The organism is Olsenella sp. Marseille-P4559 (assembly GCF_900605015.1).
Taxonomy (GTDB): domain Bacteria; phylum Actinomycetota; class Coriobacteriia; order Coriobacteriales; family Atopobiaceae; genus Tractidigestivibacter.
In genome coordinates this window covers 1,099,501-1,156,092 of sequence record NZ_LR027573.1, presented here as the reverse complement: position 1 = coordinate 1,156,092, position 56,592 = coordinate 1,099,501, and the positions used below count along the sequence as shown (strand labels likewise).

The window sequence follows — 56,592 nt, the reverse complement described above, 5'->3', positions numbered from 1 at the left end:
TCCGTTGCCGTTGTGCTGTGTGTCTTCAGACCGGCACGTGCCGCACGCACGCTCTCCCTCACGTCGGCGGCCGAGGGCGCTTGCTCGGAAACCTCGCTATAGACGCCTGTGACTCTTGCGGTGTCCTGGCGCACCTGGTGCGCTGTGGCGCTCATGCGCTCTATCGCGGCGTCCACCGAGGCGAGCTGCTCGGCTCCCTCTTGACGTGCGCGGGCGGAGGCGATGGCCACGAGTACCTCCGCCACTTCGTCATGCGCCCGTGAGGCCTCTTCCACGCGCGGCATCTGGGCGCCCGGCGCGAGTCTCAACAGCCCTTGCCCCGGTCGTGCGCCCGCCCGCCTATGGGAGTGCGCGTTGCGCCGTGCGGTCTTCGCGGCGTCGATGATGGTCTCGAGCCTCACGCGCTCCGCCTCGCTCGCCCTCTCCGCGCCGTCGACCTGATGGCGCGCGAGCCTCACGAGGCCCTCGAGCTTCTCCTCGCGTGTCTTCCCGTCCAGGTGCAGCGATGACACGGCTTCGGGCACAGTGGGCATGGCGAGGACGGCGTCCACATCATGCTCCAGGAGTGCCGCATTCTGCTCGAGCTCGTTGCGCTTGCGCCTCGTCGCGGGCAGCCATGCGCCGACAGGGAGGTCTCGTACCTCTACGTGCAAGCGCGCAGCCCCCTGTGCCTTTTCATAGGTCTCGCTCAGGCGCTTGAGGGTGGTCTGGCGCCCTCCATGTTCTCGGCGAGCTCCTCGGCCCTCATGCGCGCTTTCGCGGCGGCAGAGGCGAGCTCACGGCCATCGGAGATGCCCTCGAACCTCGCGGTGACGCCCTCTCTCGTGTAGGCGTCGCCCAGGCGGATCCCACGCACGCGCAGATCGTGTCCCGAGCTTCTGGGGTGGTAGTAGGTGACCTCGCCGCCGCGCCCGACGCGCACGCGGTAGCCCATGCACGCCATGCGGTACGTGAAGTTCCCCCAGCTCGCGGACGTCTTGCAGCAGGCGTCGATGGCGTTGCGGATGTCCTGCTTCCAGGACTTGCCGCGCGCGGCGAGCCTCTGCTCGGCTGTGCTCTCGCGCGCCCACCTCTACCTGCGTTACGCCTGGTCCTGCTCCATCTTGTCGGGCATCGCCGTCATGCCGTGCTCCAAGCAGAGCTCCTGGAGGACGTGTGCCTGCCTCTGCGCCTCGCGGTCGGTGATGTGGACGCGCCTGCCCGTCGCGGGATAGACCGCGTTCGCGACGACGTGCGCGTGCATGATGTGCCCCGCGTTGTCATCGTGCACGGAGACCACCGCCTGCGTGCCGGGCAGGCACTTGGCGATCCACTCGAGCCCGAGGTCGCGCAGCTCCTCCGCGCCCACATGGTCCGCCGGGTCGGGGGAGATTACGTAGTGGTAGTAGGTGCGGGCGTTCGCGCGCTTGGTGAGTTCCATCTGCTCGCGGGTGCGGTCCATCTCCTCTGCCCAGCCGTGCTCTCCCGAGTAGAGGAGAGCATCGGTCTTGCTGAAGGCGAGGCAGCGGGCCGGATGGTCGTGTCCGCTCTCAAGGTAGCGTTCGATGCGCTTGCTGCGACGCTCGCGCTTCGGCTCCCAAGCGAGATAGTCGTCTAGGTCCTTCGCGGAGCCCCTGTGCCCGGAGGCGCCTCCGGTCTCCGCAAGCTCGACGGGCCTGGTGTGCCCTTGCCCTATGGCCTTGAGCATCGCCATGGCTACACCCGCGTCCTGTCGCTAAGCCCGTCTAGCGTCTCGAACGCCTCTGCGAGGGCGGCGCGGATCTGCTCGCGCCGCTCGCCTTCGATGCCGTCGCTTGCGGAGACGATGCAGTGCAGGGCCCCGTAGACGGGCCGCAGATTTGCTGCCGCGCCATGGCCGAGCGCACTTCTGCGGACATAATCGGAGACGATGGGCTCCCCGTCTCTGGTCAGAAGGCCGGCTCTTTTTGTCCGCTCGCAAATGGCATCCAGCTCATCTTGGGACACCCGTATCTCAAGACGCTTCGTTCTCGATGCCATGAGCTCTTCTCCTCTCGCCTGTTCGGGCTTCAACTCTCGTGACGTTTATGTTTTCCACGTGCACACGCGGCCAGGGTGCGGGGCAGAGCCTCGCGGATGGTCTCAGGAAGCTTTGCGACCTGAACCAGCCTTTGGGAGTACATGAAATGTACGTACAAAGGCGTCTCTTGCGATTTCTTTCCCACGTCCTCTCGAGGATGACACAACATCCGGGCCGTGGTGTTACAAAATGAAGCGTTCTGGCTGTTGTCACGTGCTGTCACAGGGTGTATTCCGCGTGACCTCGGATGTCCACTCGTGTCACCCATGCCCACTCGAGAGACCGATTTATCGCGGGGGGTGTCCCTATAGTTTTGTCAAGCCGTAGCAGGCGGCTTTCCTACAACGTCCGCCGGCGGCTCCACATATGGCACCCGGTCGCGCATCACCGCATGGATGACGCGCAGCCTCTTGCGTGCCACTGCCTTGAGCGCCTTGTTGTGCCCCATGCCCCGCGCCACGCAGGCATCGCAGTGCCTTCCGAAGCGCCTCTTCGTCCCCACGGGGGGGTCGCAGCTGAATACGAGGGGGTTCTTGAGCGCCTTGTTGCCTCCGCGGGCGTCCCTCTGCGACCTGACGGACGATCCTGAGTCGTGGCCCGCGGGCACGAGGCCGCGGCATGCGGCGAGCCTGCCGTCCCCGGGGGAGGGCGACATGCCGATCGACGTGGCGGGCGCCGATGCTGTCTTGGGGCCCATGCCCGGGATGGCGGGCGGGCACCGGTGGGCCTCGTCGTCCCGGGGCGGGCGCCCAGGCCCTGCGGAGGGCCCCGCCCCCCCGGGATCGGCCTCGGGGGCCTCCCCGGCAAGGCCCCTTGCAGGCATGTCCTCCGCATCGGGACGGAAGGCCGGGGAGGCCGAGCGCATGGCTGCCCCCCACAGAATGCGTCCCCTGCCCGCGCGGGCGCGCCCTGCCTCGCGCACGGCGCGCAGTGGCGCCCCCTGCCGGCAGCGGCGGGCCCCTTCGCCCCCCCATGCTCGGCCGTCGCCGCGAGCCGCCATGGGCTCGGGAGCGGAGCTGCGGCCCCGGAGGCCGGGTCGGGCTCGAGGGGCGCCGCATGGGGCCCGTTGCGTGCCATGGCGGCGCGCCTCGTGGCGTAGGCGAGCCGCGAGGACGCCAGCGAGACGGAGGCGCCCAGGCCGTCCGTCTCGGCGACCGGCCCGACGGCCGCCCCGACCCCGATCCCCGCCTGCGCGGCCGCCTCGGCGTCCATGCGGCCGTCCTCCGCCGTCCCGGGGAACGTCCCCCGTGCGTGCCTCATCGCCTTTCCTGGAGGGCACCCGGCGCCGGCCCCCCTCGCGCGGCACCTGCGCACGACGAGCGAGCCGACGTCGTCCTTCCGGCCGGCGACGGCCGGGGACCCCCCCGCCCCGCCGGGCAGCGCGTCGACGCCCCCCTGGCGCCTGTCCGGCCTGCGGCTGGCCCCGATGGGGCCGCCCGGATCCAGCCCCGCTGCCCAGCGGGATGGCCTCCCGGCATCCGTCCCGAGATGGAGGCGGTGCGGGCCGAACCAGCCTCTCCGCCTGCGTCCCATGGTGGCAGCCTCCCCTTAGGCCGGCTGGCCACCATGCCTGAGGGGCGACATCCACATTGCCCTGCCGTCGCGGCATGCCGTGCGGCACATCGCCGTCAGCCGTTCCCGGACAGGCCGCCATCCCCCGGCAGCGACACCCCCCGGGCCTTCGCGAGAGGCGGGGGCATACGGCTGTCCGGGGGAGGTCGGCCAGCAGCCCCTTCCAGGGGCCATATGCGAGGCTGGGGAATCCGCAGGCAGTGCATTGTCGAAAGCCCCAAAGCCTGTAGAGGCTCCTAGGGACCGTCTCTCACTGTAATGGGCAGAGGACGGCGTGGTTTTCAACGGCTCGGAGCCGGAGGGTTCCTGCGCCAAACCCGGAGACTCTGAGGTGTTGGAAACCACGCCCTGTGTTCCATTGAGCCCACATTCGCGCATGGCGAAACGGAGCGCGTCTTTTTACGGCCTTGGCGATTGGTGTCGTGTTTTTCACGTCCAGCGGATACGGGATGGCCGTTTTCACCGGCTTCGTTTTCGGCCAGGCGGTGCACAAGCCCTCGCATGGCACCCGGGCATTTTCTGCGCCCTGGTTCCCGAGTCCCAGATTTCGGCCCGCCATATTCTAAGCGGCAGAATGTGGCGGGCCCAGTACGGGCTAGGAGAGTTTTCAACGGCTGCGAGTCGGAGGGTTCACACATCTAACCCGTAGACTGCCGGAGATGTTGGAAACCCTCATGGCCTTCTACGCTCGCCGTTGAGGCCCATCTGGGATACTGGTGGCCCGCCTCCTAGGGTAAAGTGGTTGATGATGTCGGGTATCATGCCGCGTGCTGTCGATTGGGGTCATAGATGGATACGACGCTCCTGGAGGTTCTCGTCTATCAGCGGGACCATCACATCGACGGCAACGTGTACAAAGCTTGCCAGTGCGACTTCGCCTACAACTCCAACCACATCGAGGGCTCGACTTTGACCCACGACCAGACGGTCCAGATCTTCGACAGGGCAGTCTTCTCGGGCACGGCCAAGGTCGATGATATCGTCGAGACGAGGAACCACTTCTCGGCCTTCGACCAGATGCTGGACTCATGGGACGCGCCGCTCGACACCGACTATCTCTGCGGTCTCCACCGCACGCTCAAGGAGGGGACCTCGGATGCCGGGAACCCGATGATGGCGGTCGGGTCCTTCAAGCGCCTCTCGAACGTGATAGGGGGCGCCGCCTCCGACGTCGAGACGGCCGCCCCGACAGACGTCCCCGGACTGGTGGACGCCCTCGTCTGCGCCTACGAGGACCAGGCGTCGCACACCTTCGACGACATCGTGAGGTTTCACTGGGGCTTCGAGCGCATCCATCCGTTCTCCGACGGGAACGGGCGCGTGGGGAGGCTCGTCATGTTCAAGGAGTGTCTGCGCGCTGGTCTTACCCCGTTCATCATCACGGAGGACCTGCGGGGCTACTATCTTCGCGGCCTCCGCGAGTACGAGAGGACCCCGGGCTACCTCACCGACACGTGCGGGTTCGCCCAAGACCGCTTCGAGGAGGGCTACATGCCCCTGGCGAGGGAGTTTGCCTCGGAGATGAGGGCCATTGGGATGGACGGGTCGCATGACGATGGGGAACGCAAGGGCCGCAGGCGCGGGGGCATCCATAGGTGACGGCCTAGTTTTCAGGCGGTGGATTGTCAGGCTGAGTGCAACAGCACAGCGTCCGCCCATGGGTGTGGCGCACCCCCGTGGGCTACGATGCTAGTTGTCGAAGCCAATACCGGGAGCCGAGGGGAAATGCGCCACTGCGCACATCCTAGCGCCGGGGAGCGCGACAGGATGGCCGAGCTGCACGCCGAGGGCAAGGGGGTCAGCGACATCGCCGTGGACATCGGCAGGGACAGGTCGACCGTGAGCCGCGAGCCCAGGAGGAACGGCAGGTGCGGCCGCTACGGGGCGATCGCCGCCCAGGGGAGGGCCGGGGCAAGACACCGGGCCCGCAGGCGGCAGGGCCGCCGCGCACGCGAGCGCCGATGTGGGCGGGGTCGAGGCCCTGGCGGGCAGGCCGCTGGAGAGCGTGACGCCAGGCCGCGGCAAGGGGTTCGCCAACCACGCAGGGGCGAGCGAGAGGCTCGGGGGCGTGGCGTTCCACTTCTGCGAGCCCCACCACCCCTGGCAGAGGCTCACGGTCGAGAACGCCAACGGCCTCATCCGCGAGCTCTTCCCCAAGGGCACGGACTTCTCCGAGGCCACCGATGATGAGGTGCGGCGCGTCTTCGACATGATCGACGACAGGCCGAGGAAGGTGCTGGGATACAGGACGGCCAACGAGGTCTACAGGGAGCTGATGCACTCAGCTTGACAATCCGCCTACCGAACACAGCAACGTAAACGACGTCATCGTGAGGATGACACCCTGCTCGACGAGCTGCAGACGAAGTGGGAGGGCGAGGCCTCCCATGCCTACGCCAATCGCTTCTACGAGCTGCGCCCGAGCGTCGGGCACGATCCGTGATCTCATCCACGAGATTGCCGAAGCTCTGAGGACCACGGCCAGCTCCCTGGAGGAGATCGACCAAGGCAGCGCATCGCAGTTCCGCGGGTAGACTCGATATCCGGGTTGGGGCTATGAGCCGGTTGTTCATGGCTTCTAGAGTTGCGTGAGAGGTTGCAGAGCAGTATATGAATGGCTTTCGAAAGGAGCGATAAATGGATTATGGCGGGGAGACCATACAGACAAATGATGCCCAAAACCAAGATGCAGCTACAGGACTGTCCGCTACATCATCGACTATTTCTGATGCGGTGGGAAGCCTGTCATCGGCTGGTTCTGCAGTGAAGAATAGCTGCGAGGGCGCCGCAGCGCAGATGATAATTGACTTTGCAGATAAAGCGTATGCTGCCATGAGCAGTCTTGCGAATGACTCAGATGCTCTTGCGGTCGGAGTCACCGACGCAAATGGGGCTCTTCACCAGCAAGATAATCTCCAGGCAGATCTCTATTCAGCAGCTGGACTGATGTAGATGCCATATTATTATGAAGAGCTCGGTAGATGTATAGCTGACCTGCAGATTCTTGAGCAGATTCAGGCGAGTTGTAATTCGGCGGAGGGCGAGGCGCAAGTGGTTCAAGAAGGGCTTAACGGGCTTGCCAACAGTACGACCAGTGACCTGCAGCTCTCTGATTTGGGAAGCCTCTCCTCGGCGGCACAGTTCCTAGGGAAACGATGATTAATGCCTATGCCGGCCACGAAAGGCCACGTGGTTGGTCCTTTCTGACACATCATTGGGAATTAATCATCGTTTCCCTAGGCAATAACTCGTGCCAGGCAGTGGCGGACATCCGCTCTGCTTACGATACCCTCAGCTCGCAGATTTCTGAACAGGCAGACTATTATCGCCGACAGAATGCCATTGAGGACCAGCGCCAGAGGGAAGCTCAGGCAGCTTCACAGCAAGGAGGGAGTAGCAATGTTACGTCTCAGCATAGACGATCTTGACTCACTCTCCACTACGCTACAGAGCTCCTCCGATTCTTGTGCTCAGGCATCGGCATCTTCTGTACAGAGTAGGCAGTCTTTGGAGGCGGGTGGCCTCATAGGCAATGGTGGAGCCGCTGCTATAAGCAGTGTTGGCGATTGGGGCTCTTTAGCTGCATCTATCTCAGAAGGGCTTGCGGCTGGATCTGCCGCCGCTGCCTCATTGGCGGATACGGCAAGGTCCATTAAGGCAGCGTGTGAGGCTGTACCTCCGACTCTAGGTGGCGCTTCAGGCCCCTCTGATTCGGGTACTGTGGCTGTGCAGGATGGCTCTGCGGGTCTTCCCGGCCAAGCGAATGAGCTGGCATGTACGGTAGAGGGACTGGTGCAAGCGTTCTCATCGATTTTGTCCCTAGCATCGGGTTTGTCACACGGTGGGGGTCAGATTGTCTCGTTGGCTGAAGACGGTGTCGTGCAATGCAATGAACTTACAGGCAAGCTGGACTCCTATTGCTCCGCTGTTTCGAATGTGAACAATCTGGTTTCCGAAACAGAGAATTTTGCGACTGGTGACGTGCAGGCAGATAGTGCGGACACATCGCCGTTGTGGTATCAAATCTGCTCCGACTTCACATCTCCTGTGGTTCAGATCGGGTCTGCGACACAGAGTGCGAGCGACATCGCTTCGAATGAGCTGTCTCTTGCAGAAGCATTTATCCTGACAATGCAGAATATTGCAAGAGCAGGAAAGATTACGAGAACTGCAGACGGTTACCTCATCTTTTCCGCCTATAAGATGACGGCAGACAACACTGTGAGAATGACCACACGCTGCCTGGCTTCAAATGCGGAAAACTTAGAGAGGCCGAGCGCTGCTCTTGCTTCCGAACGTCTTAGTAAAACTGCGGATGTCTTAGGGAAAGTGGCTGTCGTTATGGACACGGCAGTTGGCGCCTACGATGAATATCAGGCTGATGCGGATCTCTCTGAACCAGCAAGATGGGGCGAAACTATTGCACAGGGAGCATATACTTTTGGACGAGACCTGCTGGCAAATGCTGCAGGAGAGGCAGTGGGCGTTGCTGTTACAGATGCTCTCATAGATGCGGAAATGGGTGCGACAATTGGCGCTGCGGCTGGGCCGTTAGGAGTAGTTGCTGGTATTGCGGTTGGAGTTGGGGTGTCAGTTGTCACAGATACCATCTGGAATGCTCCCGTCGATGGTGACAAGACTGTTGGAGATGAAGTCAAAGGTTGGGTTGGTAATGCTGCCGATGAGGCTGGCAGTGCAGTTAGCAATGCTGCCGATGAGGCCGTCGGCTTCTTCTCTGGGATAGGAGACTCTGCGAGCGATTTCATTGGTGGGTTGGCATGGTCATGAGAGTCTCAGACGGTCCGTCCGGCATCCCAGGCAATGGTTCCGCTCCGGAGCATAGTGGGGTAGTTCGCCTGTCCAGAACTCGTCCGTACAAGCTCGAGGAGTACCTTAGGGCGACGCTCGGTAGGGATGCGTGGCGCAGGACACTGGGGCTCTGTCTGTGTGCAGCAGCTGCGATTGCGGCATGTGTGCTCATGGTCTATGTCTGTCTCCATCCGGGATATGTTAGGCAGGATGGCATCTCCTCGACACACAGGGTCACTTCTCCCACAGGGTATCTCTTTGCGGCTGTGGTCATGCTCTTGCTTGCGGTCGTCCTCATGGGGCTTGCGGTACCGTACGTTTATGCTGCACTTGGCCTCCCTATGGGGAAAGGCTATGGCAAGCGTTGCAAGCGCCGCCTTGTGAATATGACGAGCTCCAGGGGCGCGATGCCCACGACGGAATTCTATTTTAAGAGGCCGTGCAGCAACTTTGACGAAGTGACATTGGACGTGCGTGGTCGGACCTTGGGCTTTGGCGACAGCTCCGTTCCGCTCTCCTCTGTCTATAAGCTCTTCGTGTCACAGGAGTGGGGCATGCTCGTGCTGAGGACCACCTGGCATGGCGGCCACGCGACGTCGTGGCCGACGTGTCAGCGCTCGGCCTCGCCGAAGTACGTTCGCTTGTGGATGAAGTGCTTGGGGTGCTGCCCGCGTAGACGCGCGTCTACGGTATTTCGCATGCTCCGAGGCCTGCTTCCTGGCTTCGCAAGTCGGACCCGTGGGACTCGTGGCACTGTCGCAAGATCCAGATAGGAAAGTGGCTCGTTCCCCATGACTACACCCGCAGGTGGAGGGGCTGGCATTTGCCGCAGCCCAGTGGGGCGAGCAATGTCGTGCATAACGGAAGGGTAGGTAAGATGGGATCCTACGAAGATGTCACGAGCGGCTGGCTGCCCGTGGGGAGCATCGCGGTGGTAAATGGAGAGGCGATCATGGTGGTCGGCAGGAACGTGCGCGATAAGCGTCGCAACCTCTATGAGTATGTCATCGTGAGGTATCCCGAGGGGCTGACGGGCGAGGACGACTACTATGTTTGCCGACGCGATCAGGTGCAGAGGGTTCTGCATCTCGGCATGACTGACGCACATGAGGAGGCGCTCGAGAAGCTGCTGGATGCCGGCCTCTCAGCGCTCGATACAAGCTGGGAGCCCTTTAGCGGCTACCCGAGGAGCGATGCTCGGTGAGCAAGACGCAAGAACTTGAGGAATATCTGCCTATTGGCTCGGTCGTAATGCTTAAGGGCGCCACGCATTGCGTGATGGTGGTTGGGAGGCGAGCGCACCTCAAGGGCAAGGGTGCGGAGTCCGCTGGCCCCCGCTCAGAACGCATCTGGGATTATGTGGGCTGTGCTTGGCCAGAGGGATATGCAGCGCCTGAGGCCATGATTTTGTTTGATGATGCACAGGTGAGAAAGGTCTTCTTCTTGGGTATGCAGACAAGGCAGGAAAGAAGCTTCTCTGCCAGAAACTTTGCGAGGCTCAGCAAGAGATCGGAGGACGACAATGAAAGAGACTAATCATCTGCTGCCCATAGGGACTGTTGTGACAATTAGTAGCTTGGGGACCAAGCCCCTCGTCGTAGTCTCCCACAAGGCGAGGGCGGGATTAGGGTCCGAATACGATTATGTCGGGTATCTATGGCCCGAGGGCTGGATGGGGAACGATTCTTCGCACGTCAAGTATTTTGATGGTCCTGACGTGCGGGAAGTTCTCCATATGGGCTATGTTGACGAGAACTGGCTGAGGCTGCGTGAGCTGCTGGAAGATTCTGGCAGTGGCCCCGTCTCAAGAGACCAGTGGTGGAAGGACAGTGGGCCAGCAGACGTCTAGGGCGGGCAGGCTGTCGATGAGCTCAGGAGAAACGTGACACTCAGCGCTGAAAGTTAAACCTGAAAGGCGTTTGCGCAGGTGGGAAAATCCGAAAGTACATCTCAGCACTGAAAGTTGCGCTTGCGCATGCCGCCGGTCGGTGACAGCCGCGCTGGCGACCTTACATCCGCTCCGAAAAGTACTCGGGGAGCAGCGAGAGCACATACAGGGGCACGTTGGCGACCCAGTCCTGCATGTCAAAGCCTGCAAGCGAGAGCCTCAGGCCGCGCCCGAGCCCGTTTCTCTCAACAAAGTGAGCCTTGTCAATATCTCACCGGGCGGCACGCCGCCGTCCTGGAGATAGCAGTGAGGTCCAGCCCGGGATTGTCAGGGGCTGCCCGCTGAAGGGGGCTCAGACCCGCGCTGAAGCTGTCCTCCGGCCAAATGCGTGCCGGCGTAATGGCGGGGCACGGCATGGAGGGACAGGATCCCAGAGCTCTCCGAGCTGCAGCGCAAGGCCGAGCGCAGCCTTGATGCCATCACGGCGGCCTTTAGGGAAACGCTGAATAAATAGCGCCGCTGAGAGAGGCTAGCCGGCCCCACGGAATACCCGTCTGTGGCATAATAGATATGCCTGCCAGCGCATATGTCCTATTGGAGGTGTTAGCGCCGGGCGATTCTAGCCACGAATAGTCGCAACGATTTGGCCATTCCCGGCCAACGAAAAACGGCCATCGCGTCCGTCACCGCCACCTAAGCTGGTTTTGCCAATGCGCCGGCGTCAGGAGGACTATCGAGGTGAACGAGAGACGCGGTGACCTACGGGAGATCATAGACAAGGCACTGGAGGAGATGGCGGCCGAGGCGGGCGAGGGGTTCGACCCGCAGGCGTGCGACCTGGCCGACTTCTGTCGCAGGACCGGGTTGGCGAGGTCGAGGGCCAGGACCATCAGGGGCTACGGCTTCAGGGTGCTCCCGCATGGCAACGCCGGCCGGAAGGCCGGGACCGCCGTGCTCACCGGACACACCGGCCTTGTGGACGACCTGCTCGGGAAGGGCGTCACCAACTCGCAGGTGATCTACGAGAGGCTGGTCGGCCAGGGATACCGTGGCGGCCTCACGAGCGTCAGGGTCTACGCAGCCGCCCACATGGGCCTGGTCCCCGCAAGGGGAAGGGCGGTCGCGCCACAGGGGGGCCGCGGGCAGCGCTTCGTGGCCGGGCCCGGTCAGGCGTACCAGATGGACTGGGGCTTCGTCACGGTCGTCGGGCTGGACGGCGCTGAGCACAGGATGGCGTGCTTCGCCATGGCGTGCCACCACTGCGGCAGCTCCTACGTCGAGTTCTTCCCCAACGCGCGCCAGGAGAACCTGCTCGTAGGGATGGTCCACGCCTTCATGGCCATGGGGATCCCCGGCGGGGTGCTCACGGACAACATGAAGTCCGTCGTGGTCAGGCGCGACCTCGACGGCAGGCCAGTCTGGCAGCGCGACTACGCGGAGTTCATGGGGTGCGTCGGCTTCCGCACCATGTTAGCGTCAATTAGGAAATCACCAATCCGCACAACTTTCAGGCGCCAATCGCGCCAATGTTCTTTCGCCGGTCAGGCAAGCGGACCATCGCCGCTTCCGGCGTCCCCGCGGGCTCGCGGCTGGGCCTCCTGCCCCATCACCTCCCTCGCCCTGTAGGACTTGCCCGTGATCTTGATCACGTGGCAGTGGTGGCAGGCCCGGTCCGCGATGGCCGAGGCGACGACCGGGTCGCCGGACACCCCCGCCCACGAGCCGATGCCCACGTTGGTCGTGATGATCGTCGAGCGCCTCTCGCAGCGCCTCGATACCAGCTGGAAGGACAGGTCCGCCCCCTCCTTGTCGATCCCCAGGTAGCCCAGCTCGTCGACGACGGGCGGCGACAGGTGCGAGCAGAAGCGCAGCCTGCGCCCCGGCGCCCCCTTCTCCGCGGCGTGCCCGAGGTCGCGCACGAGCCTCTGGCAGTCCACGAAGTAGGTGAGCTTCCTGGCGCCTATGGCCTCCACGCCCGGCGCGACGGCGATGTGCGCCTTGCCGGTCCCGGGGCTGCCGACGGGCACCACGTTCTCGTGCCTGTCGACGAGGCCGAGGGTCGCGAGGTTCTCCACGACCGGCCTGCCGGCCGAGGGCCGGAAGGAGAAGCCGAAGTCCCTGGGCGCCCTCGCGTAGGGGAAGCCCGCCTTCCGGATCCTGCCGTCGAGGTCGCGCCTGCGCACCAGCGCGAGCTGGGCGTCGGTCATCTCGGGCATCGCGTCGCCGAAGGACCTGGAGCCCGCCGCCACGAGGGAGGCGTAGTCGTCGAACGAGGAGGGCATCGCGTCGAGCCCCAGCCCCTCGAGGTTGTCCCTGACCCTCTCGGCGACGCCGGCCCCCGCGCCCGCGACTCGCCCCCGAGCCCGCCGAGCAGCTCGAGGTTGCCCCTGGCGGCCTCTGCGATGTCGCCGTCCATGGTGGCCCACCTCTTCCCGGCGAGGGCCTCGACGTAGTGGGCCTCGTCGCAGGCGATGGGCTGGCTGCCCGCCGCCGTGTCGTGCTCGGCGACGAGCCTGCCGCCGTCGCAGGCCAGCAGCTCGCCCCCGGGCAGCACGACCAGCCCCACCCTGTGGCCGATGCAGGACCTCGGGACCGAGGACTCGCGCCCCCTCGCCCCCACCGGCATCGTGGGGGGCACCACCTGCCAGGAGGGCTCGTCCGCCAGCGAACCGGGCGCGCACCTCGGGGGCGCCGGCCCGAGCAGGTCCTTCTCCCTTCGGAAGGGCGGCTCGGGCGGGAGCCCCGTCGTCCGGTTGGGCCCCTCGTTCGAGCGGGCCCGTATGCGCGCGATCGCGCGGTCGAGCCCGTCCCAGCCCGAGAAGTCCCCCCCGTAGGCCGCCAGGCGCCCCAGGAAGCGGTTCGAGGACTCGTCCCTGCCCTTCGCCTCCGGCGAGCGCGGCCTGCAGGGCACGAGGTCGAAGCCGGCGTCCCTCGCGAAGGCGAGCACGCGCCTGTCCCTGGCCCTCGTCCCGTCCGCGCCGAAGGTCGCGATGGCCGACATGTCGTCGGCGGGCCACTGCGCCGGGACCCCTCCCAGGAACGCGATGCTGTCGGCCATGCACCTGAGGAGCGTGTCGCGCGTCCTGCCCATCGCCCCCTCGAAGAAGTGGCAGCGCGAGTAGCCGGGCGTGGACGTGCACGCGTTGAAGCTGCACTCGGCCCCGTCCGCGTCGTGCATGGTGACGTCCCCCTTCCAGTCGAGCTGGAGCTGCGCCCCGGGAGGCGTCTCGAACCTGGGGTGGGGCTCGGCGGGGGCCCTCCCGGGGACTATCCCGCGCGTCCTGGGGTGGTGGGCGGAGCCGCTGTGGCCGGGCAGCCTGGGCTCGCCCTCGCCCCTGCGGTCGAGCGGCAGCCCGTAGATGCCCCTGGCCGTCACCCCGGGCAGCGCCGCCTTCTCCTCGATCAGCCCCCTCACGCCGTCGAACCCGCTCCGCCTGCCGGCGCGCCCGTCCTCCGGCGCGCTCCCGTCGGCAGCCCAGTACTTCGCGACCGTGTGCCTGTCGACGCCGTGCCTCCTCGCTATGTCCGAGAAGTTCGGCTTGATGCCGGCTTCCTTGTCCATGTCGGGCCCTCCGATCATGTTCCCGTCCATGCCAGCCTCCCGATGCGTGCCTACGGCCCGAATCTAGGCGGTCGGCGGAACTGGTGAAACTGCGTTTGCGCGATTGGCTGAGATACATGGTCCGAACCGGTGGTTCCCATTGGCCTAACTGGCAGCTTTCAAGTTAGCGCTAACACACCAGGCTCTGCAAGCCGCGACACCCCCTCACCAAGGGCAAGGCCGAGCGGCTGGTCGGGTTCGTGAGGGGCAACTTCCTCGCGGGCAGGGACTTCGCCGGCATCACCGCCCTCGACGAGGACGCGGCCCTGTGGTGCGCGGGGCAGGCCGGAAGGTGGCGGCGCGCCGTCGCCTGCGTGCCGGCGGAGGGGCACGAGGCCGCCCGCCGCGCCTCCGCCCGCGAGCCCGAGGTGACCGAGGGGGTCGCGCTCTGGCTCTGCCCCCGCAGGAGGATGACCTTCGACGGCTTCGCCGGCTACGGGGGCCGCAGGTTCGGCGTGCCGTGGCGGTACGAGCGCCGCGACTGCCGCGCGAGCCGCGAGGGCAGGTACCCGCACGTATACAGCGACGACCCCTCCGGCGGGCTCGTCGCCCGCGCCGTCACCCGGGACCGGCGGGACTCCTGGTGCGAGGGCCAGTGGACCGGCGCCCAGCCGGAGGAGCTGCCAAGCCAGCCGGCCGCCACGTCGATCGCCCAGGTGGGACCCTCGCCCGGCAAGCCCGCCTTCGCCAGGTTCGACTTCGGGAGGTGGGCCTGATGGAAGGGAGGGAGAGGAGTCCCCACGCGCTCGCCAGCGGGGCGGCCGCGAGGCTTGGGCCCCAGCTCACCGCAGCCGAGGTCGCCGCGCTGGCGTCCGACCACGACATGGGGGACGCGGAGCTCGGCGCGCCGGCAGCCACGTTCGACTACCTCGCGGAGAGGAGGGGGCGGGCGTCGACAGGGACGCTGCCGGGGCTCCCCAGGCTGCCGAGGAGGGAGCCCAAGACCTTCGACGGGTTCGACCTCTCGAGGATGCAGGGCCGCGACGCGGGGGCCCTGGCGAAGCTGCCCGCGCTCGCCGGCCCCTACGCGCACCGCAACGTAGCGCTCACAGGCCCGGGCGGCATAGGCAAGACCCACCTCGCGCAGGCATACGGGCGCGAGTGCTGCATGCGGGGCCTCAAGACCCACTATGCGAAGGCCAACGAGCCCGGGGACAGGTTCCAGAGGGCGGCGGAGCGCGGGAGCGCCCAGCGCGCGGTGGCGACGCTGGCGAAGCCGTCCTGCCTGATCGTGGACGAGGTCGGGAGGTGCGTGTTCGACAGGGCGTGCACCGACCTCCTCTTCGACGTGATCGACCGTCGCTGCGAGAAGGGGGGCCCAACACCATGATCCTCGCGAGCAACATGGCGCCGAGCCCCTGGGACGAGTTCTTCACGGGGGACGAGGCCCTGCTCTGTGCGCTCGACAGGGCATTCGACAAGGCATCGGTCTTCATGATGCGCGGCCCGAGCTACCGCGGCCGCGGGCTCGACGCCTACTCGGTCGAGGCGGTGCCGCAGGCGACGAAGGTCAGGGGGATGCAGCCCAAGGGAGTGTAGCCACTACATAAGTTAGGCAACCGGCTGCCGGCGCATTGGCCAGAATCGGCTGACCGGGATTGGCGATTGTCGCCTGACTGGATGTGGCTAAACTCTTCCGACGCTAACAGAGGCTTTCTATGGCACGCCAGGCACAGGTCGTGGACCCCTCGTTCGTATCGGGCGGCGGGGCGACGGGGAGGAAGGCGTTCCTGGACCAGATGGACTCCGTCGTGCCCTGGGCGGACCTTGTGGTGATCGTCGAGGCCAAGAGGCCGAAAGCAGGCAGGGGGGCGCCAGCCCTGGCCGACGGAGGTCCTGCTGCGCATGTTCCTGGTCCAGGCCTGGTTAAACCTCTCCGACGGGGCCACGGAGGACGCGCTGTGCGATTCGCTGGCCGTGAGGGATTCCGTGGGCTCAGGGAACGATGTGCCCGATGCCACAACGCTCCTCAGGTTCCGCCACGTGGCGGGGAAGGATGAGCCCTGTCAATATGATGGGCAGGGGGATCCCGGATTCTATGCTGCCTGCATCGCCTCCGGGTCGCATGCGAGGGCCCTCTCGAAGCGCCCGGAGAGCCCCTCCGTCGCATCTGCCGGCACGCGGTCGCCGATGGGCCCGTGGGGCCGGAGGCGGTCGTGGTGGGACCCCATGGACTCGGTCGCCCCGTGCCTCGTCGTGGATGCGTCCGGGAGGCGCTCGCGGTGGCACCGCCCGCTCCTGGGCGTGCCGAGGAGCGACCCTGCGGCCGCGTTGCCGTGGCAGCCGCCGGCCCTCCCCACGGGGAGCCCCGTGTCGTGCGCTGCGGCCCATGCGGCGGGCCCCGCGCCCGCGCGCTGGCTGCCACGGTCGCCGTGGGACATGGCCCCCCGGCCACGCATCCGCGCGAGCATGCCGTCTCGGGGGCGGAGGCGACGAGGCCCGCCCCCATGCCGTCCCGAATGCCCCAGCACACCACCATGCGCGCGCGCGGGCCGCCCGCGACGGCGAGGCAGATGGGGCCTGCCGTGGTCCCGGGACGGGCCGTGCCGCCCACGGGCCTGGCTGTCGGGGCGGGACGCGAGAGGCCGCGCCCGATGGGGCCGGGGCGCCCGGGGGCGCCCGGTGCGGGCAGTGCCGCCCCCCTCGACGCATCGGGGCAGGTGCCGCGGATGCCCGGCCCGGCCACGCACCTCCGCACGCGGTGGCGGGTCGTCACTGCGAATCCGGCGTACTTCGGGTCGCCCGTGGGCCTGGCCCAGACCCTGCGGAGGCCGGAGCGCCTGCCGCCCTCCCCCCGTATCGCGCAGATGGCCCCCTCGAGGGGACCCCACGGACCCTCTCCGCCTCCGGCCTCGGGCCATCCGTGGGAGCCGGGCCCGCTCGCCCCCGGCGCGCGCCATCATCGATACGCCGTGGCTCGCCCCCTCCGCCGGCATGAGCCGGAACCCGTCCCCTGCCAGGGGCCCCTGGCGAGGGGGGGCTGCGGCCTCTCTTGGGGACTCGCTCTCGGCCCCGGGCTCGCGCATGCGCCCCCTCGCTGCGCCGAGCCCCCTCCGCTCGCCTGCCCCCTCCTGGGTGACCCTTCCGGCCCTGCTGTGCCTGAGGGTCCGGTCGCTCGGGGCCCTGCCGCCGGTCCCGGGCCCTGCGGCGCGCTTTCTGATGCCCTTCTTCGGACCGGCCTCGCGCGCCCTCCTGTGGTACCCGGCGGCCTCGAGGCGGCACTCCCCAGTGTGGTGCCTGGGCGTCCCCGGCTTCGTGCGGGACTTTGCCTTCTCCATCTCGCTTGCGCTCACCGGCATCCCGCTGCCCCGATCTGCTGGCGCTGGTGGGTGGGCAACTGCCCAGAGGATAACCGCTGCCAGTCCCTGCTGTCCCACTGTCCACCTCAGGGCAACGCGCGACTTTAGACACGCGGAGCCCCCCGGCCGAAGGCATCGGAATGTGCTACCCAACGCGCGGATGTCAGACTCGCGGTCGTGCGTGGAACCAGACACGCCGCATCGTGGGCCAGGCGTCCGGAGGACCATATAGGAGACGGCCCCAGCCCCGGGAGAATTCGGGGTCGGGGCCGCCTTGCCTCTTGACAGGATTAGCTACATATCAGGGCGGCCAACATCTTCCGGAGCACGGCGTTCTCCAGCTCGAGCCGCCTGACGCGCTCCCACAGGTCCTCCCTGCCGCCGGGCGTCGCCCCCGCCGTGTCACCCATCCGCACCACCCCACCCGTCCCCGACAGCGCCGCGGCGCCGCTATGCCGGTGCGCGTCGGCCCGAGCGTACACGCTGCTGAGACCGGAGACCCCGAGCCGGTCGGCCGCGTCCCGTGCCGGCACGCCCGAGCGCATGAGCCCGACGGCTCTCATCCGGACGTCGAACGGGTACGGCTCGGCGTGCGAGGCGGGAGGGACGTACCTGGCGTCCGCCCTCACCCAGTCGTGGAGGCGCTGCCGGGTCGGGTAGTCCAGCTCGTCGACGACCCCTGCAGGCTCTTCCTGCTGGCGAAGAACCTCTCGACCGCCAGCTCCCTCTGCTCCTTCGAGTACATGCGGACCTCCAGTTCCGACACGTCGGTGTCCAGCTCAGCGTCCGCACCCCCTTGCCTGGCGGGTAGCAGCTTTGTCCGTCAATCGGGCCCCTTGACACCTTCTCCGACGTCGAACGTCACCGTGAACACGGATCCATGGGGCCGGTTCTCACCTATCGTGATGCGTGCGCCGTGCCGGGAGAGGATGGTCTTCACAAGCGAGAGGCCTATGCCCGCGCCACCAAACTCGCGCGAGCGCGACTTGTTGACTCGGTAGAAGGGTTCGAACACAAGCTCCCGTACGTCGGGCGCAATGCCCACGCCCGTGTCGGAAACGGTGGCCACGGCCCCCTCCCTTGACGCGGAGAGTTGCAGCTCGACTTTTCCGCCATTAAAATTGTAGCGGATGGCATTCTCGGCCAAGTTGTAGAAGGCACGGTAGAGAAGGCTCGCGTTGCCCATGACCGAGACGGGCTGGACATGGCAAGAGAGCGAGACGTTGCTCTCGTGGGCAAGGGGACCAAGGTCTGCTGCGACATGGGCGAGAACCGAATCGAGGGACACGCGCTGGACGTCGGGCAGCTCCCCCGTGTCCGTGAGCTCGAGGAGGTTGCCGACGAGGGAGGAGAGTCGGTTGACATACGTCTCCATCGTGTTGACCAGCTCGTCATACTCAATCTGCTGCCTCTCCTTCTTCCTGAACACGTCGATACGCGTGCGCAGCACGGCGAGCGGCGTCCTCAGCTCGTGCGCAGCGCTGGCGGAGAAGCGCCTCTGCATCGCGAACGCCTCATCCAGCTGGCAGGTCATCTGGTTGAACGATCTCACGAGCTCCTTGATCTCCTCGCTGCCGTCGACTTCGATTGGTTCGGAAAGGGTGCTCGGCTCGATGGCGCGCACGCGTGAGGAAAGCTGCTTGATGGGCCTCGTGTAGCGTCCTGCCAGAAGATACGCCGCCCAACTGCCGACGACAACCACGAGGGCCAAGATGGAAAGGGTGTCGGAGAGAATCGCCCGCTCGATGCCGTCCACATCGAGGATGATGGAAAGGTTGCCCCGTTGCAGAGACTGAGTGGCCGCAAGCTCGAGCAGCGCGGAGGTCGATTGGTACACGAGCAGGGTTAGCACGGCGCAGCAGCAGACGAGCAAGGCGACCATGAGGAGGGTAAGCTGCGTGCGTACCGAGCGCATTGCCTTCGCCAGGCCGCTAACGCTCGCCATGATCGTCCTTCTCTGTCAGATAGTAGCCCTCTCCAATCTTGTTGGATATGGGGTCGCACCCGAGCACGGATCGCAGCTTCTTTCTGAGTGAGCAGATGTGTACCCTCACCGAGTTGCTGAATGGGTCGACGCTGCTGTCCCACGCATGTGACAACAGCTCCTCGCTGCTTACCACCTGGCCCTTGTGACGCATGAGGTATTCCAGTATCGCGGTTTCCTTCTTCGTGAGGCTGATCTCGACGCCCTTGGCGCTGAGCCTGCGGGTGGTCGTGTCAAAGCGAAGGTCCCCGCAGTCGAGGAACGTCTCCCCCTGCGTGTACTCGCGTCTCAGGAGGTTGCGCACCCGGGCCTCGAGCTCTCCAAAGGCGAAGGGCTTCACAAGGTAGTCGTCTGCCCCTGCGTCCAGGCCAACGATACGGTCGGAGACCGCCGAGCGAGCGGAGAGTATGAGCACTTTGGTCTCCGAATGCTGGGCCCTCAGCGTCCGCAGCAGTTCGAGCCCATCGATGCCAGGGAGGTTGAGGTCCAGCAGGATCAGGTCATAGGGCTCTATCTGGGCCATCTCAAGCGCTTCGGTCCCATTGTCAAGGAGGTCGACGTAATAGCCGTCTATCCTGAGGCCTTCACCGATGGATTCAAGAAGCTCACGCTCGTCTTCGACCACGAGGATTTTCAAAATCGTCGCTCCCCCTCAAACGCTCATGCGAATCGCGCCCCGAGCCGGATGGCACGAGGCGTGATCCCCTTGTTGTAAGAGATGCTAGCGGATCGGAGGAATCCGATATCGAGCGATCTCCGGCGCGCATCGTTCCCGCACGGGAGGCCTGGTTGCCCCTTGGCCTAGTTATCCTTCGCCTTGGCAAGCGCCTCATCGACGCGCTTGAGGAGTTCGCTTCCCTCGAGCCTGTCGAGACCACCGGTGATGGGGTCGCCGACGAGCTTGCCGTCCTGGTCGATGACCATCGTGGTCGGGAAGGCCGTGAGGCCCTCGATCACCTGGTTTGCGTCGCTCTTGGAGTTGAAGGCAATGTTGTCGTACGTGACCCCCTGCTTCGAGAGAATGTCCCGCCCCTCATCCTTAGCGTCATCGGTAAACCCAGCCTCGGCGTTGACTCCAAGGACGTTGACGCCCTTGTCCTTGTACTTGTCGCTCAGCTCCTGAAGGAGTGGCATCTCCTTCACGCAGCTCGTGCAGCCGTTGAACCAGAACGACAGGACCGTGACTTTGTTCTTCTTGAACACCTCGTTGCTGACGGTCTCGTCGTTGGAGATGTTCGTGGCCTCGAAGTTGGGGAACGCGTCGCCGCCCTTGAGGTGCAGCTTTGACGCCGCCTCGGGCGGGACGTCCGTCGATCCGGACTCGACGGTCGCCGCCGCGTCTGGAGCCGTTTCCGTCGACTGGCTCTTCGGGTTTGCCCCACAGCCGACCAGGGAGATGGTCATGAGGATTCCTGCGGCAGAGACCAGGGCCTTCTTCGTGACTTCCTTCATGGTGCTTCCTTTCTGAAACATTTCCCACCGTACGTATGGCTGCCGGCCTCACAGCCGGTGCATAACCGCTTTCATCGCCCCCGATACCGGATGCCGCGGCCTACGCATGCTTGCCTGCGGAGGCGTCTGGCTGGGCGAGCTTGGCCTTGACAAGGGTCAGGTCAACCTCGATTGCTTTGACGGGGCAGGCCTTGGCGCACTCGCCGCAGCGTATGCACTCGAGAGAGGAGGAGTTCTTGGTTATGTCGACATCCATCTTACAGACACGGGCGCATTTGCCACATTTGACGCACTTGTCCGCATCGACATGGTATTGCAGGAGAGAGACCTTGTTGAACAGCGAATAGAAGGCCCCGAGGGGGCAGATCCATTTGCAGAACGGTCGATAGAACATGATGCTCAAAAGCGCAATTATCGCCAGGATGCTGAACTTCATGGTGAAGAGGCTGCCCAACGCGGCCCTGATGCTCGCATCGGCAAGGGACAGCGGGATGGCGCCCTCAAGTATGCCCTGCGGGCATACGTACTTGCAGAAGTACGGGTCTCCCATCCCCACGGAATTCTGGATGAGGGCGGGAAGGGCCCAGACCATTATGACCAGGATGCCATACTTGAGGTAACGCAGGCCTTTGAGTCTCCTCGTGCTGAGCTTCTTGGGAAACGGGATTTTGTTGAGCAGGTCCTGGACCCAGCCGAAGGGACAGAGGAAACCACACACGAACCTTCCCAGAAGCGTCCCTATGAGAATCAAAATCCCAGTTATATAGTAGGAAAAGCTGAACTTGGAGGACCCGACAACCGCTTGGAATGCCCCGACCGGACAAGCTCCTGTGGCCGCAGGGCACGAATAGCAGTTAAGCCCTGGGACGCAAATCGACTTCGCCGAACCGGTGTAGATTGTCCCCTCAAGGAAATTGGGGATGCGGGGGTTGGTCAGGAAGGTGGCTATGGTCTGCACGGTTCCCCTCCTGCGCAGGAACACTCCGATACGCGAGAACATCGTTTTCATCATATGCACCTACCCGATGCCCACGCACTCGAGGCATATCCTTATCGCCTTGGCGAGAACGGTGTGGACCTCTCCTCGGTAGGCCCCATAGGCGACAAACGTGCCACCAAGGACCATCAGCAGTATCGGTATGACCCTTATACGATGAAAGACCAGAACGCCAACCTGCTTTGTATCCATACGCTCCTCCTTCTTTGCGCCAACCAGTACAGCAGACGGGGTGTTAAGTCCTCGTTAAGAGCGATCACCTTCACGGCGGGCGGATCCATCTAGGGCCTTGTTGGAGGAGAGGTTGTCACCTTCAAGACAACTGAAGAGCGGGTCGACGTGGGGATCAGCCAGGACAACCACTCCATCGTGTGGGATGGCAGCGCCAGCGAGTCTGACTACATGGTAGACGAGCAGCTCAGTGTCCTTACGGTGACCGGCCAGGCTGCGCGGCCGGTACCTCCAGCGGCGCTACGGGAGAAAATACCGGCGGGAAAGTCAGCACCAACTGGGTGCCCGAACGCCCCTGCGGCACCTCCTCTTCGCCCAACACGGTCGATTCCATGGCAACCGGCACCTGCTTGTCGGAGGTGGTCTGGCGCTATGTGTGCCTACGCTCTGCACCATAGGTGCGACATATTGAGTTCGCTTTCGAATCCAATTTCCATTAAATTGTCGACAAATCAACATAAATATTATAATCATCCTGTAATTCTGTAGCAACACGGAGATGCCATGCTGAGAAAAGTTGTGGGCTTGTGGCCGCTGCGATGGCAGCCTGTTTAGGACTCAGGCTCTCGGTATCATTCTTTGGCGGAGTCGGACATCACGGCCTTGCCCTTCTTATTGGGAACGGGCCTGGATTCTGATGGGTAGCATCCCGTTCATGATTGCAATCCATACCGCAGTCGCAGCGCGTGCGTTCGCAATCACCTATCAGGCCATGGCTAACAGGTACCTCACGGTGCTGTTGAGTGCCGCTTCCGCGATTTGCGTTATCGCTGCGTTCGCCTCTCATCGTGCCGAGGAGCAGGGGTCCAGGGAGTAAACCTCAGCCCTGTTGACGTCTTCGTTCGGTCTCCCATGACGTTTTTCTTCAACCTGAACTTCCCTCTCCGGTTCAGGTTCCGCACGAGAGGTATGCCGTCATCGCGCTCCCTGAGCATTGTGCTTGCATGCGAGGCGCTCCAGTGCGTTCCGATTCTCGGCATTTTTGGGATCGTGGACATGGTCTCGAATGTTGTGGGCTTCGCATTTGGCTTCTGTGCCGCGGATCCCGCAGTTGAACATGGCCTGCACGTCACCTAGATCGACCCACACTTCAGCTCGATTGGGGGGCAGCCAAACCTCTGCCTGTGGCCGACTCGCACCAACGTTCCCCGAATCGGGGGCCGCGGAAGGAGGCTGCCGGTCCGTGGTTGTTCCTTCCTTGGTGCCGGGGGGGCGCCGAGGAGGTCCATGATGGAGCCCTTCTCCGAATGCGACCTCATGCTGTTGTTCATCCGGACCCCTTTTGTTTCAAGCAGAAATCTTTTCTTTGCCGCACTTGCCTTGCCGCCCCGTGCGGGCCTATAGTCGCGCATAGCAACTACAGCCGCGCGAGATTCGCGCGCCACTTTTGAAGGGGTGACCAACGCATATGAGCACTACAGTATGCAGCCATAGCACGGTCACCCTCCGACGCCAGAACCGACGAATCAGCCCCGCGATGTCTTGCGCGCTGGTATAGGTTCTTGTCGCTTCTCTCTTCACAGACTCTAGACAAGGTACCCAGCAGCGCCCGGCACGATCGGGGGCTCTTCGTGACGTTGCGGCATGGCCGCGACGCTCGTTCGTTTGCATGTCTGCAAGGGGTATCAAGGCCCAACAACAGAAAGGTGCACAAAAATGGCTGAGAAAGAGAAGGTCGTCCTCGCATATTCCGGTGGCCTGGACACGTCCGTCATCGTGAAGTGGCTGCAGGTCGAGAAGGGCATGGACGTCATTGCCATCTGCGGCAACGTTGGTCAGGACGAGAAGGACCTCACCTGGATCAAGCAGAAGGCCCTCGACATGGGCGCCATTGCCTCCGAGGCCGTGGACATGCGCGAGGAGTACGCCGAGGCCATCGTCTCTAAGGCCATCTGGGCAAACGGCAAGTACGAGGGCATCTACCCGCTGCTCTCCGCGCTTTCTCGCCCCATCATCTCGAAGCACCTCGTGGACATCGCGCACCAGTACGGCGCCAAGTACATTGCCCACGGCTGCACCGGCAAGGGCAACGACCAGGTGCGTTTTGAGACCTCCATCCACGCGCTTGACCCCTCGCTCGAGATCATCGCCCCCGTGCGCGAGTGGGACCTCACCACGCGTGACTCCGAGATGGCCTGGGCCGAGGCCCATGGCGTACCCGTGCCCACCACCCACAAGAAGCCCTACTCCATTGACGACAACCTGTGGGGTCGCGCGATTGAGTGCGGCGTGCTTGAGGACACCTGGAACGAGCCGCCTTCGGACATCTGGACGATGACCAGGAACCCCGAGGACTGCCCCGCCGACCCCGAGACCGTCATCATTGGCTTTGAGGGCGGCCTGCCCGTCTCGATTGATGGCGAGAGGATGCCGCTTCTCGACTGCATCATCAAGGCCAACGAGATTGCCGGGCGCAACGGCTTTGGTCGCATCGACATGATCGAGGATCGCGTCGTGGGTATCAAGAGCCGTGAGTGCTACGAGTGCCCCGCCGCGCTCCTTCTCATCCAGGCCCACCAGTCGCTCGAGACCCTGTGCCTCGATGCCGAGACCCTGAAGCAGAAGGCCAAGCTGGACGTCGAGTGGGCCTCCACGGTCTACCGTGGCCTTTGGTACTCGCAGAACCGCGAGGCCATCGATGCGTACAACGCCTACACGCAGAAGTACGTCACCGGCGAGGTGCGCATCAAGCTCTGCAAGGGAGGCCTGTTCGTCGACGGCCTGCGCTCGTCGTACAGCCTGTACGACTACAACCTGGCCACCTACGACGAGGGCGACACCTTCGACCACTCTGCCTCCAAGGGCTTCATCACCATCCATGGCCTGCAGTCCAAGACCTGGTCTCGCGTTCAGGGCCCCGGCTCCAAGCTGCAATAGGAACGCCTCTGAGCAGGAAAGACCCGGCCTGCTCGACAGATATGCGGCAAGAGCCGCCGTCGGGGGCTACCGGCGACGGCTTTTCTATCGGCTCGTATGTGCGGGTCGTGCGGTAAGCTAGCAGGGACAACGGCACAGCATCGAGAGGGGTGCTCATGGCATTGTGGGGCGGTAGGTTCGAGAAGAGCGTCGACGCCTTTACGCAGGAGTTTGGCGCGTCGCTCAAGGATGACAAGGCCATGGCGCAGGAGGATATCAAGGGCTCGCGCGCGCACGCCAAGATGCTTGCCAAGCAGGGCATCATTTCCCAGGAGGACGCCGACGCCATAGATGCGGGGCTTGAGAGGATCTCGGACCAGATCGAGAATGGCACCTTTGCCTGGGATGTAAACGATGAGGACATCCACATGGCCGTCGAGAGGGCCCTCACCGCAGACATTGGTACGCCGGGTGCGCGCCTGCACACGGGCCGCTCGCGTAACGACCAGGTGGCAACCGATATCCGCCTCTACGCCAAGCGCCTGTGTGACGGACTTCTCGAGGGAAACGTCGAGCTTCGCCGCACAATCTTGGGCGTTGCCGAGGAGAATCTGGGCGTGGTGATGCCGGGCTACACGCACCTGCAGCATGCGCAGCCGGTGCTTTTCTCGCACCACATGCTGGCGTACTTCTGGATGTTCTCGCGCGACCACACGCGTCTTCTTGCCGCGCGCGCCGCAGCCGACGCCAACCCGCTTGGGTCCGCGGCGCTTGCCGGCACCACGTATCCGCTTGACCGCGCGTGCACCACTCAGCTTCTGGGTTTTGACCGCACGATTCCTAACTCGATGGACGCTGTTTCGGACCGCGACTACCTGCTTGACCTGGATTACGCCTGCGCCGTAAGCATGATGCACCTCTCGCGCCTGTGCGAGGAGATTGTCCTTTGGAGCAGTGCGGAGTTTGGCTTTATCACGCTTTCGGATAGCTACTCCACCGGCTCGTCCATCATGCCGCAGAAGAAGAACCCAGACTTCGCCGAGCTCACGCGCGGTAAGACCGGACGCGTCTACGGGGACCTCATGGCGCTTCTCACCACCATGAAGTCGCTCCCGCTTGCCTACAACAAAGACCTCCAGGAGTGCAAGGAGGGCCCGGCCGACGCCGCAAAGACGCTGCTCGATTGCATGGCCATTGCTACGGGCATGCTGGCAACCATGGCCGTGAACAAGGATGCAATGCTCGCCCAGGCCGGCAAGGGCTTTACCGCTGCTACCGACGTTGCCGACTACCTGGCCAAGAGGGGCATGCCGTTTCGCGAGGCACACGAGGTTGTTGGCAAGCTCGTGCTCTACTGCGAGAAGCACGGTAAGGGGCTGGAGGACCTCACGGCTGAGGAATTCCGTGCGGCAAGCCCGCTCTTTGGGAAGGATATCGCGCAGGGTCTCGACCCGGTGGGCATTGCCAACGCGCGCGTGACGTACGGTGGAATCGGCGAGGCGGCGGTGCGCGCCCAGCTTGCCGAGGCCCGGGCGCATCTCGCCGCCGACGAGTGAGGTGGGCCTCGCCACGTTAAGGTGCGAGACCCACCGGGCACGAAATTCCCGGAAGAGCGTATCCATGCTGACCGAAGCCCGTCAAAGCCTGCATGAAAACGGCCTATCGCGGGGAATCTCTGGGGTGCGTGCATGAAAACGGGCTATCGTACGGTCCCTGGTGAGCCGCATCTTTGTTTGGGTGCATGAAGATGCATTTCCACGAATACATCCCCATGTAATTATTGATGTTATGCATCTGCTATACATCGTGTCGATCGGGGTGTGAATCGGTACCGTGCGATAGGTCGTTTTCATGCAGCGAATCTGGAAAAACCGCGCGATGGGCCGTTTTCATGCAGCGGACCGCGTGCCACCCTACTTTGGGAAAGGGCGGGCAGCGGTATCCGCCGCTGCCCGCCAGGGTCGCTTGAGCCGAGCTGGCTGGATGCAGGCACTGCGGCTAGATGATACCGTAGGCCACAAGCAGCTTCTCGATGTCGGTGCCCTTGACCTTGCGGAGTGCCGCCCCGAGGGCCTTGCGCTCGATGAGGGGCAGCTTCATCTCGGTGACCTTGCGACCGTCCTGAAGCTTGGCCGTGGCGTCCAAGAGACAGCGCACGTCGTAGACCGAACCCCAGACTTCGGGTACGCCGCGGTTGACATCGCACAGCGTGTAGACGGTCTCCATGCCGGTGCGCATCGAGTACTCGGTGGTGAAGATGGTGTCGCGCGCCACCTCGGCAAACTGGCCGAGGAAGGCAAAGTTCACGGCGCCGTCGGGAACCACCTTGGGCCTGTCCGTGTCGTTTCTCGGCATGAAGAATGCGGTTATGTAAGGCATGTAGCAGGTGGTGGTGTTTGCGTGCTTCTGCGCCAGCGCCACGATGCGGTCCTCGGGGATGCCAAGGTGGTAGAGTCACTCCTCGCAGATTTCCACACCCGTGCATTCACGCATGGGCTTCTTGATGAAGTCGCCTCCCTTGTCGGTGAAGAGCGCATACACCCAAACGAGCACGTGGCCGTCTGGCTGGGTCTTGAACTGTGGCTGGCGGTTGACGGTCCAGCTGAGCAGCCACCTGGAGTCACGGGCAGTCACGATGCCCCCAGTCACCACGCGCCCAGAGAGCGGGTCGTGGCGGCAGATGCGCTGAATGGCCGAGAGAATCTCGGGATCTGCGGTGTCGACGGTGGCGCTCATCCAGTTGGATTGCTCTGGGTCACTGCAGAGGACATCGGGGTTACCGAAGGAGCCATCTGGCGCTTGCGCGGCGATGCGACGCCACATGTCCCAGCCGCCACCAGGTCGAATCTGCGGATCGACCTTGGCCACAGTGTTCTGCGAACCCCACGTGGCGTTCTCCACGCACCCGCCGTTGGTGATGTAGACCTGGTCGTTCTTGGTGAGGGGGATGCGGTCCTCAATGCCATCGTGTTGAACCACAATGGCGCGCGCGACCTTCTTGGCTGCTTTCGTGGCAGATGCGGGGACAAAGTCAAACTCTACGTTCACGACCTTCTGTCCATACTCGATGGACACGCCTGCAGACTCGATGTACTTGATCATGGGCAGGATCATCGAGTCGTACTGGTTGTAGCGAGTGAAGCGAAGCGCCGTGAAGTCGGGCAGGCCACCGATGTGGTGGATGTAGCGCTGGACGTAGCGCTTGACCTCGAGCGCGGAATGCCAGTTCTCGAAGGCGAACATGGTGCGCCAGTACATCCAGAAGTTGGAGCCAAAGACCTCATCATCCCAGATCTCGTTGATGCGCTTGCCATAGAGCTGCTCGTTGGGGTGAAGAAGAGCTTCATGATCTCCGTGAGGCCGGCGTCGGAGAGGCCAAGCTTCTTATCCATGTGGGCGTCCTGGCCGCGGCTCTCGGTTGCGCGGCACAGCGAGTAGTTGGAGTCCTCCTTGTTGAGCCAGTAGTACTTGTCAAGGACGCTTTGGCCTTCGTGCTCGATGGAGGGGATGGAGCGATAGAGGTCCCACATGACCTCGAAGTGGTTGTCCATCTCGCGGCCGCCGCGCATGGTGAAACCAATGGGCTGCTGCTCGCCGTCGCAGGCGCCGCCGGGCAGCCTACGCGCCTCGAGGATGTGGATATTCTCGCCGGGCATCTGGGCGTCACGCACCAGGAAGCAGGCGGCCAAGAGCCCCGCAAGGCCGGTGCCCACGATGTAGGCGTGCTTGTCCTCGATGCCTTTGGGCTTCTTGGGGCGGGCGAATGCTTCGTAGTTGCCAGAGCTGTAGTACATGGCGACCTCCTCGTATGGTGCCGTGACATCCGTCCGGGCTGGTGCCTGGGCCACGGACGGTGGGGTTATGGAGCGAGGATTCCCGTGCGCAGGCAATGGCAGACTAGACAGAATCGCCAGTCTGTCTAGTTTTCGAATTTTGTTCAAAATATAGGATAAGCGTGCGGACCGAGACGGATACCGCTGCGGCGGCTCACTACAGACGGCGAGAGAAGCGCTCGACTGCGGCGGGGATGTCTCCGTGCACCACGCGGTCGAGCTGGGCCACAAGCTCCTCTGGCCTCTCGGTCATGCCGTTGGTGACCCAATTGATTACTGTGGCCACAAAGCCAGCAGCGTAGAATTGCGAAATAAACGCTTGGTCATCGGCAGAGATGTCGAGGTCTTTGCTCTCCTCGGCAACCACGCTCATGACGAGTTGGTCCGTGCGGCTGTGAAGAAAGCGCTGGGCGTAGTTGGGGTCGACGGAGTGGATGGTGCGAACGACAAAGTCGCGGTCGTGAAGGATGTGCTCGAGCAAAGCGCACATGCCCTGCTGCCAGGTGTTGTAGGTTCTCTCGTCTCCCAGGACCTCATCGGCCTCGACGGTGTAGATCCAGGCAACCAGGTCGTAGACGCTTTCGAAGTGGTAGTAGAAGGCCTGGCGGTTTACGCCCGCCCCGGCCGCGAGCATGGTGACCGTGATCTTGTCAAGCGGATAGCGCTTGATGAGGCGCTTGAGCGCGCACGCCAGTTCCTGCCGAGCATCTTTGCGAGGCATGGGCGCTCCTTCCCGGTCTATGGGTTGTTGCGGTAGGGCAAGCTTGCTGCTTTCGAAGATGATAGCGCCATGCGCGGACGGTCCCCAGGCGCTTTTGGGGTCATGCGTGCAACGACAAATGGCCAAACTGCACGCAGAATCGAGGATATGAAGGTTACTTTTCCGCGTTGGACGCCAGTTCCGGGTGCCGCGTGCCAACGCACCGTCCATCTGCCGCGCACCAACTGGGAAAACGCCCGCAGCAAGGCGGGCTCGCACCACCTGGTGCGGCTCAGGAAGGCCAGGGGGCCTTCAAAACCTCGATTCTGTGTGTCGATTCGCGACTGCTTGTTGCGCGCATGGTACGGAAGGGCACCTGGGGCCGCCAATGCAGTAAGGTTTTGGGAGCAATCGCGCCGGGCGCAGCCCGAGGAGAGGGGAACGAATGCCCAGTACTGCCCAGAAACGCACGGAGACGCTATCTCCACGTACCAAAATGCCCGCGACACTTGAGGATCCCATGGGGCCCGTTGGCCCAGATGACGAGCCTGCCCCGCGCACACGGCTGATTGTGACCGTCATCCTGGCGGCGTTGCTTCTGGTATCGGAGTTCCCGCTTGGCATGTACCTCTCAAGCACAGATGCCTATTCCAACGTCAACGCAACGCTCGACAGCCAAAAGACGACTGCCATGGGGCTGGTGGCAACGGCCACCGCGGCATCCGTAGCCGTCACGGCCATCCCCGATGATGTAGGTACGCCCATCGGTGAGCAGCTCGCGGATCTCTCGGGAAAGCTTGTGGTGGTGCTTTCGGTGATTTACCTCGAGAAGTTCCTCCTCACCACGCTTGGTCTTATTGGGTTTAGAATCTTTGTCCCCATGGGACTTGCCATGGTCATCGGTTGGCTGTGGGCACATCGGAGTTGGGGACCACGTCCTGTGCTGTTTGTGTGGGGCGTCAAGCTCATGGTGGTAGGCGTTGCGCTGGCAACGCTGGTTCCTGTGAGTGCAGGCCTGACCGACGCCATCAACACTCAATATCAGGCCTCGCAGCAGGTGGAGGCCGCCGTTCAGGCAACCGATGAGGCAACGCAAAGCGTGTCTGACGGCACGGCGTCCGAACAGGACACAAGCGACAGCCAGAACCTCCTCGACGTGCTGGGATCGGCTGTTTCCAGCGGTATCGACGCGCTGGCCTCCGGTGCCCAGGAGGCAGCGGGTACCGTTGCATCCCAGCTCAACAAGCTCATCGACGCTGTTGCCGTAAGCATTGTGACCTCGTGCCTTGTGCCCATGGCAGTACTGCTGGTCTACTTCTGGCTTATCAAGCTTTTCACCGGAGCAGACCTTAGCGGCTATGTGACCAAGGCACAGGCAGGCGTTGGGGGCGCCATCAAGCGTGCTATGACGCGTTAGCCCGCATGCCGTTGCGCGCCGGGCCTGCCCGTCACCCTCGGAGAACCCCCGCCACCTCGCGCGGTAAAATCGAATTACCGCCATGCTGCTGCGAAAGGAACGCAGATGATCGATCGCTACACCCGTCCCGAGATGGGCCACATCTTCTCGCTGGAGAACAAGTACGCCATCTGGCAGGAGATCGAGGTCCTTGCCTGCGAGGCTCAGGCCGAGCTGGGCAAGATTGGCATCACCAGGGAGGAGGCCGCCTGGATTCGCGACCACGCCGGCTTTGACAAGGACGAGGTCGACGCCATCGAGGCCGTCACCAACCACGACGTGATTGCGTTTCTCACCGACATGGGTCGTCACATCGATACTGACGTCCCCGAGGGGGACCCCAAGCCCAGCCGCTGGGTCCACTTTGGCATGACCAGCTCGGACCTTGGCGACACGGCCCTCTGCTACCAGCTTGTCCAAGCCACCGATATCCTGCTTGACGACTGCAAGGAGCTCGGCGAGATTTGCAAGCGCCGTGCCTTCGAGGAGCGCGAGACCCTCTGCGTTGGCCGCACGCACGGCATTCACGCCGAGCCCATGACCTTTGGCATGAAGTTTGGTAGCTGGGCCTGGGAGCTCAAGCGCGACTACGACCGTCTCAAGGATGCCCGTGCCAATGTGGCCTTCGGTGCCATCTCAGGTGCCGTGGGAACCTACAGCTCGATTGATCCCTTTGTTGAGGAGTACGTCTGCAAGCACCTGGGCCTGGTGCACGACCCGCTCTCCACGCAGGTCATCTCGCGCGACCACCACGCCTACCTGGCCGGCGTTCTTGCCACCACGGCGGCGACCTGCGAGCGCATTGCCACCGAGATTCGCAGTCTCCAACGCACCGACACCCTCGAGGTGGAAGAACCCTTCCGCAAGGGCCAGAAGGGCAGCTCGGCCATGCCTCACAAGCGCAATCCCATCACTGCCGAGAAGGTCTGCGGCCTCTCCCGTGTGGTGAAGGCAAACGCGCAGGTGGCCTTTGACGACGTGGCGCTCTGGCACGAGCGCGACATCTCGCACTCCTCGGCGGAGCGCGTGGCCCAGGCCGACAGCTTCATGGCGCTTGACCACATGTTCCAGTGCCTCATCCGCATCGTCGACGGCCTGGTTCTCTACCCGCAGCGCATGCTGGCCAACCTCAACAAGACTCGTGGCCTCATCTACTCGAGCAAGGTTCTGCTTGCCCTGGTAGAGACCGGCATCACGCGCGAGGAGGCCTACAAGATCGTGCAGGATGACGCCATGGCCACCTGGCACGAGGTCCAGGACTGCACGCCCGGCACGACCTTCCGTGACAAGCTGGCCGCCGATGGCCGCTGCACGCTCACCGCACAGCAGCTCGACGCCATCTTCGACCCGCAGAGCTTCCTGAAGCGCAAGGACGTGGTTTTCGACCGCCTGGAGAAGCTCGAGTTCGCGTAAGCGCCACCAAGAGGAGAGATTCATGTTCCACTACGACTTTAGGCCCCGGGGCGTCTGCTCCCAGGCCATCCATATTGATCTCACGGATGACGGCTCGACCATCGAGGGCGTCTCCTTCGAAGGTGGCTGCAACGGCAACCTCAAGGCCATAGGCAGGCTGGTCAAGGGCCAGCCTGTCGGCCAGATAGCCGGCACCCTTGCGGGCAACGCCTGTGGGCCCCGCCACACCTCCTGCGCCGACCAGCTGAGCCTCGCCCTGCACGAGGCCCAGGTCGCGGCGCAAGCCTAGGGGCCAGTTATGCTGGGCCACAGACACAGCAGCCAAAACGGTGCCGCACGCCACGCAGGCATCTCTCGTCGCTCGTTTTTCAAGACGGGTGTCGCGGCGGCCTCTGCTGCGGCAACCGTAGGTGTTCTTGCCGGCTGCACCAACAAGGAGCAGGACACCGCCGACACCTCCGAGCCCGTCAACGTCTCCGAGGACACGGGCACAAGCATCTTGGACACCTTTACCTCGGTTGACCTGCCGTACTCCGCCAGCAACACGTGGACGCTGCCCTTGGGTAACGTCCTTCACCCGGCGGAGGGCGTGTGGCTGCCCGTTACCACGGCCGGCGCCTCTGCCAGCCCCATGGTTGTGGCCTCGGCCCTCTCTACCTCCTCGGGCGAGCTCAAGGAGGTTGTGACAAAGGCCGTCACCGGCACTACGACCTCGGTCATTTATAGCGTTGCCTGCTCGGATTCGGTTTATGCTTGGGTAGAGTTGGACATGATCACCCGGTCATGGAGTCTCTTTGCGGCGGCGTTCTCGGACGGGGCCCTCGCCGGCGAGACCAAGACGCTCTGGCAGGCGGATTCCAACTGGGACCCGGCCCCGGTTGCCTGCAGCGGCACCTCAGTCATTTGGCAGGTGCAGCCCTCTACCTCGGGCGATAAGACCGCCGAGACCTCCTATTGCTACCTCTGGACCGTTGGCTCGTCTAACGCCCAGGCCGTTGTGGAGTCCCCTGGCCGCTTTGCCACTTCCCCCACCGTCTGCGGCAACTGGGTGGTGCTCGCACCCCGCGTGCGCGCAAGCGAAGGCACCTACTACGGCGTTACCGCCTACACCATCGATGACGGGCTCAAGACCAAGGTCGACCAGCTCGTGATGCCGACCTCGGTCAAGCCCTTCCGTGCCTGCCGCATGGGCGAGAAGTTCGTCGTCTCCGTCGAGGCAAACTACGGCTCCGGTGGGCTTCTCGGCAACATGGGCACCTACATTGGCTCGAGTGACGGCAGCGACTTTCTCTACCTCGCGCGCGAGCCATTCGAGTGCGCGGCCGCTGGCAAAAATGGCGTCTACTTCATCAAGAGTCGATCCTCCTACATCGTGGTCAACGCCACCGATCAAACCTACAGCGTGCTCTCCGCGACCGATAGGAGTGTGGACTACGGCGATTACCCGGCGCGCGTTGGCGAGTGCGACACGTTCGTGACCTTCTCGTCCGTCAAGGATGCCACCACCGGATACCCCGCTTCCGTAATAGTGAGAACCTTCCCCCTATAGGATGGTTCGAGAGTGGCCCTTGTGGGGTACACTATTATAGGATTGGTGGGTCTATCTGACCATCGAGCATATCTGAGCTAAAGGAGGCCGCATGGCTTCAGACGAGAAGAAGATTCTGCTGGTAGAAGATGAGAAGGCAATCCGCGACGTCGTAGCGGCGTACCTCGACCACGAGAACTATATCGTTCGCGGCGTCGGGGACGGCCAGAGCGCCGTTGAGGAGTTCGAGAAGCACTCGTTTGACCTTGTGATTCTCGACCTCATGCTCCCCAAGCTCTCTGGCGAGCGCGTGTGCCGCGCCATCCGTGAGACCTCGAACGTGCCCATCATCATGCTTACCGCCAAGGGCGAGGTGGAGGATCGCGTCATTGGCCTTGAGCTTGGCGCCGACGACTACCTCATCAAGCCCTTCTCGCCGCGTGAGCTCATCGCCCGCGTGCGAGCCCTGCTGCGCCGCGCCCACACCGAGACCGAGCCGCAGCTCGAGGTGTTGGACTTTGGTGACCTGGTCATCGACATCTCTGGCCACAAGGTTATGGTCGAGGGCGAGGAGGTTGACCTTACGGCCTCCGAGTTCAAGCTCCTCACAACGCTTGCCCGTCACCCCGGCCGCGTCTACACCCGCATGGAGCTTGTCGAGAAGGTCTTGGGCTACGACTTTGAGGGCTACGAGCGCACCATCGACTCCCACGTCAAGAACCTGCGCGCCAAGCTGGGTGACGACCCACGCAACCCGCGTTGGCTCTACACCGTTCACGGTGTGGGCTACCGCTTCGAGGCCCCTCAGGCCGATGACAAGGCCAAGGCAGCCAAGGTAGCAGCCAAGGTAAAATCTGAGTAGGAGCCAGGGTGGCCTCCCAAGGTTTAAGCGGCGAGCCCGCGGCCAATGATGGCGCGGATGCCGCCACGGGCCGCGGCTCGTTTAACACGATAAAGCCCGACCCAAAGCACAGCTGGACCTACTCCACGAGACTGGCCGTCTCGTTTGCTCTCACCGCGGTCATGACGGCAGGCATTCTCGTCGTGGTCCTAGCTGTTGTCTGGGAGAGTCAGTTCAAGGCCTATACCAGGGGCAATATGCAGTCGCTGGCGCAGTCGGCGGCAGACACGCTTGCTGTTGCATATGATGCGGCAGGCGGCTGGACGGTGGATGTGGTCTCCAGCGCCTCGTCCTTCTCGGGCGCGTCGCCAGACGTGGGCCTACAGGTGCTCGACAATGATGGCAACATCCTCTACGACGATACCGTCGGCCTCTCGCGCTACGGCGACTCTGGTGCAGCGGAGACGGGCGAAAGCGCCGTGCCCACGGGCTCCGAGTCAGTGGTCACGGCAAGCGTGGTCGACGCCGAGGGGGAGACGGTAGGCGCCGTGCTGCTATGGGCCTTTGGCTCGGATGCCCTGCTCACCTCGACAGACGCCAAGTTTAGGGAGAGTTCCTACAGCGCCATCTCCGTTGCGGCGGTCATCGCGGTTGTTCTCGCCGTGATCATTGGCTACTTTGTCTCGCGCTCGCTCACCAAGCCCATCCAGCGCATCACGCGCACGGCCTCGCAGATAAGAAACGGTGACCTCACGGCCCGCACGGGCGTGCGCGGCACGGACGAGATTGGCCAGCTGGGCGAGACCTTCGATGACATGGCAACCTCGCTCGAGAAGGACCTCAAGCTCGAGCATCGTCTTACCAGCGACGTTGCGCATGAGCTGCGCACTCCGCTCATGGCTATCCTCGCAACCGTCGAGGCCATGCAGGACGGCGTGCTTCCGGCAGACGACGAGCACCTGGAGACCCTTGCCTCCGAGACGCGCCGCCTTTCTCGCCTTGTTGACGCCATGCTCAAGCTCTCGCGCCTCGAGAACGGCACCACCGAACTCAAGGTGGAGCGCACCGATGTGGTCTACCTGGTTAGGAGCTTGGTGAGCTCACAGCACCAGCTCTTCCACGAGAAGGGTCTTCACCTGCGCTTTAATGACAACACGGCCCATGGTGAGTGCCAGGCGGACATCGATCCCGACCTTATCCGCGAGGCAATCGTCAACCTTATGAGCAACGCCATGCGCTACACCGACGAGGATGGCTGGGTTGTGGTCTCGGTTGGCTCAGGCCACTCGGACGCCATCATCTCGGTGCGCGACACCGGCATTGGCATCACCAAGGAGGACATCCCCCAGACCTTCTCGCGCTTCTGGCGCTCTGACGTGAGTCGCGAGCGCGTCTCTGGCGGCCTGGGCGTGGGCCTCTCCATCACCAAGGAGATCGTGGACCGTCACAACGGCACCATCTCGGTTGACTCCGAGCTGGGTAAGGGCACCACGTTCACCATCCGCGTGCCCCTCAACCGCGGGCGCCGCAACCTCAAGCAGGCGCTGCAGGAGAAGCAGCAGGAGAAGTAGAGGGGTTCATGCGATAGGGGTGTGAGGCGCGCGACTGCCACGGTCGTGCGCTACACTACTCACTGCGTGCCTGACCAGCGGGCGCATCGTCGAAAGAAACGAGGTCTATCGTGGCTGACATCGAGCTTCGCCCGGATTCTCACGGCAAGGTTCGCGATATCTATGACTGCGGGGGCGCCCTGCTCATGGTCGCGTCGGATCGCATTAGCGCGTTTGACTACATCCTTCCGGACGAGATTCCCTACAAGGGCGAGATTCTCACGCGCATCTCGGCGTTCTGGTTTGAGCGCTTTGCCGACCTCATGCCCAACCACATGATCTCGATGGACGTGGCCGACTATCCCGCCGAGTACCACCAGTACGCCAGCTACCTGGCCGGTCGCTCCATGCTGGTCAAGAAGGCCAAGACCATCCCCATCGAGTGCATCGTGCGCGGCTACCTCACCGGCTCTGGGAAGAAGACCTATGACGCCGATGGCACGGTTTGCGGCATCAAGCTGCCGGATGGCCTGGTCGAGGCCTCGAAGCTCCCCGAGCCGATCTTCACCCCGTCGACCAAGGCGGCACTTGGCAACCACGACGAGAATATCTCGTTTGAACGCTGCGCCGAGATTGTGGGCGATCAAGTTGCGGCCCAGCTGCGCGACGCTTCCCTCTCCATCTACAAGGCCGCTGCCGAGTATGCGGCAACCCGCGGCATCATCATTGCCGACACCAAGTTTGAGTTTGGCTTCATCGGCGACAGTCTCACCCTTATCGACGAGTGCCTCACGCCGGACTCCAGCCGCTTCTGGCCTGCCGAGGGCTACCGGCCCGGTCACGTCCAGCCCAGCTACGACAAGCAGTACGTGCGCGACTGGCTCAAGGCAAACTGGAGCATGACCGGCAAGCCGCCCCACCTGCCGCAGGACGTTATCGCGGGAACGTCGAGCCGCTACCAGGAGGCGTTCCAGATCATCACCGGCCACGAGTTCGAGCCCATGAAGGAGTCCCATGTCTCTGCGTGATACCATCGACGGCGCCCGCAAGGAGGTCGAGGAGGCCAGCAGGCTCGGCGGTAACACCAAGTCGGCAGACTCCAAGGTCGAAAGGAGCGAGCGCGGCGCTAAGTCCGAGAAGTCTTCGAAGGATGAGGCCGAGAGGCGCGACCCCATGGCCACCAGGAGCTACCGCAGCTCTGCGGCCGGCGCCAAGCCCAGCCGTGAGGCCGCCTCCACCGTGCGTATGGCATCCTCCAGCTCTTCTGCCAGCATGGGCGGTGGCCTCTTTGGCGGCGGCACGCCTGCCCAGAAGGAGGCTCGCAAGGAAGAGAGGCGCAGGCAGCGCGAGGAGGAAGACTTCCGTCAGCGCGGCTACGACCTCATCCTCCGCACGAACGAGGAGTACCGCAAGACCGAGCGCACATGGTGGATTCTTATCGGCGTGGGCTTTGGCATGACGATTGTCTCGCTGCTGCTGGTGTGGGCGTTTCCCGCCGACAGCTCGGACTACCAGACGTTTGCTGGCATTGCCTCGGTGGCGTCGGTGGTGCTTGCGTTTGCCCTGATCATCGGTGCCTTTGTGTACGACTGGCGTGTCCGCCGGCCCGTCCGCAAGGCCACCGAGCGCAAGGTTGCCAGCTATAGCGACAAGAAGCTCGCCGAGCTCTTCGAGCAGCAGCGCCGCCGTGAGAACGAGGCCGAGGCAGCAAGGCAGGCCAAGAGGGCGAGCCGAGCCAACAAGAATAAGTAGCGAGTGTCTCGTGGCACGCATTGCTGGTCGATGGTAGAATGTCTTTTCGCATGCCCTCGTAGCTCAGGGGATAGAGCACAGGTTTCCTAAACCTGGTGTCGGCCGTTCGAATCGGCCCGGGGGCACCATGTAATGTCGCAGGCCAGACCCATCGCTGGGTCTGGCCTGTTCGCTCTGGGACGGGGTTGTGGTGCGGGCGGGCTAACCCACGGGGCTTCGTGCCCCAACGGCCTCGGGCTTCTCGGTACCCCACAATTAGCCTGCAGGCTGGCCCCGCTGGCTAAAAAGTCGCGTTGTGAGTACGCACAACCGGGGAAATCTGTCGGGGTCGTGACGTTTTCCCAGGTGGGCGAGAGGGGCCTGGCAACGGAAGGGGATTGTGCGTACGCACGACGGTAGTCCTCTGCCAGCGCGGGGCTCCCGAAGGGCAGGACTGCCAGAAAGACGCTATCGTGCGTACGCATACTAGGACAGTCTTGACATTGGAGACGGTTGCCTAGCGGTCGGAATCGAGGAGAAGGCTTCTGCTGCGATGCCTCGCGTCGTGGATTTCGCCGTGAGTTGCCAGGTCGAAAAGCCCCCTGCAATCCTCGGTGCCGTACCCAACGCCAGCGGTCACGCGTGAGCGCTACACTCGAGAAGGCAGTGTCGTGCCGTTGCCCCATAACCACACGAGAAGGGGGAGCCATGTTCAACCCGTTCCGCGACGAACAAGGCCGGCCCAAGACAATCGCCGAAGTAACCTGGGATGACCTGCCCCAGCTCGCTGACCTCGAGGAAGGTTTTGCGCTGGAGTTCAAGCAGACCTTCGGGCCAAGCGTGCGCCGGAAGATTCCCAAGATCGTGGCGTCGTTCTCGAACTCGCGCGGCGGGTGGCTCGTGATTGGAATCGCAGACGACTCCCGCGAGGTTGTGCCTGTCCCGCGCGGCACGGCAGACATCAGCCAGGTGATAGGGGAGCTCTGCCGCAGGCACGTCTCGCCCGCGCCGCACTTCGAGGTACGCTTCCTGACAGACCCCACGGACGACAGCCGTGGCGTGATTCTGGTTCGCGTGGACGAGGGGGACTTTCCTCCCTATGTGGCCGACGGCATCGTAGAGATTCGTGAGGGCTCGACCTCGGGTCCGGCTGACGGAACTGCACTGGTAGACCTGTATGACCGTGCGACCAACCGCCGCCTAGACGTGCGCAGGTTCTGTTGTCGCACGGTCTACTACCCCATGGCCGATGACGCAAGGGACCCCGTTGCCCTCTTCGACCTGTACCTGTTTAGGCTCGGTCCAAAGGCAGACGAGGCCAACTCGCGTGCGAGCATCAACGAGGGAGCTGCGGCGATGCGCGCGGCCTTCGATTGCTATGGGATTGGTTGCCGCGTCCAGCACGCGCACGACAGCCTGGTGTTTAGGACTTCTCAGCGAGACGAGACAATCGTTGCGCACTCGGCAATCGAGCTCTTCCCCAACGAGTCGCTGAAGCTTTCGGTTCCTGCGGTGATGGTTACCGGGGAGGAGCGCGAACAGGCCATGCGGTCGCTTGCCGCGCGCACGCTCTTCTCGCCACGGTCAGACGCGCGACTGATGGACGCTAGCGCAACGCTGCGGCGCGTGACGAGAATGGCATCGCTTCTCGACCGCTACGTGCGTCTGCGCGGACTCTCTTGGCGAGAGTACGCGGTGGCCTACGAGCTTGAGCACATGGCGGGCGTCACAATGTGGTCGCCAAACGAGACGTACCTGGGCTACGCGGCGCGGCGCGGCGTGCTCTACTGCGCGACAACCGACTGCATCTCAAGGGTACGCTACCTCGATGATGGGGCACACGACACCTTCCGTGCTCGTCAGTTTGCAGGCAGCCATTTCTTTGAGGCATGCGGCCTGCCGCTTGGCTCGCCTGACCCCGAGGACCTGGAGCTGGTGAACGTGCTGCTCAGCACCAGCGGGGAGAAGTGAGGGGATGGCCCTGGCAATTCGTGTCGAAGCCGACTGCTGGCTAGTTCGATGCCTTGCCTGGACCAAGCTCTTTGGCGACCTCGATACCGAGGCGGTGGGGGATGCCAACAACAAGCGCATTGCCGGTGGTGCATGTTTCAGCAATACAACCAAGCAGCGAATACATGCTGCACGCCTCGCCTTACAAAGCGGCCCCTGACCCGTCTGATCGCAGGTCGGGGGCCCTACTGGCGCTTCTCGCCAACCATGCTAGTTGCTGGTGTTGGACGTCCCGCCGGTGTTGCTGTTCGAATTCTCGCCGTTCGACGAGTTGCCGTTGTTCGACGTCCCGCTGTTGCTGTTGCTGCTCGAACCAGAGCCGCTGGACACCACGATCGTGATGGTCGACCCCGCGGTCGCCGATGTCGCAGATTGCGAGATGACCTTGCCCTTGGCAACGCTGCTGCTCGTCTCGGTGGTCACTGAGACGCTAAAGCCTACCCTCTCGAGCTCCTCCTTGGCGTCGGACTCCTTATACCCTACAACGTTAGGCACCGAGACGGACGCTGGGCCGGTGGAGACCGTGATGGTGACCGTGCTGCCCTTGTCGGCGCTTATGCCTGCAGATGGGTCGGTGCTAATGACAAGGCCCTTCTCGACGCTGGACGAGGAGGACTGCTTCACGCTCACGCTAAAGCCCACGCTCTTGAGTGCGCTCGTGGCATCGGACTGGGAATCCCCCACGACGTTGGGGACAGAGACCTGCTCGGCACCCTGCGAGAGGTGATAGGTGATGGTGTCACCAGCCTTGGCGTCCGAGCCTGCCGCGGGCTCCTGCTGGGCAACGTGGCCAACCTCGATGTTCGCATCGTAGACAGAGTCGCCCGCTTGGCCCTTGAGCCCGTACTTGTTAAGCAGCTCCTGCGCCTCGGAAGGCGTGCAGTTGGTGAGGTCGGGCACCGTGACCGAGGCTGCCGGCTCTTCTCCCTTAGAGACGACGATGTCGATCTTGGAGCCCTCGGTGGCCGTACGCCCGGCACCCGGGGTCTGCTCGATGATCTTGCCCTCCTCGACGGAGGAAGAATACTGCTGCGTCACGTTGCCGATAGTGAAGTTATGGCCATCAGAGGTGAGCATTGCCGAGGCCTCGTCCTGCGTGAGGCCAAGGAGGTTGGGTACCGAATACGCCTTCGAGCCAGACCCCAACGCAGCCATAACGAGGAGCGCCACAAGTGCGATGCCTGCGATGACTCCGACGATAGCAAGCGCGCGATTGCGTTTGTGCTTCTTCTGACGGTCCTCCTCCTCTGCGGCGGCCTGCTCGGTGGCGGACTGGGGGCGAATCCTGCCCGTGGCCTGTGCGCGGGACATGTTCTGGGTGACATTGCTGCCACGTCCTGCCAGCGGTTTGGTTGCTGCTGCAGGGAGCATCGCCGTTGCGTTGTTGACCGCCTGCATGCGGCCGGCAAGGTAGTCGTGAAGCGTGTGGTAGAGTTCGTCGGCCGTCTGGAAGCGGTCTTTGGGGTCCTTCTGCATGCACTTGAGGATGATGGCCTCTATCTGAGGGTCCACGTTGGGGTTGATTTGGCTGGGTGGCACGGGCTGCTCGGTGACCTGCTTCATGGCCACGGTCACTGCGTTGTCACCATCAAAGGGGACACGGCCGGTGGCGGCCTCGTACATCACGATGCCAAGGGAGTAGAGGTCGGTGGTGGGGCCAAGCGGCTTGCCTTGGGTCTGCTCGGGTGAGACGTAGTGTGCCGTGCCCAGGACCGAGTTGTCGGTGGTGAGGTGGCTGTTCTTTGCGCGTGCGATGCCGAAGTCCATTACCTTGATGTTGCCACTGGGCTGCACCATGATGTTCTGCGGCTTGATGTCGCGGTGGATGATGTCGTGGTCGTGAGCCACGGAGAGCGCCTGCGCTATCTGCGAGCCAATCTGCGCGACCTTCTTGCAGTCGAGCGCGCCATGCTTGCGAATGCCGCTCTTGAGGTCGGTACCGCGCAGGTACTCCATGATGATGTAGTAGGTGTCACCGTCCTTGCCCCAGTCATAGACCGAGACAATGTAGGGGCTGTTGAGCGCCGCCGCAGCCTGCGCCTCCTGCTTGAAGCGTGCTGCAAATGAGGGGTCGGTTGCGTACTGGGGCAGCATCGTCTTGATGGCGACAGTCCTCCCCAACACCTGATCCATGCCACGGTAGACCGTGGCCATGCCCCCCGCACCTACCTTGTCGAGGACCTGGTACCTTCCACCAAGGACCCTTTCTGCCATCTGCCTCTCCTATCCACCCTAGCGGCGACACCGCGTCTTGTGACTACGTTTAAAGTGATCAGCGGTTCGTGTTCATATCTAATGGCTCGTTTCGTACACAGGTCATGCGCCTCCCATCAGCTTGCGCCAAGAGCCTGGATGTTAAGGCAGCTCGCAAGGACCTGCCCCGCCACTCCGGCGGCATACCCCTCGACGTCGGCGCCATCTTCTCCCTCGATGACAACAGAAATTACGAGCGTGGGGTTGTCGTATGGCGCAAAGCCGATAAAGAACGAGTTGATCTTGCCGTCTTCGATTTGGGCCGTGCCGGTCTTGCCGGCGACCTGGACGCCCTGGACCTTGGCCCTTGTGCCCGTGCCGTGGTCAACAACGCCGAGCATGGCCTCCTTGACCTGGGAGGCGGTCTCGGCAGAGATGGCCTGCCCAAGGGACTTTGGCTGGGTTGTGGAGATCGTGGCACCCTCGGGGGAGAGCACATGGTCTACCACGTAGGGGTTCATGACCACGCCCCCGTTGGCAATCGCCTGGGCGACCATGGCATTCTGCATCACGGTCGTCTGCGGGCCCGCGGGACTCTTGTGCTGGCCCACGGGCTGGCCGCATGCCGCCCATGCCGTTTCCCACTCGGTCATCTCTGAGGGGTCGGGCATGAGCGACGCCACGGTATTGAAGTCCTGGCCCACGTTGGTGCCGTAGCCAAAGGCGTCGGCATACTTCACCAGGTTGGAAGCACCCACTTGGACACCCACCTGGCCAAAGACCGTGTTGGACGAGAGGGCAAAGGCCTCCCTGAGCGTGGGAGTGCCGTAGTCGTTGTAGCCGTAGTTGCTCACCTCGGCTCCACCGATGGTCAGCGCAGGTCCGGCGTTGTAGACGGTGTCGAGTGTGGTGGTGTCGGTATCGAGGGCGGCCGAGAGCGTGACCGCCTTGAAGGTGGAGCCAGGTGAGTAGAGCGTCTGCGCGGTGCGGTCGAGCAGCTGGGAGCCCGTGCCGCTGGAGCCCATGATGCTGTCGAGGTCATCGTAGGAGTACGTAGGTGCACTTGCCTTGGCGAGAACGGCTCCGGTAGACGGGTCGAGCACCACCACGGCGCCCGTGTAGCCGTCGAGGGCAGACTCGGCGGCGCGCTGCATCTGCGAGTTGATCGTGAGTGCCACGGTGTTGCCAGGCTCTTGCACTCCCGCCAGCGAGTAGAGCGCGCCCTTCCAGTCGGAGTAGTTGTGGCTACCCGTAAGCGTGTCGTTCATCGTGGACTCGATGCCAGAGGTGCCATAGCGCGTGGAGATGTATCCCACGGTGTGCGCGGCGAGAGACCCCTGCGGATACGAGCGCAGGTAGGTGCCATCCTCTTGGCGCAGGCTCTCGGCCAGGGTTACGCCGTCGGATGTGATGATGGCACCGCGCTGCACGTAGGCGCTCTTGGCAATGGTGTGGTTGTTGGATGACATGTTCTGGATGTTGCCGGCATCGATGACCTGGAGATAGGTGAGGTTGGCGATGAGGGCGGCAAAGAGCACCGCAAATGCCGTGATAAGCGCCGTGAGGCGCTTGCCCAAGGCCACGCGGCCAAGGATGCCTGACTCACTGCCCTGCATCTCGAAGCGGCCACGTGCATGCGAACCATGGACAAAGGCCGACGCGTGGGCGCCCAGGAGCGAGACGCGCCCATTGTTGTCCTCGGCGGCGCTGGCAACGAGCTGCGCCTCTCGTCCGGTGCCCTCGTCGCCTGCGCGTAGGAGCAGCCCCACGATGATGAAGCTCGAGAGCAGTGAGCTGCCGCCCTGGCTCATGAAGGGAAGCGTCACGCCCGTCAAGGGCAAGAGCTTGGTGACGCCAGCGATGATGAGGAACGCCTGGAAGCCGATGACCGTGGTCAGACCCACAGCGGCAAAGGCGGAGGAGTCGGACTTGGCGCGGGCCGCCGTTGCGAAGCCGCGCACGCAGAAGAGCATGTAGAGAATGATGATGGCGCTGGCCCCCAGAAGGCCCATCTCCTCGGCGATGGCCGAGAAGAGAAAGTCACTCTCGACAAAGGGAATGAGGGTGGGCAGGCCCTTGCCAATGCCCGTGCCCACCAGGTCGCCGTCGACAATGGAATAGAGCGACTGGACAACTTGGTAGCCGCTGCCCTGGGCGTCTGACCAGGGGTCAAGCCAGATGTCCACACGCACCTTGACGTGCGAGAAGAAGCGGTAGCAGAAGACAAAGCCAACTACCAGAAGGCCAAGCGCTATGAAGACATAGCTCCAACGGCCGGTGACCGCGTAGAGCATGACCACGAAGTACATGAAGAAGAGAAGGGCGCTGCCCAGGTCGCGCTCGAAGATAACGATGAGAAGGCTGATGCCCCACATGATGAAGAGGGGGAGCAGCATGCGGAAGCGCGGGATGCGGAAGGGTCCCACGCGATGTGCGGTGGCAGAGAGCGCCTCTCGGTTGGATGCCAGGTAGAAGGCCAGGAAGAGGACGATAAGAATCTTAGCCAGCTCGCCTGGCTGGAACGAGAAGCCCCCAAAGGTGAGCCAGAGCTTGCTGCCGTTCTTCTCGGTGCCTATGACCATGGGGAGCAGGAGCAATACCACGCCAATGAGACCCAGCGTGTACTTGTAGCTGGCCAGCGTGTCGAGGCTGCGGGCGACAAAGAGGGTCGCAATCATTGCCGCGACCGAGACAAAAAGCCACATGACCTGGTTGTCTGCCAGGTTTGGGGCAAGGCGCGTGACAAATGCGATGCCGATGCCCGAGAGGAGAAAGATCACAGGCAAGATGATGGGGTCGGCATCGGGCGCGAGGATGCGCACGGCCACGTGGGCCGCGGCGAACGCCGCAAAGAGCCCTACGGGAACGGCGAGCGTGCTTAGGGAGAGCACGACGCTGGCGTTAACAACGTAGAGGGCGTAGAGCAGGACCACGGGCACGGCTGCCAGGCAGAGGAAGAGCAGCTCCATGTTTCTGCGGTTGCCACCGCGGGTTCTCTCGTTGGCCACGGTCACTCACCCCCGTTTGTCTGCGCCGCGTCTCCAGTGGTGCTGGTGTCTGTCGAGGCGTTGCCATTGGCGGAGTCTGTGCCCGACTCGCCCGTCTGGGTGCCGTCCTCTGGCGCTGCCTCTCCGGTAGGGTTGCCCTCGGCAGCCACTTCTGCGGCCTTCTCGGCTGCCTTGGTCTTCTCGGCGTCTATCTGCGAGCGGTATGACTCAACAGTGGAGAGGGCCTCCTGCTCGCTGCCTACGTGAATGCCGCCATTTTGTAGCTGCGTGCCGACGTTTGCGGGCAGGTCGTCTATCTCCACCGCTGTCGTCTGGACCAGGCTTGAGAGCGAAAACCCCAGGACCTCGCCATCGATTCCCTGGTAGATGCCTACGGTATCGCCATCGACACCCAGGTACCACTCGCTCTTTGCAAAGAGGAAGAAGCCTCCGAGCACCACGACCGCAAGCAGCACCATGGCGGTGATCACGCGCAGGGCAAAGCCCACCGAATGCTTGCGCGCCGCGGCTGCTACGCCGTCGTTCAGGATGTCCACCACTACGACGGTCACGTTGTCTGCGCCGCCTGCGGTGAGCGCGGTGGAGACGAGGTTGTCCGCTGCCTGCTGCGGCGTGGCGCTCGAGACCGCAACGGAGCCAATCTCGCTGTCAGGCACCATGCTCGAGAGGCCGTCGGAGCAGAGGATGACGCGGTCTCCCGTGGACACCTCGATGGAGAAGTGATCTGCATACATGTCCGGGTCAGAGCCCAGGGCGCGCGTGATGATGGAACGCGATGGGTGCACGCGGGCCTCGTCGGCGGTTATCTGGCCAGCGTCGACGAGCTCCTCCACATAGGAGTGGTCGCGTGTCACGCGCACGAGGTTGCCCGCGTGCAGGAGGTAGATGCGGGAGTCGCCCACGTGGGCGATGGCCATGCGGTTGCCGTCGATAAGCGTGGCCGAGGCGGTGCATCCCATGCCAGGTTTGCCCCGTCCCTCCTCGGCGCCCTTGATTACGGCCTGGTTGGCTGCCTCAATCGCTGCCCCAAGAAGGGCGTCGTCTGCGGTTGCAGGGGCCTTCTCGCCAATGGTTTCAACGGCAATGGAGCTTGCGACCTCGCCGGCTGCGTGGCCGCCCATGCCGTCGCATACCGCGAAGCACGGCGTGCGGATGAGGAACGAGTCTTCGTTGTGGCTTCTCACCAGGCCCACGTCGGAGCGGGCACCCCAGGCGATGAAGGCGTTCTTGCCGCAGGTGGCATCGGCGCCGGCGCGTCCCTCTACGGGGATGGCCGCACGACCTGGGGCGTTGACGGGTTCTTGTGGCTGGGCGCTCTCGGGCGAGACGGGCTCCTGGTGAACGCCCTCGGGCACGGATTGCCTGTCGGCTGTCATACGCTTGGGCGTCTCGGGCTTTGGCACCTCGGCGGCAGCAGGATGCTCGCCCACCGGCTCTGCGGGGGCTTCGTCTGGTACGGCCGTCTGCATCGGCGCGTCTTGGGGCTTCATCTGTGGGTCCTCGGCGGCCATTACTGACGGCTCACTCGCATGATGGTGTCGCCAATCTGCACCTCGTCGCCGTCACGAAGGGTGACGGGCTGATCGATCACGTGGCCGTTGACCATGGTTCCGTTTGTAGAGCCGAGGTCCTCAAGGACGAGGGCCGGCCCCTGGATGGTAAAGCGGGCATGTGTGGCCGAGACGTACGGCTCGTCGATTACGATGTCGGAGGAAGGGGAGCGGCCAACAACCACGGGGCCGAGCACGTCTACGTGCAGGCCACGCATGGCACGCGAGCCCTTCTCAACGTCAACGCACCAGATGGCGGTGTCTTTGCGCTGCCCGCGCACCAGGCCTACGCCTGCGCGCATGGCGGCAAAGAGGAAGACGTAGAGCAGGACGACGAGGATGATTCGCCCTGCAAAGAGAATCAGGTCGATCATGGCCTAGCTCTCCCTGAACTCGAGGTTCACGAGGCCAACGGTGATGAGGTCGCCGTCGCACAGGACGCATTCATCTACGTCGATATCGTTGACGAGCGTGCCGTTGGTGGAGTTGAGGTCAACGATGTGCCAGTTGCTCCCGTCGTAGGAGAGCTCCGCGTGGCGGCGAGAAACGTTGGGGTCGCGCAGGTAAACACCGCACTGCGAGCGCTCGCGGCCGATGAGGCAAGAGGGGGCCTTGGCAGCGTAGGTGCGCCCGCTCTGGCGGTCGATGAGCATGCAGGTGGCAATGCGCTGCTGGGGAGCGGGCTGTGCTGGGGCAGCGGGTGCAGAGACGTTACGACGACGGGTGTCGGGTACGACCTCGGGGGCCTGGCGTGCGGCCTGGTGCTGTGCGGGCGAGGAGAAGTCCGCTGGCTGGGGCGCTGCCGCCGCGACGGCCTGGGCCTGATCTTGGACCGCCTCGGCAACGGGCTGAACCACCTGCTGGCTGCTGGAGACCGGTGGTGTTATGACCGGCACGGCAACGGGGGGCACAGCCTGCGATGGGCTGGCGTCTACGTAGGGTACCGGCATAGGAGTGGACGAGGAGGGAGATGCCACCGCGGGGATCACGCCGCCTGCGGGCTCGATGTAGTCCATGGGCATAACGTCCAGGCCGGCATCAGTGCCGCCGGGGGAAGCCTGCGGAGAAGATGCGGATGCCATGGGTTGCGGGATGGGGCTGAGGTGTCCCGCGGACGGACGTCGACGCGGCTTGCCAATGGCAGCGGCTCCGCCCACGCTTGAGTTGCCACCCAGAAACGCGCGCTCCTCCTCGCGAAGGCGGGCGAGGGTCTGTCCGTTGACGTTCTCGGCATCAACGTAGAACTTGCCCGACTTGAGGGACTCGTCGACCATGAAGCGCACGAGCGGCCTGCCTACCAGGGCATAGCCCTTCTTGTTGGCAGATTCGGTGATGAACTCGCCAAGTTCATAGTCGATGCGCTCGTAGAGCGGGCGCATGAGGGAGTCGTCCTCGGCCGAAACCAGGACGGTATAGAGTGCCGGCGCGGTGTCGACGCCGTCGATGCGGTATGTCTCGGCCTCCATCTTGCGGGCTGCATGCTTTGCGAGCTTCTTGAACGAGAATGGCTCTGCATAACCCTGTGGGGCAGACTCAAAGACCGAGCTAATCCGGCCCTCGAAATCACTGAGAAAGCTCATCTGAGTCCTCGCCTTCTTGGTCCTCGTCCAGAGGACCCCTCAGGACGGTTTCTACACACAAAAGCACACTTAAGAATACAGCAAGCCCACAGCCCTCCAACATCTGGCCAAGCCAATACCCGCTAGATTCCACTCTGCAGGCGAGAAGCCAAAGCAAGATGATGGAGATGGCACCTGTGACCTGCCCCACAATACCCGAGGCAACGCTTCCCCTCATAGCGATGGCGGAGGCCGCAAGCGCCGAAACCGCACAGCCGGCAACGATGATCCAGGTCGCGGGGCTCGTAAGCAGGGGCACGAGCGTTGCCGCGATTGCCTGGGCCGAGAACTCGTTTGAGACAGCGGCATTTGCAAGAAGCGAGAGGAGCGCACCTGTGGCGCCCGTGGCGGCGGCGGGCAGCGGGTCCATGCCGTAGGCGGCGATGGCGACGCCCGCGGCAGGCGAGTTGAGGCAGACTGGGGCCAGCATCGATGCTGTGGAGACGTGATCCGTGTGGCCGCAGGATATCCACCAGGCCGCAAAGGCAACGGCCACCACGATGGCGAGCGGGAACGATGCCGCTGTGACGTGTGCCGTTGCGAGCGCCAAGACCAGGGAGGCGCCTGCGGCGGCGGAGCCTATGGGTGGCCACGCGAGACAGGCTGCAGCCGAGACGATGGCTCCTATCAGGGCAAAGGTGCTTGTGGCTCCCGGAAGTGCCGGCAGTATGGCATACATCGCGAAGAACGTGCAGACCGCGGACGCCGCTCGCTCGATTGCAGGGGCAAGCCAGGGGATGCGAACGTGAGCCGGCAGGTTGGAGGGCGTGGCGGCAAGGGAGGGGTCGTCGTTCTCGGACTGGTCGACGAGCTCGCGGAGGGACTCGGCGCCTTCGGTGGCGTCGCCCAGCGAAGGCAGGATGGAGCGAGCGAACTCCTTGACGGAGGACGTCCGCCCGGCAGCGGCGGGGGCCATAGCGCGGAGAAACGCATCCTCGACGCCTGCCGCAAGGTCGGGGTCGAGCATCGAGAGCGGGGGCTTGGGACCGCGGGCTATGGCATCAAGCGAGCCTTTTGGCGTGGTGGACGCAAAGGGGCTTCTCCCTGTAAGCGCCTGCCAGGTCACAACGGCAAGCGAGAAGACGTCCGTGCGTTCGTCGACAAGGAGGCCTTGGATCTGCTCGGGTGGCATGTAGCCAACGGTACCACCGCGGGCACCGCCGTAACCGGCCGCGGAAGCCAGCGTAGCCATGCCAAAATCTGCCAGCTTCACGGTGCCCTGACGGTCAATCATGATGTTTGTCGGCTTGATGTCCATGTGGAGCACGCCGTTTTCGTGCGCGTAGGCGAGCGCGGCCGTTACCGAGCGCAGAACATGGGCGCACTCCTCGTGCGTGAGGGTGCCACCCTCCACGCGGGCGAGGAGTTCTGCCAGGTTAAGGCCGTCCACGAACTCCATGACCAGGTATGCGTAGGTGCCGTCTGTCTCGAAGTCGTAGACCGTCACGATGTTTGGGTGGGCGAGGAGGCAGGCCGTGCGCGCCTCTGCCAAGGCCTCGTCTGCTGTGGATGCGGAAATGCCGCCGGGGTCCTCGTTTGAGCGCAAGGGGATTCTTTTGATGGCAACCCGACGCTGAAGGCGCGTGTCCCAGCAGGTGCAGACGGTGCCAAAGCCGCCTGCACCGCGTCGCGCGAGCACGCGGTAGCGTCCAAGGAGCGTCTCCTCGGGAGTGGTGTGCGCACCGGCCCTGACCGGCCGTGCAGCGCTCTGTGTGGGGTTGGCGGTGCCCACGGCGTCTCCTCGTTGTTGTACGTTTGTGGCTTCGTTTTTTCTTGCCGTGATGAGGACATTCTAGCTAATTGTGCGGGGAGTAGACAGAGCACGCCCCCAGCCACTGCCCCTGATGAAAAAGAGGATGTGGTATTCGGTGGCTGTCTGGGTGCGCTCGCTATTTGAGGAGGGAGTTCGCAACAGAGCGAGCGTCGACAACATTGGGGGGAAGATTACCTGCCATTGCAGCGAGAATGTTGTCGGCGACAATGTTTCCCATGCGTAGGTTTGCCTCGAAGGTGGACGAGCCGACATGGGGCGTCACAAGCACGTTTTGAAGATCGAATATGGGACTGTGACGAGGAGGCTCACGCTCGCACACGTCGGTTGCGTAGCCCCCGAGACCCCCTGACAGCAGGGCTTTCTCCAGTGCGGACCCTCGCACCACTCCCGCCCGCGCGGTATTGATGAGGTATCCCTTGGGCCCAATCATGCGGAGCTCTTTCGAGCCAATCATGTTTGAGGTTGCGTCGGTAAGAGGCACATGCAGCGTTACCACATCAGAGCGCTTCAGCAGGTCGTTAAGCGTCGTGAACTCGAGTCCATAGAGAGTTGCAAGTTCGCGTTCGGCGATGTCGTAACCAAGGGTCTTCATGCCAAAGCCCTCAGCTCGCCTCGCAACTGCCATACCGATGGAGCCAACCCCAACAATGCCAAGCGTCTGTCCGCTTAGCGTGTGGCCAGGGAACTTTCTCCATGTGTCATGCTTAACGCCATAGATGTTTGCGTAGAGCTGGCGCTCAAGGCCAATCATGAGCCCAAATACAAGATCGGCGGTCTCGTCGCGGTTTCCACCTGGAACGTTGGCCACGGTAATGCCACGCTTTCCGGCTTCGACCAAATCAACGTTTTCTACTCCCACGCCATTGCGAACAATGAGCTTAAGGCGGGGCATGCGTGTAAGCAGGGGTCCGTCAATAACGGTATTTCCCACGACCAGAACGTCGGCGTCCACCGCGAGAGCCGTGAGCTCACGCCGTGAAAGCTGGCGCTGGTACGGGTTCATCTTGACAACGCATCCCGCCTCAACGAGACGCGTTATCGGCTCTTTGGCGTAACGGCCAAATGTCGTCGAACATGAAGCGACGACCCATTTTGTCAGTGCGTCCATCTAGACCGGCCACGCCAGAAGGATTGTCCCTGCTGGAGACAAATCAAATCAGCAGGTATGTGTATGACGGAGCCGTTCCTCCGTATACAAACTAACAGTTCTGGTCCAAAATCCGAAGTGCAGTCTAAAAATAACTATTTAATAACGAATAAAAATAATATAAATATGGATATACATTAGAATTAAAACCGATAAAACGAATATAAATACCGTTCACCTATTGAAATAGAAAGTTATATCACCTCTTTTTTACCAAGAAGATAATGGGAAATGAAAGGCATTTCACACATATGCTTCATGGAAGGGTGGTTGGAACTATGGGCGTCGTTCTCACGCGTGTGGACTTCAGGCTCATTCATGGCCAGGTCATGACGAGGTGGCTCACCCAGACGGGCGCTAATGAGATCGTTACCGTTGATACGGCGACGAGCAAAGACCCCTTCATGATGGACGTCTTCAAGATGGCTGCCCCCAAGGGAATCCGTATCAAGATTTACGACGTTGACCGTGCGGTTAAGGCGCAGCGGGACGGCGAGTTCGAGAAGAACAAGATCATCATCCTGTTCAAGAATGTCGCCGAGCTCAAGAGGGCCATTGATGCCGGACTCAGGCTTGACAGCATCCAGATCGGTGGCCTTGGTGGCGGCCCTGGACGCAAAGCGGTTCTCAATGCAATCACGCTCGACCAGAAGGACCTCGACGACCTTCTCGCCATCCAGGCTCAGGGCAGCAAGGTCTACTTCCAGACCACGCCCGATTACCCGTCGGCAAAGCTCGATGAGATTGCGGCGAAGTTCTAATACAGCCGGTTAATGGCGGGGCCAGCGCGACTCCGTCGTAGAAAGGAGACAGAGCATGGATATAATGCGCGCGGTGCTCGTTGGCTTGATCTATTGGCTCTCAATGGGTCGTGCCTGGTACTACTTCTCGTTCGCATTTAGAAAGCCAGTGGTTCTCGGCGTGGTCATTGGCCTCATTTACGGTGACGTTGCTCAAGGTTTGCTGGTGGGCGCAACCATTCAGCTTATGTACATGGGTGGCATTGAGGCGGGGGGCAACATTCCCTCCGATCAGGGCCTTGCGGCGTGCATCGCTATCCCGGCTGCACTGGCCAACTCGCTTGACCCCAGCGCCGCAGTTGCGCTTGCGGTCCCGTTTGGCGTGCTCGGCGTCCTTATCAACAACGTGCGACGTACGATCAACTCCTTCTATAACACGAAGGCAGACCAGTTTGTCCAAGAGCGCAACTACTCTGCGCTTTCGACATTCTCATTTCTGCTGCCCTGGCTGACCAACGGCGTTCTGTACTTCACTCCGGTCTTTCTGGCAACGCTGTTTGGCCCCGCTGTTGTCGAGGCATTCATCAATGCAATCCCCAATTGGGTTATGAGCGGTCTTGCTAACGCGGGCAACGTCCTTCCTGCCCTCGGCTTCGCGCTGACGCTTGTGGTTATGGGCAAGGAGAAGTACCTCCCGTTCTTCGTGCTTGGTTTCTTCACCTATGCGATTGCCGGGTACTCGATGCTCACCGGTGCGGTCATTGGCCTGTGCCTCGCGATGATCGTGTCCCTGTTTGTCCAGACCGATGACGAGGAGGTTGCTCTCAATGACTAGCGAGAACACAGAAATGACTCGGGGGGGGGGGCGTCTCTGACGATGCTCTTGAGAAGACCGATTCCGTTCTGACAAAGTCCGACCTGCGTGGCGCCTGGTGGCGTTGGTGCTTTGCAGTTGAGGTTCCGGTTTCGTTTGACCGCATGCAGGCGCTTGCCTTTGGCTTCTCTATGAATAAGGTCATGCGGAAGCTCTACAAGGATGATCCCGATGAGCTTCAGGCCGCGATGACCCGTCACACGAGCATGTTCAACACGAACTGCGATTGGGGTAGCATCATCCATGGCATCGTTATCTCCCTCGAGGAGCAGCGTTCCAAGGGTGCCGAGGAGATTACCCCCGACATGATCGAGTCCATCAAGATTGGTCTCATGGGTCCTCTTGCCGGCATCGGTGACTCGGTTGACCAGGGTATTGTTGCTACGATCCCGCTCGCAATCTTTGTTCCTATGGCCCTTGGCGGCAGCGTTTTCGCTGCTTTCATTCCGGGCATTATCTACATCGTTTGGTCGATGGTCTGGTCCTGGTTCCTGTTCCGCAAGGGCTACACGATGGGCCGTACGGCTGTCACTGACATCCTCCACTCCGGCACTATCAAGAAGGTCATCGACATTGCGACCATCGTAGGCATCTTCATGGTCGGATGCCTGTCCGCCTCGTACGTAAAGCTTGCCTGCGTCGCAACGGTTGGCGGTGTCGAGATCCAATCCGTTCTCGATTCCATGCTGCCAAAGCTATTGCCGTTTGCCGTGACTATGGGCATGTACATCTACATCAAGAAGCGTGGTCCCCACTACTTGCGCATCATCATCGTGACGATGATTGCGGCCGTCCTGCTTACGGGGCTTGGAATTATTTAGTGACCTGCGCGTCCGGCCTGTGCCATGCGGGCTGGGTCCCTTTATTGCCTACATCAAATCTTATTTCGGGGGCCTGTTTCATGAAGGTACTTATCACTCCGCGCGGCTTTGCCAACTATGGCCTTGACGAGGTCAAGCTCATGGAGTCCAAGGGTCTTGACGTTGATTACAACGACACGGGCAAGGCATATACGGCAGAGCAATTTCTCGAGAAGGCAAAGGATGCGGACGCAATCATCGTAGGCGTGGACGACATGTCCGCTCCCGTGATGGTGCGGCTGCCCAAGCTCAAAGTCTTTTGCAAGTTTGGCGTTGGCGTTGACAATATCGACTGCGACTACGCTAAGGCGCATGATATCTACGTTGGTCGAACCGTTGAATCTAACTCGCTGTCTGTCGCCGAGCACGTGGCCGCTCTCATGTTCGCCGATGCGAAGAACCTCTACCCTACCATCCGCGACGTGAAGGCTGGCTCTTGGGGGAAGCGTACAGGCATTGAGCTCGCTGGTAAGACGCTCGGTATCGTTGGCTTTGGTGCCATTGGCAAGCAGCTTTCGAGCATTGCTACGGGTATCGGCATGGACGTGCTTGCATACGATGCTTTCCCCATCAGCGAAGGGGCTGCAAGGGAGCATGGCGCTACCGTTGCCACCTTCGGGCAAATCATTGAGGAGTCCGACTATATGAGTGTGCACGTGCCCCTGCTCGACAGCACGCGCAACATGATCAGCGTGCCACAGTTCAATGCCATGAAAAACAGCGCCTGTGTGCTCAACGCAGCCCGTGGTGGCGTTGTCGACGAGGACGCACTCTATCACGCGCTGGTAGATGGCGATATCCGCTCTGCAGCATTCGACGTCTTTACCACCGAGCCACCTGCAAAGGACAACCCGCTGCTTGCGCTCGATAACTTCCTACTTACGTCGCACACCGCCTCCAGAACCCACGAGGCCGAGAAGAGGACCTGCCAAATCTCGACTGACGTCATCCTTACCCAGCTTGGCCTTAAGGACTAACCACCTCGACCTCAACGGAAGGGAGGAACAATGAATCTCGTTCTCGCATCCCACGGAAACTTTGCAAAGGAACTCGTCAAGTCCGCCGAGATGATTTATGGGGACATGTCCGATGTGCCCATCGTCTCCCTCATGCCAGGCATGTCGTTCGAGGGCTTCACGAAGGAGGCCTCTGAGGTTCTCGATAAGACGGGCAAGAACACGCTCGTCCTTGTCGACCTCTTTGGCGGCACGCCGTCAAACGTGTTCTCGGCCCTTACCAGAAAGTACGGGCACCACGTTGTGACCGGTCTCAACCTTCCCATGCTCATCGAGGTTTACTCCACGATGAAGGGAGATGCTTCTCTCAGTGTTGAGCAGGTAGTGAAGCTTGCTCTGGACACACTCCAGAGCAGCGGCGTCTACGTTAACGAGCGACTTGGCAGGTAGCGAGAAAGAGCTTTTGTTTCTGTAGCAAATAAGGCAGAAAGGCAGTCCCAGGCATGTCTGCGTTCTCCGGGGTCATCGTCCCCATGGTCACGCCGTTCAGGCGCGACGAGGGGCAGACCATCGACTACGAGGCCGGCGAGCAGCTCGTCGAGAGGCTCGTCGCGGCCGGCGTCTCCGGCATCTTCGCCTTCGGCTCCAACGGCGAGTTCCACGTGTGCACGCCGGACGAGAGGATAGGGTTCTCCAGGTTCGTGGTCGAGAGGGCCGCCGGCCGCGTGCCCGTCTACGTGGGCACCGGCTCCTGCTCCACGCGCGAGGCCGTCGAGATGTCCAAGCGCGCCGAGGACGCCGGCGCCTCCGCCGTCTCGGTCGTGAACCCCTACTTCCTGCGGGTCTCCGACGCCGAGGTGGTGGGCCACTACGAGGCCGTCGCCGAGGGCGTGGGGATCCCCGTGCTCATGTACAACATCCCCAGGTGCACGGGCGCCAACCTCTCGCCCGAGGTCGTGGCGCGCGTCGCCGAGGTCGACAACGTCAGGGGCGTGAAGGACTCCTCCGGAAGCATGGCGAACCTCGCGGCCTACGTCGAGGCGGCCAGGGGCAGGGGCGTCGACGTCCTGGTGGGCTCCGACGGGATGATCTCCGCGGCCCACGCGCTCGGGGCCTCCGGCGCCGTCGCGGGCACCGCGAACCTCATACCGGGGGTGGTCGTGGGGCTCTGGCGCGCCCTCGAGGCCGGCGACGCCGGGGCGGCCGCGCGCCTGCAGGCCGAGGTGGGGCCGCTGAGGGACGTGCTGCACATGGGCTCCGTCCCCCAGGCGCTCAAGCGCGCCCTCGAGCTGGCCGGCGTGCCGGTGGGCCCGGCGAGGAGGCCCGTGGCGGAGGCCTCGCCCGGGCTGGACGAGAGGGTCCGCGCCATGCTCGACCACTACGGCATCGCGCACGGGTAGCGCTGCGAAACAATAACGAGAAGGGGGATACAGCAATGGGGATCCAGAAGGCAAGCGTAACCAGGGCGCTCTACGACACGTGCGCCTTCGCGGTCGTCCGCGTCCCGACCGTCGAGCGCGGCCTCGAGGTCGCGGAGGGGCTGCTCGGGGGCGGCGTCGGGGCCATGGAGGTGAGCTATACGCTGCCCAGCGCGGGAGGGGTCATCTCCGGCATCCGGGAGCGCTTCGGCGGGGACATGCTCGTCGGCGCCGGCACCGTGATGGAGGCCACGACGGCTCGGCTGGCCGTCATGGCGGGCGCCCAGTTCGTCGTCGCGCACACGCTGAGCGACGGGGTCGCGCGCGTGTGCAACCTCTACCAGGTCCCCTACGCCCCCGGCTGCACCACCGTGACCGAGGCCAACCGCGCCCTCGAGATCGGCGCCGCCTTCGTCAAGTGCTTCCCGATCTCCAACGCCTACGGGCCTCAGCTGGTCGGCCTTTTCAAGACCCCCACGCCCTGGATGCCCCTCATGGCCTCCGGCGGCATCAACCTCGGCAACCTCGCCGAGTGGGTGCGCTCCGGCGTGGACGCCTGCGGCATGGGGAGCCTGCTCACCAGGGGCTCCGCGGACGAGATCGCCAGGAGCGCCGCGGAGGTGCGCCGCATCATCGACGAGACCCGCGCCCAGATGGGGGCGTA

General features: G+C 63.1%; 52 protein-coding genes, 1 tRNA gene and 4 pseudogenes (1 of these 57 only partly in view). 34 read left to right on the top strand and 23 right to left on the bottom strand.

Going from position 1 to position 56,592, the window contains the following annotated elements:
- From E0E00_RS05415 to E0E00_RS05395, 5 genes are all read right to left on the bottom strand, one after another.
- Positions 1-653: the 5' portion of a hypothetical protein gene (locus E0E00_RS05415; protein WP_130811480.1), read on the bottom strand. The gene continues 22 nt to the left of window position 1, outside the view; the window shows 653 of its 675 coding nt (coding positions 1-653); its start codon is at positions 651-653; its stop codon lies beyond the left edge, outside the window.
- Positions 654-688: 35 nt separating this feature from the next.
- Positions 689-943, bottom strand: a complete 255-nt coding sequence (locus E0E00_RS05410) for a hypothetical protein (RefSeq protein ID WP_130811479.1) — start codon at positions 941-943, stop codon at positions 689-691.
- Positions 944-1,081: 138 nt separating this feature from the next.
- On the bottom strand, positions 1,082-1,693 hold the full coding sequence (locus E0E00_RS05405; protein ID WP_130811478.1) for a relaxase/mobilization nuclease domain-containing protein: 612 nt from the start codon (positions 1,691-1,693) through the stop codon (positions 1,082-1,084).
- A 2-nt stretch (positions 1,694-1,695) separates the two neighbouring features.
- A complete protein-coding gene (locus E0E00_RS05400; RefSeq protein ID WP_130811477.1) occupies positions 1,696-1,998 on the bottom strand; it encodes a hypothetical protein in 303 nt (100 codons plus the stop codon).
- Positions 1,999-2,354: 356 nt separating this feature from the next.
- Positions 2,355-2,903, bottom strand: coding sequence for a transposase (locus E0E00_RS05395; RefSeq protein ID WP_130811476.1), 549 nt, complete (start codon positions 2,901-2,903; stop codon positions 2,355-2,357).
- A gap of 1,496 nt (positions 2,904-4,399) precedes the next feature.
- Here E0E00_RS05395 and E0E00_RS05390 point away from each other — a divergent pair.
- The 10 genes and pseudogenes from E0E00_RS05390 (at position 4,400) to E0E00_RS05355 (ending at position 11,933) form a co-directional block, all read left to right on the top strand.
- Positions 4,400-5,209 (top strand): Fic family protein, encoded by an 810-nt coding sequence (locus E0E00_RS05390; protein WP_130811475.1) that lies wholly within the window; start codon positions 4,400-4,402, stop codon positions 5,207-5,209.
- Positions 5,210-5,296: 87 nt separating this feature from the next.
- Positions 5,297-5,461, top strand: a pseudogene (locus E0E00_RS15340) (helix-turn-helix domain-containing protein); the annotation flags it as partial.
- 112 nt (positions 5,462-5,573) lie between these two features.
- Positions 5,574-5,900, top strand: coding sequence for an IS30 family transposase (locus E0E00_RS14955; protein WP_242622135.1), 327 nt, complete (start codon positions 5,574-5,576; stop codon positions 5,898-5,900).
- A 97-nt stretch (positions 5,901-5,997) separates the two neighbouring features.
- Positions 5,998-6,144 (top strand): hypothetical protein, encoded by a 147-nt coding sequence (locus tag E0E00_RS14320; RefSeq protein ID WP_165443562.1) that lies wholly within the window; start codon positions 5,998-6,000, stop codon positions 6,142-6,144.
- A gap of 103 nt (positions 6,145-6,247) precedes the next feature.
- Positions 6,248-6,562, top strand: coding sequence for a hypothetical protein (locus tag E0E00_RS05380; RefSeq protein WP_130811473.1), 315 nt, complete (start codon positions 6,248-6,250; stop codon positions 6,560-6,562).
- 927 nt (positions 6,563-7,489) lie between these two features.
- Positions 7,490-8,398 (top strand): hypothetical protein, encoded by a 909-nt coding sequence (locus E0E00_RS05375; RefSeq protein ID WP_130811472.1) that lies wholly within the window; start codon positions 7,490-7,492, stop codon positions 8,396-8,398.
- Positions 8,399-9,296: 898 nt separating this feature from the next.
- The gene (locus E0E00_RS05370; RefSeq protein WP_130811471.1) at positions 9,297-9,623 is read left to right on the top strand and encodes a DUF4176 domain-containing protein; all 327 of its coding nucleotides are present in this window, start codon (positions 9,297-9,299) and stop codon (positions 9,621-9,623) included.
- Positions 9,620-9,955, top strand: coding sequence for a DUF4176 domain-containing protein (locus tag E0E00_RS05365; RefSeq protein ID WP_130811470.1), 336 nt, complete (start codon positions 9,620-9,622; stop codon positions 9,953-9,955). The genes E0E00_RS05370 and E0E00_RS05365 overlap by 4 nt, the downstream gene beginning before the upstream one ends.
- The gene (locus tag E0E00_RS05360; RefSeq protein ID WP_130811469.1) at positions 9,942-10,268 is read left to right on the top strand and encodes a DUF4176 domain-containing protein; all 327 of its coding nucleotides are present in this window, start codon (positions 9,942-9,944) and stop codon (positions 10,266-10,268) included. Before E0E00_RS05365 ends, E0E00_RS05360 begins: the two co-directional genes overlap by 14 nt.
- Before the next feature lie 777 nt (positions 10,269-11,045).
- On the top strand, positions 11,046-11,933 hold the full coding sequence (locus tag E0E00_RS05355; RefSeq protein WP_242622134.1) for a hypothetical protein: 888 nt from the start codon (positions 11,046-11,048) through the stop codon (positions 11,931-11,933).
- Here E0E00_RS05355 and E0E00_RS05350 read toward each other — a convergent pair.
- Complete coding sequence (locus E0E00_RS05350; protein WP_130811468.1) at positions 11,849-12,589, bottom strand: ATP-binding protein; 741 nt, start codon at positions 12,587-12,589, stop codon at positions 11,849-11,851. The genes E0E00_RS05355 and E0E00_RS05350 overlap by 85 nt on opposite strands.
- On the bottom strand, positions 12,511-13,899 hold the full coding sequence (locus E0E00_RS05345; protein WP_207302666.1) for a transposase: 1,389 nt from the start codon (positions 13,897-13,899) through the stop codon (positions 12,511-12,513). The genes E0E00_RS05350 and E0E00_RS05345 overlap by 79 nt, the downstream gene beginning before the upstream one ends.
- 209 nt (positions 13,900-14,108) lie before the next feature.
- Here E0E00_RS05345 and E0E00_RS05340 point away from each other — a divergent pair, with 209 nt between their 5' ends.
- The 4 genes and pseudogenes from E0E00_RS05340 to E0E00_RS15335 form a co-directional block, all read left to right on the top strand.
- On the top strand, positions 14,109-14,624 hold the full coding sequence (locus E0E00_RS05340; RefSeq protein WP_130811467.1) for a hypothetical protein: 516 nt from the start codon (positions 14,109-14,111) through the stop codon (positions 14,622-14,624).
- On the top strand, positions 14,624-15,238 hold the full coding sequence (locus E0E00_RS05335) for an ATP-binding protein (protein WP_130811466.1): 615 nt from the start codon (positions 14,624-14,626) through the stop codon (positions 15,236-15,238). The genes E0E00_RS05340 and E0E00_RS05335 overlap by 1 nt, the downstream gene beginning before the upstream one ends.
- The gene (locus E0E00_RS14950) at positions 15,235-15,447 is read left to right on the top strand and encodes a hypothetical protein (RefSeq protein ID WP_130811465.1); all 213 of its coding nucleotides are present in this window, start codon (positions 15,235-15,237) and stop codon (positions 15,445-15,447) included. The genes E0E00_RS05335 and E0E00_RS14950 overlap by 4 nt, the downstream gene beginning before the upstream one ends.
- A 282-nt stretch (positions 15,448-15,729) precedes the next feature.
- Positions 15,730-15,879: pseudogene (locus E0E00_RS15335) on the top strand (transposase); the annotation flags it as partial.
- 65 nt (positions 15,880-15,944) lie between these two features.
- On the opposite strand, the gene E0E00_RS15170 reads toward E0E00_RS15335, so the two are convergent.
- From E0E00_RS15170 to E0E00_RS14315, 6 genes are all read right to left on the bottom strand, one after another.
- Positions 15,945-16,079 carry a hypothetical protein gene (locus E0E00_RS15170; protein ID WP_256386405.1) on the bottom strand — a complete coding sequence of 45 codons (135 nt, stop codon included), beginning with the start codon at positions 16,077-16,079 and terminating at the stop codon, positions 15,945-15,947.
- A gap of 1,951 nt (positions 16,080-18,030) precedes the next feature.
- Complete coding sequence (locus E0E00_RS05320; protein WP_130811464.1) at positions 18,031-19,152, bottom strand: cell wall metabolism sensor histidine kinase WalK; 1,122 nt, start codon at positions 19,150-19,152, stop codon at positions 18,031-18,033.
- Positions 19,139-19,828 carry a response regulator transcription factor gene (locus tag E0E00_RS05315; protein WP_130811463.1) on the bottom strand — a complete coding sequence of 230 codons (690 nt, stop codon included), beginning with the start codon at positions 19,826-19,828 and terminating at the stop codon, positions 19,139-19,141. Before E0E00_RS05315 ends, E0E00_RS05320 begins: the two co-directional genes overlap by 14 nt.
- Before the next feature lie 164 nt (positions 19,829-19,992).
- Positions 19,993-20,643, bottom strand: a complete 651-nt coding sequence (locus tag E0E00_RS05310; protein ID WP_130811462.1) for a TlpA disulfide reductase family protein — start codon at positions 20,641-20,643, stop codon at positions 19,993-19,995.
- A gap of 100 nt (positions 20,644-20,743) precedes the next feature.
- Complete coding sequence (locus E0E00_RS05305; RefSeq protein WP_130811461.1) at positions 20,744-21,652, bottom strand: 4Fe-4S binding protein; 909 nt, start codon at positions 21,650-21,652, stop codon at positions 20,744-20,746.
- Between the two features lie 9 nt (positions 21,653-21,661).
- Positions 21,662-21,832, bottom strand: a complete 171-nt coding sequence (locus E0E00_RS14315; protein ID WP_165443561.1) for a CD1871A family CXXC motif-containing protein — start codon at positions 21,830-21,832, stop codon at positions 21,662-21,664.
- Between the two features lie 694 nt (positions 21,833-22,526).
- Between E0E00_RS14315 and E0E00_RS05300 the strand changes: the two genes are divergently transcribed.
- The 3 genes from E0E00_RS05300 to argH all read left to right on the top strand — a co-directional run bounded on the left by E0E00_RS05300 (position 22,527) and on the right by argH (position 26,283).
- Positions 22,527-22,688, top strand: coding sequence for a hypothetical protein (locus E0E00_RS05300; RefSeq protein WP_207302665.1), 162 nt, complete (start codon positions 22,527-22,529; stop codon positions 22,686-22,688).
- An 839-nt stretch (positions 22,689-23,527) separates the two neighbouring features.
- Positions 23,528-24,748, top strand: a complete 1,221-nt coding sequence (locus E0E00_RS05295; protein WP_130811459.1) for an argininosuccinate synthase — start codon at positions 23,528-23,530, stop codon at positions 24,746-24,748.
- A gap of 155 nt (positions 24,749-24,903) precedes the next feature.
- Positions 24,904-26,283 carry an argininosuccinate lyase gene (gene argH / locus E0E00_RS05290; protein WP_130811458.1) on the top strand — a complete coding sequence of 460 codons (1,380 nt, stop codon included), beginning with the start codon at positions 24,904-24,906 and terminating at the stop codon, positions 26,281-26,283.
- A gap of 442 nt (positions 26,284-26,725) precedes the next feature.
- Here argH and E0E00_RS05285 read toward each other — a convergent pair.
- Together E0E00_RS05285 and E0E00_RS05280 are read right to left on the bottom strand one after the other, a co-directional pair.
- A pseudogene (locus tag E0E00_RS05285) lies at positions 26,726-28,521 on the bottom strand (oleate hydratase).
- Between the two features lie 196 nt (positions 28,522-28,717).
- Complete coding sequence (locus tag E0E00_RS05280; protein ID WP_165443560.1) at positions 28,718-29,281, bottom strand: TetR/AcrR family transcriptional regulator; 564 nt, start codon at positions 29,279-29,281, stop codon at positions 28,718-28,720.
- A 499-nt stretch (positions 29,282-29,780) separates the two neighbouring features.
- Here E0E00_RS05280 and E0E00_RS05275 point away from each other — a divergent pair, with 499 nt between their 5' ends.
- The 10 genes from E0E00_RS05275 to E0E00_RS05230 all read left to right on the top strand — a co-directional run bounded on the left by E0E00_RS05275 (position 29,781) and on the right by E0E00_RS05230 (position 39,750).
- The gene (locus tag E0E00_RS05275; protein WP_130811456.1) at positions 29,781-30,677 is read left to right on the top strand and encodes a hypothetical protein; all 897 of its coding nucleotides are present in this window, start codon (positions 29,781-29,783) and stop codon (positions 30,675-30,677) included.
- 105 nt (positions 30,678-30,782) lie between these two features.
- Positions 30,783-32,129 carry an adenylosuccinate lyase gene (gene purB / locus E0E00_RS05270; protein ID WP_130811455.1) on the top strand — a complete coding sequence of 449 codons (1,347 nt, stop codon included), beginning with the start codon at positions 30,783-30,785 and terminating at the stop codon, positions 32,127-32,129.
- Between the two features lie 22 nt (positions 32,130-32,151).
- A complete protein-coding gene (locus tag E0E00_RS05265) occupies positions 32,152-32,418 on the top strand; it encodes a TIGR03905 family TSCPD domain-containing protein (protein ID WP_130811454.1) in 267 nt (88 codons plus the stop codon).
- A gap of 9 nt (positions 32,419-32,427) precedes the next feature.
- Positions 32,428-33,678, top strand: coding sequence for a Tat pathway signal protein (locus tag E0E00_RS05260; RefSeq protein WP_130811453.1), 1,251 nt, complete (start codon positions 32,428-32,430; stop codon positions 33,676-33,678).
- A 91-nt stretch (positions 33,679-33,769) separates the two neighbouring features.
- Entirely contained in the window at positions 33,770-34,519 is a 750-nt protein-coding gene (locus tag E0E00_RS05255; protein ID WP_130811452.1) for a response regulator transcription factor, read from the top strand.
- Between the two features lie 8 nt (positions 34,520-34,527).
- The gene (locus tag E0E00_RS05250; RefSeq protein ID WP_371683371.1) at positions 34,528-36,069 is read left to right on the top strand and encodes an ATP-binding protein; all 1,542 of its coding nucleotides are present in this window, start codon (positions 34,528-34,530) and stop codon (positions 36,067-36,069) included.
- A gap of 110 nt (positions 36,070-36,179) precedes the next feature.
- The gene (locus tag E0E00_RS05245) at positions 36,180-37,076 is read left to right on the top strand and encodes a phosphoribosylaminoimidazolesuccinocarboxamide synthase (protein WP_207302664.1); all 897 of its coding nucleotides are present in this window, start codon (positions 36,180-36,182) and stop codon (positions 37,074-37,076) included.
- Entirely contained in the window at positions 37,063-37,800 is a 738-nt protein-coding gene (locus E0E00_RS05240; RefSeq protein WP_130811451.1) for a hypothetical protein, read from the top strand. The genes E0E00_RS05245 and E0E00_RS05240 overlap by 14 nt, the downstream gene beginning before the upstream one ends.
- Before the next feature lie 52 nt (positions 37,801-37,852).
- Positions 37,853-37,928, top strand: a tRNA-Arg gene (locus E0E00_RS05235).
- A gap of 559 nt (positions 37,929-38,487) precedes the next feature.
- Positions 38,488-39,750 (top strand): helix-turn-helix domain-containing protein, encoded by a 1,263-nt coding sequence (locus E0E00_RS05230; protein ID WP_130811450.1) that lies wholly within the window; start codon positions 38,488-38,490, stop codon positions 39,748-39,750.
- Between the two features lie 40 nt (positions 39,751-39,790).
- On the opposite strand, the gene E0E00_RS15165 is transcribed toward E0E00_RS05230, so the two are convergent.
- The 8 genes from E0E00_RS15165 to E0E00_RS05195 all read right to left on the bottom strand — a co-directional run bounded on the left by E0E00_RS15165 (position 39,791) and on the right by E0E00_RS05195 (position 50,936).
- Entirely contained in the window at positions 39,791-39,916 is a 126-nt protein-coding gene (locus tag E0E00_RS15165; RefSeq protein WP_256386404.1) for a hypothetical protein, read from the bottom strand.
- Between the two features lie 83 nt (positions 39,917-39,999).
- Positions 40,000-42,003, bottom strand: a complete 2,004-nt coding sequence (pknB, locus tag E0E00_RS05225; RefSeq protein ID WP_130811449.1) for a Stk1 family PASTA domain-containing Ser/Thr kinase — start codon at positions 42,001-42,003, stop codon at positions 40,000-40,002.
- Positions 42,004-42,119: 116 nt separating this feature from the next.
- Complete coding sequence (locus E0E00_RS05220) at positions 42,120-44,951, bottom strand: FtsW/RodA/SpoVE family cell cycle protein (protein WP_130811682.1); 2,832 nt, start codon at positions 44,949-44,951, stop codon at positions 42,120-42,122.
- Positions 44,952-44,992: 41 nt separating this feature from the next.
- Positions 44,993-46,501, bottom strand: a complete 1,509-nt coding sequence (locus tag E0E00_RS05215) for a Stp1/IreP family PP2C-type Ser/Thr phosphatase (protein WP_242622132.1) — start codon at positions 46,499-46,501, stop codon at positions 44,993-44,995.
- Positions 46,501-46,914: an FHA domain-containing protein gene (locus tag E0E00_RS05210; RefSeq protein WP_130811448.1), complete on the bottom strand. Its 414-nt coding sequence runs from the start codon at positions 46,912-46,914 to the stop codon at positions 46,501-46,503. Before E0E00_RS05210 ends, E0E00_RS05215 begins: the two co-directional genes overlap by 1 nt.
- A 3-nt stretch (positions 46,915-46,917) precedes the next feature.
- Positions 46,918-48,120 (bottom strand): DUF3662 and FHA domain-containing protein, encoded by a 1,203-nt coding sequence (locus tag E0E00_RS05205; protein WP_130811447.1) that lies wholly within the window; start codon positions 48,118-48,120, stop codon positions 46,918-46,920.
- The gene (locus E0E00_RS05200; RefSeq protein WP_165443559.1) at positions 48,104-49,891 is read right to left on the bottom strand and encodes a serine/threonine-protein kinase; all 1,788 of its coding nucleotides are present in this window, start codon (positions 49,889-49,891) and stop codon (positions 48,104-48,106) included. Before E0E00_RS05200 ends, E0E00_RS05205 begins: the two co-directional genes overlap by 17 nt.
- A gap of 157 nt (positions 49,892-50,048) precedes the next feature.
- Complete coding sequence (locus tag E0E00_RS05195) at positions 50,049-50,936, bottom strand: NAD(P)-dependent oxidoreductase (protein WP_242622131.1); 888 nt, start codon at positions 50,934-50,936, stop codon at positions 50,049-50,051.
- A 422-nt stretch (positions 50,937-51,358) separates the two neighbouring features.
- Here E0E00_RS05195 and E0E00_RS05190 point away from each other — a divergent pair, with 422 nt between their 5' ends.
- From E0E00_RS05190 to E0E00_RS05160, 7 genes and pseudogenes are all read left to right on the top strand, one after another.
- Complete coding sequence (locus E0E00_RS05190) at positions 51,359-51,841, top strand: PTS sugar transporter subunit IIB (protein WP_130811444.1); 483 nt, start codon at positions 51,359-51,361, stop codon at positions 51,839-51,841.
- Between the two features lie 55 nt (positions 51,842-51,896).
- Complete coding sequence (locus tag E0E00_RS05185) at positions 51,897-52,655, top strand: PTS sugar transporter subunit IIC (protein WP_130811443.1); 759 nt, start codon at positions 51,897-51,899, stop codon at positions 52,653-52,655.
- Positions 52,656-52,723: 68 nt separating this feature from the next.
- The gene (locus tag E0E00_RS05180) at positions 52,724-53,515 is read left to right on the top strand and encodes a PTS system mannose/fructose/sorbose family transporter subunit IID (protein WP_130811442.1); all 792 of its coding nucleotides are present in this window, start codon (positions 52,724-52,726) and stop codon (positions 53,513-53,515) included.
- 80 nt (positions 53,516-53,595) lie between these two features.
- Positions 53,596-54,531 carry a phosphoglycerate dehydrogenase gene (locus E0E00_RS05175; protein WP_130811441.1) on the top strand — a complete coding sequence of 312 codons (936 nt, stop codon included), beginning with the start codon at positions 53,596-53,598 and terminating at the stop codon, positions 54,529-54,531.
- Between the two features lie 30 nt (positions 54,532-54,561).
- Positions 54,562-54,960 (top strand): PTS sugar transporter subunit IIA, encoded by a 399-nt coding sequence (locus E0E00_RS05170; protein ID WP_130811440.1) that lies wholly within the window; start codon positions 54,562-54,564, stop codon positions 54,958-54,960.
- A gap of 53 nt (positions 54,961-55,013) precedes the next feature.
- On the top strand, positions 55,014-55,910 hold the full coding sequence (locus tag E0E00_RS05165; RefSeq protein ID WP_130811439.1) for a dihydrodipicolinate synthase family protein: 897 nt from the start codon (positions 55,014-55,016) through the stop codon (positions 55,908-55,910).
- A 35-nt stretch (positions 55,911-55,945) separates the two neighbouring features.
- Positions 55,946-56,592, top strand: a pseudogene (locus tag E0E00_RS05160) (ketohydroxyglutarate aldolase); the annotation flags it as partial.

Excerpts from the sequence above, each read along its gene's own strand:
- E0E00_RS05410 (WP_130811479.1), bottom strand. The coding sequence starts at position 943 with ATGGCGTGCATGGGCTACCGCGTGCGCGTCGGGCGCGGCGGCGAGGTC.
- E0E00_RS05405 (WP_130811478.1), bottom strand. The coding sequence starts at position 1,693 with ATGGCGATGCTCAAGGCCATAGGGCAAGGGCACACCAGGCCCGTCGAG.
- E0E00_RS05400 (WP_130811477.1), bottom strand. The coding sequence starts at position 1,998 with ATGGCATCGAGAACGAAGCGTCTTGAGATACGGGTGTCCCAAGATGAG.
- E0E00_RS05395 (WP_130811476.1), bottom strand. The coding sequence starts at position 2,903 with ATGCGCTCGGCCTCCCCGGCCTTCCGTCCCGATGCGGAGGACATGCCT.
- E0E00_RS05390 (WP_130811475.1), top strand. The coding sequence starts at position 4,400 with ATGGATACGACGCTCCTGGAGGTTCTCGTCTATCAGCGGGACCATCAC.
- E0E00_RS14320 (WP_165443562.1), top strand. The coding sequence starts at position 5,998 with ATGCCTACGCCAATCGCTTCTACGAGCTGCGCCCGAGCGTCGGGCACG.
- E0E00_RS05380 (WP_130811473.1), top strand. The coding sequence starts at position 6,248 with ATGGATTATGGCGGGGAGACCATACAGACAAATGATGCCCAAAACCAA.
- E0E00_RS05370 (WP_130811471.1), top strand. The coding sequence starts at position 9,297 with ATGGGATCCTACGAAGATGTCACGAGCGGCTGGCTGCCCGTGGGGAGC.
- E0E00_RS05360 (WP_130811469.1), top strand. The coding sequence starts at position 9,942 with ATGAAAGAGACTAATCATCTGCTGCCCATAGGGACTGTTGTGACAATT.
- E0E00_RS05350 (WP_130811468.1), bottom strand. The coding sequence starts at position 12,589 with ATGCCCTCCTCGTTCGACGACTACGCCTCCCTCGTGGCGGCGGGCTCC.
- E0E00_RS05345 (WP_207302666.1), bottom strand. The coding sequence starts at position 13,899 with ATGGACGGGAACATGATCGGAGGGCCCGACATGGACAAGGAAGCCGGC.
- E0E00_RS05335 (WP_130811466.1), top strand. The coding sequence starts at position 14,624 with ATGGAAGGGAGGGAGAGGAGTCCCCACGCGCTCGCCAGCGGGGCGGCC.
- E0E00_RS14950 (WP_130811465.1), top strand. The coding sequence starts at position 15,235 with ATGATCCTCGCGAGCAACATGGCGCCGAGCCCCTGGGACGAGTTCTTC.
- E0E00_RS15170 (WP_256386405.1), bottom strand. The coding sequence starts at position 16,079 with ATGGGGTCCCACCACGACCGCCTCCGGCCCCACGGGCCCATCGGCGAC.
- E0E00_RS05320 (WP_130811464.1), bottom strand. The coding sequence starts at position 19,152 with ATGGCGAGCGTTAGCGGCCTGGCGAAGGCAATGCGCTCGGTACGCACG.
- E0E00_RS05310 (WP_130811462.1), bottom strand. The coding sequence starts at position 20,643 with ATGAAGGAAGTCACGAAGAAGGCCCTGGTCTCTGCCGCAGGAATCCTC.
- E0E00_RS05305 (WP_130811461.1), bottom strand. The coding sequence starts at position 21,652 with ATGAAAACGATGTTCTCGCGTATCGGAGTGTTCCTGCGCAGGAGGGGA.
- E0E00_RS14315 (WP_165443561.1), bottom strand. The coding sequence starts at position 21,832 with ATGGATACAAAGCAGGTTGGCGTTCTGGTCTTTCATCGTATAAGGGTC.
- E0E00_RS05300 (WP_207302665.1), top strand. The coding sequence starts at position 22,527 with ATGATTGCAATCCATACCGCAGTCGCAGCGCGTGCGTTCGCAATCACC.
- E0E00_RS05295 (WP_130811459.1), top strand. The coding sequence starts at position 23,528 with ATGGCTGAGAAAGAGAAGGTCGTCCTCGCATATTCCGGTGGCCTGGAC.
- argH (WP_130811458.1), top strand. The coding sequence starts at position 24,904 with ATGGCATTGTGGGGCGGTAGGTTCGAGAAGAGCGTCGACGCCTTTACG.
- E0E00_RS05280 (WP_165443560.1), bottom strand. The coding sequence starts at position 29,281 with ATGCCTCGCAAAGATGCTCGGCAGGAACTGGCGTGCGCGCTCAAGCGC.
- E0E00_RS05275 (WP_130811456.1), top strand. The coding sequence starts at position 29,781 with ATGGGGCCCGTTGGCCCAGATGACGAGCCTGCCCCGCGCACACGGCTG.
- purB (WP_130811455.1), top strand. The coding sequence starts at position 30,783 with ATGATCGATCGCTACACCCGTCCCGAGATGGGCCACATCTTCTCGCTG.
- E0E00_RS05265 (WP_130811454.1), top strand. The coding sequence starts at position 32,152 with ATGTTCCACTACGACTTTAGGCCCCGGGGCGTCTGCTCCCAGGCCATC.
- E0E00_RS05260 (WP_130811453.1), top strand. The coding sequence starts at position 32,428 with ATGCTGGGCCACAGACACAGCAGCCAAAACGGTGCCGCACGCCACGCA.
- E0E00_RS05255 (WP_130811452.1), top strand. The coding sequence starts at position 33,770 with ATGGCTTCAGACGAGAAGAAGATTCTGCTGGTAGAAGATGAGAAGGCA.
- E0E00_RS05240 (WP_130811451.1), top strand. The coding sequence starts at position 37,063 with ATGTCTCTGCGTGATACCATCGACGGCGCCCGCAAGGAGGTCGAGGAG.
- E0E00_RS05230 (WP_130811450.1), top strand. The coding sequence starts at position 38,488 with ATGTTCAACCCGTTCCGCGACGAACAAGGCCGGCCCAAGACAATCGCC.
- E0E00_RS15165 (WP_256386404.1), bottom strand. The coding sequence starts at position 39,916 with ATGTATTCGCTGCTTGGTTGTATTGCTGAAACATGCACCACCGGCAAT.
- pknB (WP_130811449.1), bottom strand. The coding sequence starts at position 42,003 with ATGGCAGAAAGGGTCCTTGGTGGAAGGTACCAGGTCCTCGACAAGGTA.
- E0E00_RS05220 (WP_130811682.1), bottom strand. The coding sequence starts at position 44,951 with ATGGAGCTGCTCTTCCTCTGCCTGGCAGCCGTGCCCGTGGTCCTGCTC.
- E0E00_RS05215 (WP_242622132.1), bottom strand. The coding sequence starts at position 46,501 with ATGGCCGCCGAGGACCCACAGATGAAGCCCCAAGACGCGCCGATGCAG.
- E0E00_RS05210 (WP_130811448.1), bottom strand. The coding sequence starts at position 46,914 with ATGATCGACCTGATTCTCTTTGCAGGGCGAATCATCCTCGTCGTCCTG.
- E0E00_RS05205 (WP_130811447.1), bottom strand. The coding sequence starts at position 48,120 with ATGAGCTTTCTCAGTGATTTCGAGGGCCGGATTAGCTCGGTCTTTGAG.
- E0E00_RS05195 (WP_242622131.1), bottom strand. The coding sequence starts at position 50,936 with ATGAACCCGTACCAGCGCCAGCTTTCACGGCGTGAGCTCACGGCTCTC.
- E0E00_RS05190 (WP_130811444.1), top strand. The coding sequence starts at position 51,359 with ATGGGCGTCGTTCTCACGCGTGTGGACTTCAGGCTCATTCATGGCCAG.
- E0E00_RS05185 (WP_130811443.1), top strand. The coding sequence starts at position 51,897 with ATGGATATAATGCGCGCGGTGCTCGTTGGCTTGATCTATTGGCTCTCA.
- E0E00_RS05175 (WP_130811441.1), top strand. The coding sequence starts at position 53,596 with ATGAAGGTACTTATCACTCCGCGCGGCTTTGCCAACTATGGCCTTGAC.
- E0E00_RS05170 (WP_130811440.1), top strand. The coding sequence starts at position 54,562 with ATGAATCTCGTTCTCGCATCCCACGGAAACTTTGCAAAGGAACTCGTC.
- E0E00_RS05165 (WP_130811439.1), top strand. The coding sequence starts at position 55,014 with ATGTCTGCGTTCTCCGGGGTCATCGTCCCCATGGTCACGCCGTTCAGG.